We start from the raw sequence: 57,671 nt of genomic DNA, 5'->3' as shown, positions 1-57,671 counted from the left end.
TGTGCTGCTCCAACAGGCAAGTTTGCAGGCGTTCGCGCTGCCGTCGCGTAAGGCTTTCTTCGATGTTCAATGGTTCTACGGCAAGCCCGGGGTTACGCAACTGCTGCCAGCCCTGACTGCCAATCGCACGATCGGCCCAGGTGCCACCGAACCAGCGCAATTGGCGGATCGGGCCAAGCCAGCGACTCAATTCGCCAGCGTCACAGGCGTCGAAGAAATAGCTGGCGGTCTGGCGATTGTAATAACTGAGCAAGGCCCGATGGTTCAATCCGAACGAGACCGTGAGCATGCGTTGCAAGTGGCTCAGCAGTTCAGGCGCCGGCGCCTCGCTGCCCAGCATCAAGCCGCGCCAGGTATCCGGATCGCGTTGACACAACGACCCCAGCGCCTGGCTATCACGCAGGTCGATCAGCACCGGGCCGTGCTCGCTGACCGGCTCGAACTCGGTACCGTCAAACAGCCAGAAGCGCCGCACGTCGGCGAAAGCCTGTCGCAGTAACGTCAAGGCCCGCGCTGCATCCGGGCCGTCGAGCAACAGCCATTGCGCCATCGGCTCCAGCGCCGCACCGCTCATGTTGCGCCGCTCTGTTCAAGCGCGGTGAGTAACCGACAACTGCAGACGACCTCTGTGCAGTGGCTGAAACTGCCGCCTCCGGGCATCAGGCATAGCAACAAAAGCGGCTCGCCGGACGTCAGCAATTGCTGCAAGCCTTCACTGACCAATTTCTCCGGCAATGGTGGTGGCGGGTCATCGGTGATGTTCGGGGCGGCAACCGGTGGTTGCAGAACCCCGCTGATCATCGGCTGATCCGGATCGCCTTCAAAGAAGCTCACCACTACCTCGACGCCATCGCCCAGCGCCGCCAGCGGCGCATCAGCCAAGGCTGGCGCGAGCGGCAGCCAACAGTGACTCGGCGCCGCACCTTCACCCTGATAGAGCCAGTCGAACTGCACCGCCACCGGGCGAAAATGATCGGGCTGCGGTTCGTCGACCGCCACCACCCAGGCCCGTTGCAGACTGTGCATACGCAGTCTCGACGGCTCGGCGGCCGACGCACACGCTGGCACCTGCTGCGCACCGAACAACCGGTTGGCATAAGGCAGATCAAGGGCCGGATCGGCGCTGTGTTCCACCTTGGTCAGCAACCAATGGCGATTGCATTCGGCGAAGGGATGCCCGACCAGACGCAGCCATTGGCCGCTACGCAACGCCGCCAGGTCACTGCGTCCTTCGGCCTGTGGTGCCAGCCAGGTGCCTTCGGCCTGACACGTTTCCTGCAATTGCCAATGGTGTACCGCGGGCCCGGCAAAAGGATCGCCGGGCTCGCCCTGATACAACGCGGCGTCAGCCAACGGCAACTGCGCCGGATCATCGCCGAATACCAGGCAATGGCCGCCGCGCTGGTGCTCGAAGAAATAGTGAATCCGCGCCTGCGCGCACAAGCGTTGCAGCAGTTGCAGATCCGATTCACGGTATTGCGTGCAGAACGTGCGCGCCGGGTAGTCGCCACGCAACTCGAAGCGGCGCTGCGCGCCGACGATGCCGTGCTCCCTGAGCACTTGCTCAATGATCTGTGGCACCGAACGGCCACTGAAAATCCGTTGACTGATCCGCAGATCGAGGCAGCCAAGTTTCGGCCCCAGGCGGATCCGGCTCAGTCTGGAACCGTGCCCCTGCTCATGCTGGACAAGGCTCTGCAATTGCCCGTGCACGCCCTCCCCCGACGGGCCGAAACACAGGAAAGCCGAACGGTAAAGCAGGCCGGCAAGGTCCAGTTGCGGATCGTCGATCAACACATCGATCTCGAACGCAAAGGGTTCGTTGAGGGCTTCGCTACCGGTAAAGGCCAGGACTTCGAAAGGGTCAGACAGGCCCGCTACATCGAGACGAAACGACGACTCGTTGACTGGATCGAACATAGGCGGATCTCTACAGGAGGGGCGGTCGGGGATTCTCGCCGAGAGCCATGGCCGAGTAGAGAGCTGAAGTACAACTTAGGAAATGACCTACGCGAAAAGCAGACCGGATGACTTTGCTGGCCAGGATAGCCAAGCATTTCGCGAAGATTTTGGGATGTATCCCACCGGGTCATCCGAATTTTCCACAGCCTGCGGGAAAATTTCAGACAACCCGGCGAGATCGCTACCTAGCCTCAGGAAGACAGGTAGGAGGAGCGGGTCAAGCCCAGACGCAAGGCATCAAGAAATTGCGTGCGCTCGCTGGCACTGATACGGGCACTGGCGCATTTGTCGCGGTAGTGAGTCATCAGTTCTTCCGGCGACAAGTGCACGTAACGCAGCATGTCTTCGATGGTGTCGTGGGTTTCGATGCCGGCGTGGTACACGCTGCCATCGGCGTTCTGATAGATGTTCACCGAGTCGGTGTCACCGAACAGGTTGTGCATGTCGCCGAGGATTTCCTGATAGGCGCCGACCAGGAACACGCCCAGCAGGTAGTCTTCACCTTCGTTCAAACCGTGCACCGGCAGACTGGTCTCGATGCTCTGCTCATCGACGTACTGGTTGATCTTGCCATCGGAGTCGCAGGTCAGATCCTGCAGCACCGCGCGACGCAGCGGCTCTTCGTCGAGACGGTGCAGCGGGATGATCGGCAGCACCTGATCGATTGCCCAGGTGTCCGGCAGGCTCTGGAACACAGAGAAGTTGCAGATGTACTTGTCGGCCAGTTTGTCGTTGAGTTCGTCGAGCACTTGGCGGTGCGAACGCTGACGTGCTTTGAGCGAGTTGTGCAGGCGACGGCACACCGCGAAGTAGCACTGCTCGGCCAGGGCTTTTTCAGCCAGGGTCAGCTTGCCGTCGGCGTACTGTGCAGCCACGTCGCTCATGTAGTGGGTGGCGCGCCAGTAGGTCTCGGTGACCATTTCAATATCGGTCGGGCCGAGCAGGTCAACCAGCCATTGCACGGTTTCCGGCAGGTTTTCCTTGTTTTCGATCAGCGGGATTTCGTCGTTGTGTTTCTCGACGTCGGTCACCTGCACCACCAGCATGGCGTGGTGCGCGGTCAGCGAACGGCCGCTTTCGGAGAAAATGTGCGGATGCGGCAGGCTCTGCGCATCGCAGAATTCCTTGAGCATGCCGACCACGACACCGGCGTAATCGTCCATGTCGTAGTTGATCGAACTGGCGTTGCGCGAGTGGGTGCCGTCGTAGTCAACGCCCAGACCGCCACCGACGTCGATGTGATCGACCGGCAGACCGAGATTGCGCAGCTCGCCGTAGTAACGGATCGCTTCTTTGAAGCCGTGCTGATAGTCAGCCAGGTTGGCAATCTGCGAACCCATGTGGAAGTGCAGCAGGCGAATGCCCTGATCCAGGCCGGCCGCGCGGAAGCGCTCGACCACCGACAGCAACTGCGCCGCCGACAGACCGAATTTGGATTTCTCGCCACCGGTGTCCGCCCACTTCGACGACGCCAGCGACGACAGACGCACGCGCAGGCCGACCTGTGGCTTGACCTTCAGCGAGGCGGCCTCTTCAATCACCAGACCGACTTCGGATTCTTTCTCGATCACGATGAACACGTTGTGGCCGAGCTTCTGGCCCATCAGCGCCAGACGGATGAACTCGCGGTCCTTGTAGCCGTTGCAGACGATGGTGCCGCCCTTCGGCGCCAGTGCCAGCACCGCCAGCAGCTCAGGCTTGGAGCCGGCTTCCAGACCGATGGAGACGTCCTGGGTGGCGATGATGTTCTCGATCACCGCTTCTTGCTGGTTAACCTTGATCGGGTAAAGCGCGGTGTACTTGCTCTGGTATTCCAGGCGCTCGATGTTCGAATCGAAGGCGCCGGTCAGCTGACGTACGCGGTCTTGCAGGATATCGGGGAAACGAACCAGCAACGGCAAGGACAAACCGCTTTTGCGCAGTTGGTCGACTTGCTCGAACAGGTCGATAGGCGAGCTGCTCGGGCCGTTCGGACGAACTTCGACGCGACCGGCGTCATTGATCGCGAAATACCCGGCCCCCCAATGGCGAATCCCGTAAACACTGCGGCTGTCCGCAACTGTCCATTGGCTGCCATCGTCTTTGCGTGTGCGTCGTACGGACATCGAAGTCCCCTATAAAGAAGTCATAGTGCGTTACCTGAAATGCAGGCTGGCGCAGTCTAAAGAATGAAAATGACGGTTCGTCAGCGCGGCGGTAGACCGCGCTGACCGCGTGGAGTTTAGAAACCGGTCATGAACAGGCTCTGTGAAAACCATGGAGACGACGCCGGAACTGACAACCATCAGCACCGGATCAAGCCGCAGGTGGTTTTCACAGAGGCTGCTAGCCGCCGGACTTCTTCGCTTTGAAACCGTGCTTGATCAGTTCAGCCAAGAGTAGCTCGACATGATCGCCCTGGATTTCGATGATCCCGTCTTTCAAGGCTCCGCCGGTGCCGCAACGTTTCTTCAACGTTGTCGCCAGCTCCTTGAGTGCGTCTTCGGCCAGGGGCACACCGGTGATGGTGGTCACCGTCTTGCCGCCACGGCCTTTGCTTTCGCGACGCACGCGGGCAATGCCGTCTCCGGCCGGGATCACGGTTTGTTTGCAGATACAGGCGTCAACCGGCTTACTGCATTCCGGGCAATGACGACCTGCGTCGGTGGAAAATACCAGACCGCCCAGGGCGGCGAAGGATGCGGCTTTTTTGGCCACCGGCAATCCTCTTGGGAGGACAAAGACTGATCGCGACCTTGGGCAAGGTCATCGACCGCGAAGCCCCACTCAGGCAGGGGCAGCGCTACTGCACCGATGCTTCAACAAACGCAGGCCGGTACAGCTTGAAAAGGTCGCGCAGTGTAACGGCAAAAAACCCAATTGCTAAGTGCCAATCGGCGCCAATTTATGTGTTCTTTGCGACGTCGTTTTGTTGAGCCTTGAGATAGCGCTGCAACGCTGCCAAAGAGTCCGGGCAATAAGGCTTTCGCTGGATTTCCTGCATGACTTGCTCGACCGGGATAAAGCGCGCTTCCAGCACTTCTTCCGGTTGCAGTTTCAGAGGGCCATCCCACACGGCGGAAAACGCCGAGCACCACAGGCGGTTGCCGGTGTCCTCGAAGTAGAAATGGTCATGAGCGGTGAGTTCCACGCCACTGACGCCCAACTCTTCTTCCAGCTCACGGGCCGCCGATTCGGCGTAGGTTTCATCGGCCTGCACCATGCCGCCCGCTGCCACGTCCCAGTAACCGGGATAAATGGCTTTGCTCAAGGTGCGCCGATGCACACAAAGCTCACCAGCGGAATTGAACAACATGATGTACGTGCCCCGCCCGATCAGCCCGCGTTCGCGCAAATCGGCACGCACCAAGGCGCCGAGCAGGTTGTCCTGCTCGTCGACCCAGGCGATCTGTTCGGCATCCGAGGCGGCGCGATGGGCCGCCTCTTTGGCGTTGTGGCTCATGAATCAACCCTGGTTGAGCAGTTGACGCAAGTCGATGACTGCTGCGTTGGCCCGGGAAATATAGTTGGCCATGACCAGCGAGTGGTTGGCCAGCACGCCGAAGCCGCTGCCGTTGAGAATCATCGGACTCCAGACGGGCTCTTGCGAAGCCTCCAGTTCACGAATGATCTGACGCACGCTGACCGTAGCGTTCTTCTTCGCCAGTACGTCGGCGAAGTCGACTTCGATGGCACGCAGCAGGTGCGACAGTGCCCAGGCCTGACCACGCGCTTCGTAGAACACGTTGTCGATCTGCATCCACGGGGTTTCGACGATTTCTTCATCAACCTGCGGTACTTCACCCACAGCCGGTGTTTCGGTTTTCAGCGCCGTATTGAGTTTGACTCGACCGACACTGGCCGACAGTCGCTGGGACAACGAACCCAGACGGGTGCCGACATCGCCCAGCCAGTTGTTCAGGTTGTCGGCGCGGGCATAGAACAGCGCGTTTTTCTGCGATGGATCAGACAGACGTGCCTGATAGCGGCTCAGGGAATTGATGCCTTCCTGATACTCCGACTCGCTGGACGGCAGGATCCAGCTCTTGTTGTCGAAGTTGAAGCGCGGTTCGGCCTTGGCCAGATCGGCGTCTTCGGCCGATTGAGATTGCGAACGGGCAAAGTCTTTGCGCAGGGCGCGGGTCAGGTCACGCACCTGCACCAGCACGCCGTATTCCCAGCTCGGCGTGTTGTCCATCCACAAGCCCGGCGGGAAGCGGTCGTTGGAAATGTAGCCGCCCGGCTTGTCGAGCAGGGTGCCGGCGACGGATTTCAGGGTTTCCACCGTGGTGTAGCCGATGACCATCTGCTTGCCTTCTTTCTCGGCAGCCACTTGTGCGTTCTGCGCCACGGGAAACAGCGCCGGTTCCTGGCTCCAGTACCAACCAAGACCGATGGTTACCAACAGGTAAATGCCGACCAGGGTGGCCAGCGCGCGGCTGAACAACAGCCCGCCAACATAGCTGCGGGTGGCCGACTTGGGCTCGGCGGCACGTTCAGGCGCGGCGCCCGCGCGGTTTTTCCAGTCCAGCATGGCGATATCCTTTCAATCACTTGGGTTCAACGGTTCGACCACAACCATACAACAACGTGCCTTGGGCCGGCACCCGCCAGTAAAGATAAGCCGCAAATCGTGTGGACGCTTGACGCATCTGTCAGAACTAGGGGAATCCCTGATGTCATCTCCTCTGACGCATCAGCGCAGAGTATTGAAAACAATCGAAAAGCATATTCACCACGCTGATGTGAGCGGCGCTGCAAATCTTCCCGACTCTACCCGGCCTTGGCGGCAAGCCCCTGACTCTCGGGCACATGCCCGACGAACAGGTCAAAAATAAAACCACTCGGTCAGAAACTGAATAGTGACGCATTGCAGATTATTGACGTGTGACACTCGTCTAAGGGAAAAGAGGTGCTAGCATAGAGCCACCAGTCGACCTCAGCATGCAGCCTAACTAGTAGTCAGGATATGACCGAGCCAGAAGACCCCAGCCGTGAGCGTCTCAAGCACCACTTTGCCCAGCGGGTAATTCATCAGGCACGTCAGATTCTTGAGATATGGCAGCGCCTGCAACGCAGTGAATGGTCCACCGTCGACCTCGCCGAACTGAGCGAGGCCAACCTGCGTCTGTTGCGTTTTGCCGAGCGCTTCGAACAGCCTGAGCACACCCAGCTCGCGCGCCACATCGGCCAGTCGCTGGAAGCAGTGGACGCCAATCGCGGTCGCCTCAGTAGCGGCCTGATCACCGACCTCAATCGTTTGATGCAGCGCTTATCGCGTACCGGCCTGCGCCATGGCGATCAGCTCGATCAGACTTTCCTGCCGCCGCTGCGCAAACCGATCTACGTGATGCTGCAGGATTACGACCGCGCCGAACGGCTGGCCAAACAACTGGAATTCTTCGGCTTGAGCGCGCAGGCGCTGGAGAGCGTGGCGGCGTTTCGCTCATCGATGGTCGAGCGCTTGCCCGCCGCAATCGTCATGGACGTGGACTTCAGCGGCGCCGGCGTAGGCCTGAAACTCGCCGCCGAAGCTCAGGTCGGTCTGGATGAGCCGCTGCCGCTGTTGTTCTTCAGCCTGCACGAAACCGACACGCCGACCCGTCTCGCCGCAGTGCGCGCCGGGGGCCAGGAATTCCTCACCGGCACCCTCGAAGCATCGAGCCTGCTGGAGAAGATCGAAGTCCTGACCTGCGTCGCCCAGTACGAACCTTATAAAGTGCTGATCATCGATGACTCCCGCGCCCAGGCCTTGCACACCGAGCGCCTGCTCAACAGCGCCGGGATCGTCACCCGTACCTTGATCGAACCGATTCAGGCGATGGCCGAACTGGCGGACTTCCAGCCGGACCTGATCATCCTCGACATGTACATGCCGGCCTGTACCGGCACCGAATTGGCCAAGGTAATCCGCCACAACGACCGCTACGTCAGCGTGCCGATCATTTACCTGTCGGCCGAGGACGATCTGGATAAACAGCTCGACGCCATGAGCGAAGGCGGCGACGACTTCCTCACCAAACCGATCAAGCCACGGCATCTGATTACCACCGTGCGCAACCGCGCCGCCCGTGCGCGCAATCTGAAAGCGCGGATGGTGCGCGACAGCCTCACCGGCTTGTACAACCACACACACATCCTGCAATTGCTCGAAGACTGCTCGTTCCGTGCCCGCCGAGAGAACAAGCCGCTGAGCTTCGCGATGCTCGACATTGACCACTTCAAGCGGGTCAACGACAGCCACGGCCATCCGATGGGCGACCGAGTGATCAAAAGCCTGGCACTGTTTCTCAAACAGCGTCTGCGCAAGACCGATTTCATTGGCCGATACGGTGGCGAAGAGTTCGCCATCGTCATGCCCGACACCGATATCGAAGCCGCGCACAAAGTGCTCGATGAGATTCGCCAGCGTTTTGCCGAAATCCATTACCCGGCCCAGCCGCAAGACTTGTGGTGCACCTTCAGCGCCGGGGTTGTGGAGATGCGCGATGACTCCGACAGCCTGATGATGGCCAGCCAGGCCGACGAGGCGCTTTACCGCGCCAAGGGTGCCGGACGCAATCGGGTGCAGACCGCGCGGGACACAAAGCAAAGTGCCACTTTTTCATCGGAATCCACTGATTCGGTCATAACCCTGTAACAGAACCGCAATAAATTCAGGCGCTTACCATTTCTGCCGTTGGTAGCCGTCATGCGCCTGAAGTTGCTCACCAATCTCAATACTCTGCTGCTGGTAGCCGTGTGCCTGGCACTCGGCGCCACGCTGTGGTGGTCGCAAAAAGCTCTGGAACGCCCCTATCTGTTGATGGAGCGTTATTTGGGGCTGTCGCAGCAATTTCAGAACGAGGTGGCGCGCAACGTCGAGGATTACCTCGCCAGCGGTGATGCCCTGCGTCTGAGCAGCGCCAGTCAGGCCATCGATAGCGTGCAGAAAGAACTCGGCGAACTGCCGCCCGCTCTGGCCGACACCCTGCGCCCGAGCATCTCAGGCCTGGAAGAATTCAGCAAAACCGACTTGCTCGCCGCCGGCAAACTCGCCGGTGATCCGCAGGCATTGCTGTTGCAGGCCGAACGCGAACTCAGCGCCAGCCTCGACCAACTCAGTACCTATGCCAATGGCAACGCGACTTGGCTCGCGCCACTGCTCGCCGCCTCACAGCATCTGGGCAAGCTGTCGCTGGCACGGGACAAACTGGTCAGCAGCGGCCGCAGCGAACTGGCCGCTGACGTCGAGCGCGAAGTCGACAACATCCGCACTCAGGCGCAGGCGATTGATGCCCTGCCCCTTCTCGGCGTGATCGCCAGCAACGAATCGAGCAGTGATGACTTCGCGGCGATGATGGGCATCGAAAGCACGGAAAAAGCCGTCGCCGAAGACGCTGGTGTCGGCCTCAAACGTGAACTCAACAGCCTGCTCGGCCGCTACCCGGCAGAATTGCAACGCACCCGCGAGCAGATTCAGAAACGCACCGATCTGAGCACCGCGACCCACTTGAAAATCGCTGCCGTGCAGCAAGCCATCGCAGGCCTGGAACCGGTAGTGCGCGCCCAGCACGGGCAAATCCAGGGCGAAGTACGACTGATGCAAGGCGTGATGATCGGCCTGATTCTGCTGATCGCACTGCTTATCGACACCCTGCAGCGCCGCCTGGCCCGCACCCTGACCAATCTTGCGCCAGCATTGTCGACCTGGGCCGAAGGCGATTTCAGTCAAGACATTCAACTGGGCAAGACCAACCGCGAATTGCACGACATCGAAGCGTCGCTCAATCGCTTGCGCGCGTATCTGGTGGATCTGGTCGGTACGATTCGCGGCAACGCCGAGCAAGTGGCGGGCAGCAGCCGCACCCTCGCCGAACTGAGCAACGATTTGCACAGCGGCGCCGAGCATCAGGCCGGGGATACGGCATTGATTCGCGATTCCCTCGGCGAACTGGAGGCCACTATTCAGCAAGTCGCCGGGGATGCCCGTCAGGCGGCCGATGCCAGCCGTCATGCAGGTTTGGCCGTCGAACATGGCCAAACCGTCATCGGCCAGAGCCTCACCGGACTGCACGCTTTGGTCGGCGAGGTGCAAGGCAACGCGCAGATGATCGAACATCTGGCCGAAGAGTCGGCGACCATTGGCGGCGTATTGACGGTGATCCGCTCGATTGCCGATCAGACCAATCTGCTGGCGCTGAACGCGGCGATTGAAGCGGCACGCGCCGGGGAAATGGGCCGTGGATTTGCCGTGGTGGCCGAGGAAGTGCGTTCGCTGGCGCAGCGCACCGCCGGGGCGACAGCGGAGATTCAAACCCTGATCGCCGGCCTGCAAACCGCCGCCCGGCAATCGGTCGAAGGCATGCGCGCTCAGGTCGAGCACGCCGAAGCCACGGCCAATCAGGCGCAAGCGGCGGACGGCGCGCTGGACAAGATCGTCGGGGCGATCCAGACCATTTCCGACACAGCGATCCGCATCGCCGATATCACCGCGCAGCAGAGCGGCGCGGTCAGCGAGATTCGCGATCACAGCGAGCGGATTCATCAATTGGGTGGGGATAACTTGCTGCGCATCGGCCAGGGCCGTGAACAGGGCGAGAACCTGCTGGTATTGGGCGGGCAGTTGCATACGGCCGTTCAGGCCTTCCGTGTCTGATAAATCGCCTTCGCGAGCAGGCTCGCTCCCACAGAGGTGTGCATTCCAATGTGGGAGCGAGCCTGCTCGCGATAACGCCAGATCAATCACCACAATGACCGGATCAGATCACACGGTCACAAATTTTGCGCAAACATCGGCCATCGTGCTGGCTATTGCATAGAACTGGACAGTCACAAAGTCTTTGCGGCATAGTCGCCGGGTTCTGACGACTGCTTATTCATAACAAGGACACGCAGATGGCAACCCTACTGGTGCTGCACGGCCCCAACCTGAACCTGCTCGGCACCCGCGAACCGGGCACCTATGGGTCGACGACCCTGGCACAGATCAATCAGGACCTGGAGCGCCGCGCCCGTGAAGCCGGCCATCATCTGTTGCATCTGCAAAGCAATGCCGAGTACGAATTGATCGATCGCATCCACGCCGCGCGCGGCGAAGGTGTGGATTTCATCCTGATCAATCCAGCAGCTTTTACACATACAAGTGTTGCATTACGTGACGCGCTGCTGGGAGTGAGCATCCCATTCATCGAAGTGCATTTGTCCAACGTGCACAAACGCGAACCTTTCCGCCATCACTCTTACTTCTCCGATGTAGCGGTAGGAGTGATCTGCGGCCTTGGCGCCAGCGGTTACCGACTGGCCCTGGAGGCTGCACTAGAGCAGCTTGAACAACAAGCTATACGCCCCTGACCGACCCTTGGGAGTTGATGATTCATGGATATCCGTAAAGTTAAGAAACTGATCGAATTGCTGGAAGAGTCCGGCATCGACGAGCTCGAGATCAAGGAAGGCGAAGAGTCCGTACGCATCAGCCGTCACAGCAAGACCCCGGCTCAGCAGTACTACGCACCTGCACCGATGCAAGCACCGGCTGCCGCACCTGTTGCCGCCGCTCCTGTTGCTGCTGCAGCCCCGGCTGCCGCTGCTGCTCCAGCGTTGAATGGCACTGTTGCCCGTTCGCCGATGGTTGGCACGTTCTATCGCAAGTCTTCGCCAGCCTCGCCGTCCTTCGTTGAAGTCGGCCAGACCGTGAAGAAAGGCGACACCCTGTGCATCGTTGAAGCCATGAAGATGATGAACCACATCGAAGCTGAAACCAGCGGTGTGATCGAGTCCATCCTCGTCGAAGACGGCCAGCCGGTTGAGTACGACCAACCGCTGTTCACCATCGTTTGAACTGCGGAGAGCCTTTGATGACTGCGAAGTTGGAAAAAGTTCTGATCGCTAACCGCGGTGAGATCGCCCTGCGGATTCTGCGTGCCTGCAAAGAGATGGGCATCAAGACCGTCGCCGTTTACTCCAAGGCCGACAAAGAGCTGATGCACCTGGGTCTGGCAGACGAATCCGTCTGCATCGGCCCGGCGTCTGCCGCTCAGTCTTACCTGCACATCCCGGCCATCATCGCTGCGGCTGAAGTGACTGGCGCTACCGCCATTCACCCGGGCTACGGTTTCCTCGCGGAAAACGCCGATTTTGCCGAGCAGGTCGAGAACTCCGGCTTCGCCTTCATCGGCCCGAAAGCCGACACCATTCGCCTGATGGGCGACAAGGTATCGGCCAAGCACGCGATGATCGAAGCGGGTGTACCAACCGTTCCAGGTTCTGACGGCCCACTGCCGGAAGACGAAGAAACGGCGCTGCGTATCGGTCGTGAAGTCGGCTACCCGGTGATCATCAAAGCCGCTGGCGGCGGTGGTGGTCGCGGCATGCGCGTGGTTCACAAGGAAGAAGACCTGATCTCCTTCGCCAAACTGACCCGCACCGAAGCAGGCGCGGCGTTCGGCAACCCGATGGTGTATCTGGAAAAATTCCTGACCAACCCGCGTCACGTGGAAGTCCAGGTTCTTTCCGACGGCCAGGGCCACGCTATCCACCTGGGCGACCGCGATTGCTCGCTGCAACGTCGTCACCAGAAGGTTCTCGAAGAAGCGCCGGCACCGGGCATCGACGAGCAGGCGCGCCAGGAAGTTCTGGCTCGCTGCGTCAAGGCGTGCATCGACATCGGCTACCGTGGCGCCGGCACTTTCGAGTTCCTGTACGAGAACGGTCGTTTCTACTTCATCGAAATGAACACCCGTGTTCAGGTGGAGCACCCGGTTTCGGAAATGGTCACCGGTATCGACATCGTCAAGGAGATGCTCAGCATCGCCGCTGGCAACAAGCTGTCGTTCACGCAGGATGACGTGGTGATCCGCGGTCACTCGCTGGAATGCCGGATCAACGCTGAAGACCCGAAAACCTTCATGCCGAGCCCGGGCACGGTCAAGCATTTCCACGCCCCAGGCGGCAACGGCGTTCGCGTCGATTCGCACCTGTACAGCGGTTATGCGGTTCCGCCGAACTACGACTCGCTGATCGGCAAGCTGATCACTTACGGCGCCACCCGCGACGAAGCCATGGCGCGCATGCGCAATGCCCTGGACGAAATCGTGGTTGACGGGATCAAGACCAACATCCCGCTGCACCGTGATCTGGTTCGTGATGAAGGCTTCTGCAAAGGGGGCGTGAACATTCACTACCTCGAGCACAAGCTGGCTGGCGAGAAGCACTAAGCTTCAGCCCGCACCAGACAAAGCCGCCTTCGGGCGGCTTTGTTGTTTCTGCAGTAAATATCAAAAGATCGCAGCCTTCGGCAGCTCCTACATGTGTAATGCATTCCCCTGCAGGAGCTGCCGCAGACTGCGATCTTTTGATCTTCGACCATAGTCGTGTTCTGCGGCGCGCTCGCGTAAACTTGCGCGCTTCTCGCTGGCCGCTAGGCTGCAATCATATTTTTTCAAAGGTGCCCGCCATGCCTTGGCTGCAAGTACGACTCGCCATCAGCCCGGAACAAGCCGAAACCTACGAAGACGCTTTCCTTGAAGTGGGCGCCGTATCGGTGACATTCATGGACGCCGAAGATCAGCCGATCTTCGAGCCGGAACTCAACACCACACCGCTGTGGGCGCACACGCACTTGCTGGCCCTGTTCGAGGGCGGCACTGAAGCCGCACCGGTACTGGCCCATCTGGAATTGCTGACCGGCAGCCCGCTGCCGGAGCATCACAGCGAAGTCATCGAAGACCAGGATTGGGAACGCAGCTGGATGGACGGTTTCCAGCCAATGCGTTTCGGCCAGCGCCTGTGGATCGTGCCGAGCTGGCACGCTGCTCCAGAGCCTGACGCCGTCAACCTGCTGCTGGATCCGGGTCTGGCGTTCGGCACCGGCACGCACCCGACCACCGCGCTGTGCCTGGAATGGCTCGACGGCCAGGATCTGAAAGACTGCAACGTGCTGGACTTCGGCTGCGGCTCGGGGATTCTGGCCATCGCCGCCCTGTTGCTCGGCGCTAAAGAAGCAGTCGGCACCGACATTGACGTGCAGGCGCTGGAAGCCTCGCGTGACAATGCCGGTCGCAACAACATTGCCGACGAGCTGTTCCCGCTGTACCTGCCGGAAGACCTGCCGCAGGTCAAAGCCGACGTGCTGGTTGCCAACATTCTGGCCGGCCCGCTGGTTTCGCTGGCTCCGCAACTGTCCAGCCTGGTCAAGTCCGGGGGGCGTCTGGCGCTGTCTGGCATCCTCGCCGAACAAGGTGAAGAAGTCGCTGCCGCTTATGCTCAGGACTTCGATCTCGACCCGATCGCCAATCGCGATGGCTGGGTGCGCATTACCGGGCGTCGGCGCTAGAATGGCCGCCTGCATAATCCGGATCGCCGCATGACCGACAGTTTCGTCACTCAGTGCCCGCATTGCCAAACCAGCTTCCGTGTCAGCCATGCTCAATTGAGCGTGGCCCGCGGGGTGGTTCGCTGCGGCTCTTGCCTGCAAGTGTTCAACGCCGCCAAACAGCTGCTTGAGCAACACGCTGGCAAGGACGCGGTGACGCCGGTCGCGCCGCCGATTGAAACGCTGCCCGTCGAGGAGCTACCGCTTGTCGAGCGCCAGGCCATCGTCGAGCCGCCCGCGCCGCGCGCCATCAGCCAAAAGCAGTGGAGCGCCTCGGAGCTGGACCTCGACAGCCTGGATCTGGACGAAGAACTCGCCCGTCTCGAACAACGGGAAATCCAGCCGACCACCGAATTCGGTCGTCCGCGCGAAGACTCCCTGAGCGCCCGGCGTGATAGCCCCGAAGCCGATGAAACCGTGTGGCGCGACAGTCTGCTCAGTGCGCGTGACGACGAGCACACGCCCACGCCCGAGGCAGAAGACGAAGCCGATCCGCAAATCCTTGACGTCGAACAGGAAAAAACCACGCGCACCGAGCCCTCGCTGTCGCTGGAACCGGTGGATCTGGACGACGAGCCGGCGATCCCGCAACTGCGTCTGCACGATCCGATTGATCCGAATGCCCGTCGCGAGCACCTGTCCGCCAGTGACGAAGCCGATGACGACGATCTGCCTGCAATCGAGCCTTCGCGCAAAAAACGCCAACGCGCAGAACCCGGCGTCCGCGCCGAAGTGTTGCAGGACCTGACTGACGACCCGCTGCAACTGGACTGGCAGAAACGCCGCTCGCCTTGGGGTCGACGCCTGCTATGGCTGACGCTGGTGTTGCTGGCCGCTGGTGGTTTGGCTTTTCAGTACATCGCCTATCATTTTGATGAACTGGCACGTCAGGATCAGTACCGCCCATGGTTCCAGCAAGTCTGCCCGCAGATCGGTTGCACTGTGCCGTCCAAGGTCGATATCGCCAAAATCAAGAGCAGCAATCTGGTGGTGCGCAGCCATCCGGAGTTCAGCGGTGCGCTGGTGGTCGACGCGATCATCTATAACCGCGCGACGTTCTCCCAGCCGTTTCCGCTGCTGGAACTGCGTTTTGCCGACCTTAACGGCCATCTGATCGCCAGTCGCCGCTTCAAACCCGGCGAATACCTCAACGGCGACCTCGAAGGTCTGGCGGAGATGCCGCCGCAAACGCCGATTCACATCGCTCTGGATATTCTCGATCCAGGCCCGAAAGCGGTGAATTACAGCCTGAGTTTTCACTCGCCCGAGTGAATTGCTTCACCGCTTCTTGATTGACGGCAATTTTCTGACTTCGCGCTGCGCAACCAAACCGCTGGCGATAACGGAATAACTGTTCAGATTTTGTTCAATTCAGCCTTTATCCAGTCATCGAGAGCGGGTATCATGCCCACCCTTTTTCGAACTCTCATGATCCGGCCCCACTTCAGGGAAGTCCTATGTCGGCGGTACGCATCGGCCCATATACATTACAGAACGGCTTGATTCTCGCCCCGATGGCGGGCGTCACCGACCAGCCCTTTCGTCAGCTGTGCAAGCGTCTGGGCGCGGGGCTTGTAGTCTCGGAAATGGTCACCAGTGACATGAGCCTGTGGAACACCCGCAAGTCGCGCATGCGCATGATCCACGAAGGCGATCCCGAACCACGCTCGGTACAGATCGCCGGTGGCGACGCGCAGATGCTGGCGGATGCAGCACGGGCCAACGTCGATCTGGGCGCACAGATTATTGATATCAACATGGGTTGCCCGGCAAAAAAGGTCTGCAACAAGGCCGCCGGCTCTGCGTTGCTGAAGGATGAAGCACTGGTCACCGAGATCCTGCAGGCCGTCGTGGCTGCGGTTGATGTGCCGGTGACCCTGAAGATCCGCACCGGATGGGATCGCGACAACAAGAACGGCCTGACCGTGGCAAAGATCGCCGAGCAGGCCGGGATCACCGCGCTGGCAGTGCATGGCCGCACTCGCGCCGATCTGTACACCGGCGAAGCCGAGTACGACACGATTGCCGCGATCAAGCAGGCTGTGTCGATCCCGGTGTTTGCCAATGGCGATATCGATTCGCCGGAAAAGGCCCGCTACGTGCTCGACGCGACCGGTGCCGATGGCCTGTTGGTAGGCCGTGCCGCCCAAGGGCGGCCATGGATTTTTCGCGAGATCGATCATTACCTGCGTACCGGCGAGAAATTGCCGGCCCCGCAACTGATCGAAGTGGAACGCATACTGCTAGAGCATCTGGCCGCACTTCACGCTTTCTATGGGGACGTGATGGGCGTGCGCATTGCTCGAAAGCATGTGGGCTGGTATCTCGCAACCTTGCCGGGCGCCAGGGAGTTTCGCGCCCACTTCAATCGTTTGGATGGTACGGAAACACAATGCGCCAACGTTCGGGAGTTCTTCGCCGAGCGTTACAAAAGCCTGACAGGGGACGAAGAAGGGGTGGCCGCATGACGATGATGACCGAGACTTTAGTGAGTGGAACAGCACCCGTGAGCGACAACGTGAATTTGAAACAGCACCTCAATACTCCGAGCGAAGAAGGCCAGACCCTTCGCGGGAGTGTCGAGAAGGCGCTGCACAATTATTTCGCCCACCTTGAGGGCGCGTCCGTCACGGATGTGTACAACCTGGTGCTCTCCGAAGTCGAGGCTCCCCTGCTCGAAAGCGTGATGAACTACGTCAAGGGCAACCAGACCAAGGCCAGTGAGCTGCTGGGACTCAACCGCGGCACGCTGCGCAAGAAACTCAAGCAGTACGATCTGCTGTAAGCATTCAATCAAACCAGAAAGGCGCCCGCGTAAAACCGGTCGCCTTTTTTGCTGACTTCCTTTGCTTTTGATGGAAATTGAGATGACCGACCAGACTACCCGCCTGCCGATCCGCCGCGCCTTGATCAGCGTTTCCGACAAGACCGGGATCCTCGAATTCGCCAAGGAGCTTGAAGCGCTGGGCGTCGAGATCCTCTCCACCGGCGGAACGTTCAAGCTGCTGCGCGACAACGGCGTTGCCGCAGTGGAAGTCGCGGATTACACCGGTTTCGCTGAAATGATGGACGGTCGGGTGAAAACCCTGCACCCGAAAATCCACGGCGGTATCCTCGGTCGTCGCGGTATCGACGACGCGATCATGAGCGAACACGGCATCAAGCCGATCGATCTGGTCGCGGTCAACCTGTACCCGTTCGAAGCCACCATCAACAAGCCAGGCTGCGACCTGCCGACCGCCATCGAAAACATCGACATCGGCGGCCCGACCATGGTCCGTTCGGCGGCGAAAAACCATAAAGACGTTGCGATCGTAGTGAATGCCAGCGATTACGCCAACGTCCTCGAAGGCTTGAAAGCCGGCGGCCTGACCTACGCACAGCGTTTCGACCTGATGCTCAAGGCGTTCGAACACACCGCCGCCTACGACGGCATGATCGCCAACTACATGGGCACCGTGAATCAGGCTGCCGAGACACTGAGCACTGAAGGCCGCAGTGAATTCCCGCGCACCTTCAACAGCCAGTTCATCAAGGCTCAGGAAATGCGCTACGGCGAGAACCCGCACCAGAGCGCGGCGTTCTACGTTGAAGCCAAACCGGCCGAAGTCGGCATCGCCACCGCGACCCAACTGCAGGGCAAGGAACTCTCGTACAACAACGTGGCCGACACCGACGCCGCACTGGAATGCGTGAAGAGCTTCGTCAAGCCGGCCTGCGTAATCGTCAAGCATGCCAACCCGTGCGGCGTGGCCGTGAGCCCGGACGCCGAAGGCGGCATCCGTCAGGCCTACGAACTGGCCTACGCCACCGACACCGAATCGGCGTTCGGCGGCATCATCGCCTTTAACCGTGAACTGGATGCCGAGACCGCCAAGGCGATCGTCGAGCGTCAGTTCGTGGAAGTGATCATTGCGCCAAGCGTGAGCGAAGAAGCCCGTGCCATCGTTGCGGCCAAAGCCAACGTGCGCCTGCTGGCGTGTGGCGAGTGGTCGGCTGACCGCGCTGCGGCCTGGGACTACAAGCGCGTCAACGGTGGCCTGCTGGTGCAGAGTCGCGACATCGGCATGATCGGCAGTGAAGACCTGAAAGTCGTGACCAAGCGCGCACCGACCGAACAGGAAATCAACGACCTGATCTTCGCCTGGAAAGTCGCCAAGTACGTTAAATCCAACGCGATCGTTTACGCCAAGAACCGTCAGACCATCGGTGTCGGCGCCGGCCAGATGAGCCGCGTCAACTCCGCGCGTATCGCCGCGATCAAGGCAGAACACGCTGGCCTGCAAGTAGCAGGTTCGGTGATGGCATCGGACGCGTTCTTCCCGTTCCGCGACGGTCTGGACAACGCGGCCAAGGTCGGTATCACTGCGGTGATCCAGCCAGGTGGTTCGATGCGTGATGCTGAAGTGATTGCTGCGGCTGATGAGGCCGGCATCGCGATGGTATTCACCGGCATGCGCCACTTCCGTCACTGATACACCGGTTCAAATGTGGGAGCGAGCCTGCTCGCGAATGCAATCTGTCAGTCATAGCTGTTTTGACTGACACACCGCTTTCGCGAGCAGGCTCGCTCCCACATAAAGCGCTCCAGCAGCGCCTGACAGAATTTTGAGGTTTTTGAAATGAATGTTTTGATCATTGGCAGCGGTGGCCGTGAACACGCCCTGGCCTGGAAAGTGGCTCAGGATCCGCGCGTGCAGAAGGTTTTCGTCGCACCGGGCAACGCCGGTACCGCGATTGAAGCCAAGTGCGAGAACGTCGCCATCGACGTGCTGGCCCTTGAGCAGCTCGCGGACTTCGCCGAGAAAAACGTTTCCCTGACCATCGTCGGCCCGGAAGTGCCGCTGGTCGCTGGCGTCGTTGACCTGTTCCGCTCCCGTGGCCTGGACTGCTTTGGCCCGACCGCGGGTGCTGCGCAACTGGAAGGTTCGAAAGCCTTCACCAAGGACTTTCTGGCACGCCACAAGATCCCGACCGCCGATTACCAGAACTTCACCGAGATCGAGCCGGCCCTGGCTTATCTGCGTGAAAAAGGCGCACCGATCGTGATCAAGGCCGACGGCCTGGCGGCCGGTAAAGGCGTGATCGTTGCGATGACCCTGGCCGAAGCCGAAGACGCCGTGCGCGACATGCTTGCCGGCAATGCTTTCGGTGACGCCGGTTCGCGCGTGGTGATCGAAGAGTTCCTCGACGGTGAAGAAGCGTCGTTCATCGTCATGGTCGACGGCAAGAACGTGCTGCCGATGGCCACCAGCCAGGACCACAAACGCGTCGGCGACGGCGACAGCGGCCCGAACACCGGCGGCATGGGTGCTTACTCCCCTGCCCCGGTGGTCACTGCCGACGTGCACAAGCGCGTAATGGACCTGGTGATCTGGCCGACCGTTCGCGGTATGGCCGAAGAAGGCAACGTCTACACTGGCTTCCTGTACGCCGGTCTGATGATCGACAAGGCCGGCAACCCGAAAGTCATCGAGTTCAACTGCCGTTTCGGTGATCCGGAAACCCAACCAGTGATGCTGCGTCTGCAGTCGAGCCTGGTGCTGCTGGTTGAAGCGGCGTTGGCGCAGGCGCTGGACAAGGTTGAAGCGCAGTGGGATCCACGTCCGAGCGTCGGCATCGTGTTGGCCGCTGGCGGCTACCCGGGCGACTACGCCAAGGGCGCGGCGATCAACGGTCTGGACGCAGCGGCAAGCCTGGAAGGTAAAGTCTTCCACGCCGGTACTGCGCTGAAGGACGGTCAGGTCGTGACCGCCGGTGGTCGCGTGCTCTGCGCCACAGCGATGGGCGCCAGCGTCGGTGCAGCGCAGCAGCAGGCTTACAAGCTGGCCGCAGCGATCGACTGGGAAGGCTGCTTCTACCGCAAGGACATTGGCTACCGCGCCATTGCCCGTGAACGTGGCGAAACCCAGGAGTAAGCTGTCGCTCAGGTTCGGCGCGGGATGCAGTCCCTCGCCGGGCTGTTCCGCTGCCGCGCATCGTTATATTCTGGCATCAACCTACGAAGGGATTTCGCCGTGCGCTGGCTCAGGATTGCCATAAGCTTCACCGTCACGTTGCTGACCTTGCTCTGCATGCTCCCGGCCCAGGCCACGCAAGGCAGTGGCTGGTCGGTATTGCTCGACGATCAGGGCGACCTTCAGCTGAGCGACATCCGCTCTGCCCGCTACATCAATCAATTCAGCCCTATCGACCTTGACCGCCTCACCGCGGCCGGGCCCGAGGGTGCTTTGTGGCTGCGTTTCAAGCTCGCACCCGGCCAGCACGAACAAGTGCTGCGCATCTTCGCCCCGGATCTGTCCCACCTGAATTTGTACGTGCTGGACGGCGACAAGCTGATCGAGCAACGCAAAACCGGCACCGACCAGCCCCAAGCCGAACGGCCGCTGCCAAGCAGTGATTTCCTGTTGCCACTGCCCCAGAGTGACAAACCCCTCGACATCTATCTGCGGATGGTCTCCGACCATCAGTTGCGCCCGCACATCACCTTGCAATCAGCCGTGATGAGCGCGGCCAATCACAATCAAACGCTGATCTTCGGTTTGCTGTTCGGCTGCCTCGGCATGTTGCTGCTGCACAACCTCGTGCGCTATGCCTACTCGCGTTCGCGCAGTAGCCTGTGGCTGGCCGTCTGCGAAGGCCTGCTGGGGCTCAGCCTGTTACTGCTGCTCAATCTCGCCGGCCCGTGGCTGCCGAACTGGCACGCGATCCAGACCCCGGGCGCTTATCTGGCATTGCTGCTGACAGCCCCGGCCGGGCTGATGTTTGCACTGCGCTTCTTCGCCCCACTCGGCCCGCATCCGCTGAACAAACTGCTGCTGGGCGACATTCTGTTCATCGTGATTTGCAGTCTGTTGCTGTTGTTCGTCAACACCCTGCCGCTGAACATCATCACTTACGCGCTGGTGGCACTGGCCGGCCTGAGCATGTTGTTTGTCGCGTTCTATCACTGGCAGAAAGGCTACCGCCCGGCACGCCTGTTCGTCGCGGCGATGGTGGTGTTCAACATCGGTACATTGATCATTCTTCCAGCCTTGCTGGGGCTGACACTGGTCGCACCGCAAGGCCTGATCATGACGTTGATGGCGTTCATCTGTATCAGCGGCCTGTTGATGAGCATCGCGCTGGGCGAGCGTCAGCGCAGCATCACCGAAAGCCGCTTCAGCATCAGCCGCGACCTCGCCGCCAGCAATGCCGAGATCAACGCCAAGGCCGAATTCCTCGCCAAGATCAGCCACGAGATCCGCACGCCGATGAACGGCGTATTGGGCATGACCGAACTGCTGCTCGGCACGCCGTTGTCGGTCAAGCAACGCGACTACGTGCAGACCATCCACAGCGCCGGCAACGAACTGCTGACGTTGATCAACGAGATCCTCGACATCTCCAAGCTCGAGTCCGGGCAGATCGAACTGGACGACGTGCAATTCGACCTCAACGCGTTGATCGATGACTGCCTGAGCATCTACCGCGCCAAGGCCGAACAGCAGAACGTCGAGCTGATCAGCTTCATTCAGCCGCAAGTGCCGCGCGTCATCAGTGGCGATCCGACCCGCCTGCGTCAAACCCTGTTAAGCCTTTTGGAAAATGCCCTCAAGAAAACCGCCGAGGGCGAAGTGTTGATCGTCGTCGCCCTCGATGAGCGCAGCAGCAAACCGCGTCTGCGCATTGCCGTGCAGGACAGCGGCGTGCCGATGGAACAGGAGGAGCGTGATGCGCTCATGCACGCCGAACTTCACAGCAAGCACTTCCTCTCGGCCAATCGTCTGGGCGGCAATCTGGGGCTGGTGATCGCGCGGCAATTGATCCGCTTGATGAACGGTGAATTCGGCATCAAGAGCGGCGCCAATCAGGGCAGCACCTTGTGGCTGACCCTGCCGCTCGACCCTGATCGCCTCGAACACCCGACCTCTGATCTGGACAGTCCACTGCAAGGCGCGCGGGTGCTGGTGGTCGATGACAACGACACCTGCCGCAAAGTGCTGGTGCAGCAGTGCAGCGCCTGGGGCCTGAACGTCAGCGCCGTGCCATCGGGCAAGGAAGCGCTGGCCCTGCTGCGCACCAAGGCGCACCTGCGCGATTACTTCGATGTGGTGTTGCTCGACCAGAACATGCCCGGCATGACCGGCATGCAGCTCGCGGCCAAGATCAAGGAAGACCCGAGCCTCAACCACGACATCCTGCTGATCATGCTCACCGGCATCAGCAACGCGCCGAGCAAGATCATTGCGCGCAACTCGGGAATCAAACGCATCCTCGCCAAACCCGTGGCCGGCTACACCCTCAAGACCACCCTGGCGGACGAACTCAACCAGCGCAACAAAGGCCAGGTGGTGTTCCAGCCGCAAGTGCTCACCCCGGCCACAGCGGCCAAAGTGCCGAGCGACTTCCGCATCCTCGTCGCCGAAGACAACACGATTTCGACCAAAGTGATTCGCGGCATGCTCGGCAAGCTCAACCTGCAACCGGACACCGCCAGCAACGGGGAAGAAGCGCTGCAAGCGATGAAAGCCCAGCGTTACGACCTGGTGTTGATGGACTGCGAAATGCCGATCCTCGACGGTTTCTCCGCGACCCAGCAATTGCGCGCCTGGGAAGTCAGCAACCAACGCATCCGCACGCCGATCGTTGCGCTGACGGCGCACATCCTCGCCGAACACAAGGAACGCGCACGCCAGGCAGGGATGGATGGGCATATGTCCAAGCCGGTCGAGTTGTCGCAACTGCGCGAGTTGATCGAACATTGGGTCGCCCAGCGTGACGAGCAGAATCGGACGACCACGCAACCGTCGTGAGCCGACAGACCCGGTAGCGCCTGATAGACTCCCCCACGACTTCCCTCGCCAGTGAGCTTGCACCATGCTCCACGTGTTATTCAGCGTTTACCTGAAGATGCTGGTGCTCTACAGCCCGTTCTTCGTGTTGTCCTGTTTTATCAGCCTGACCCGTGGTTATTCGCGCAAGGAGCAACGCCGCCTGGCCTGGAAAGTGGCCATCGCCACGCTGGTCTCCAGCGTTTTGCTGTATTTGTTCGGGCGGGTGATTTTCGATGTGTTCGGCATCACTGTGGATGCGTTCCGCATCGGCGCCGGCAGTGTGCTGTTCATCTCGGCGCTGGGCATGGCGCAAGGCAAGTCGGTGGTGCAAAGCGACAACGTGCAGCAGGACGTGACTATCGTGCCGCTGACCATTCCGCTGACCGTCGGCCCCGGTACCATCGGTGCCTTGCTGGTGATGGGCGTCAGCCAGCCGCACTGGGACGACAAGCTCACGGCAATCATGAGTATTGCGCTGGCCAGTTTTACCGTTGGTGTGGTGCTGTACTTGTCCAACCGCATCGAACGGATTCTCGGCGACCAGGGTTTGCAGATTGTCAGTCGCTTGATGGGATTGTTCGTTTGCGCACTGGCGGCGCAGATCATCTTCACCGGGGTCAAAGGCTATCTGGTGCCCTGAGCCTCGGCGCCTGCGAGAGTCGCCTGACAGTAAAACGCCGCGAACGATACCGTTCGCGGCGTTTTGTTATCCGCCGGTTTTAGCGGGCGGCCGGCTCTGCGAGTAGCGTTTGCGGGGTGACGTTGGCCGTGCGTGCCGTCCTTGCCTGCAACCGCTGCACCCACGCAGAAATAGCGTGGGATTGCTGCTTGCCAAACGCCAGGAACACTTCACCGCGCAACGCCGGATCAGGGGAACACACATCACGGAAAATCAGCGAGTGTTCACTCTCAGGGTCAACGATCACCAGATGCTCCTCAACGATCTCGAACAGCAGCTTTTCCGGCGATTCAAAATCCCAAAGCAACTTGCCCGGCACTGCCGGCACTTCTCCCAACGCATGCCGGCAATCGACGATGACAGCATCCAGTCTCTGCCAGGCAGCCTTTGACAAATGACAGGTCACGCCGCCCTGCCCCAGTCGCACAACCAACGTATTGATGTCATCGGCAAGCAGCGGTAGCAGATCATTCATTCTGTTATGACCTTCAACGGTCAAGACGTGCCCATCGCGCTGGATGTAATCGAACGGCCCGATGCTGTGCTTGCCCGGATAAACCTGCACCGTTCCCTCCCGGCGCTGATGCAACAACACCTTGAACTGATTCCGGGTGCCCAGCATTACAAAGTCCGTGGGTAAATCGGTGGCGGCAATACTCACCAGTCGGGCGCTTTTCACGTCATACCATTGCAAATGATCTGGCCCGGACGCCACGGACACGAAGTCACCATGATCGGCACAAGCCAACAAGGTTTGCAGGCGTTCGATCAGAGGCGCGCCCTGCGCAGTCACCCAGCGACTTTCAACACCGATGACCACCGGCGCCTGCTGATGACCCAGTCGCAGCGTGACACCCTCAACAGTGGTGCCCTGTAACCCGGCGCCATCGACTGTCACCTCGGCAAAATGCCAGGCGCTCCACACCCGCTCGGGAGCCGGTAAAGCATCGCGGTGCAATAGCTGCTGACCCTCGCCAAACGCGCGATCAAGCTGCTGCGAATCGACGAACGCCTGACGCCAGATTTCACCATCGGAAACACTGAACAACCAGGCCGTTCGATTATCCGGCGCCATGCCAAGCACGCGCACTGGCTTGTCGCGCCCCGGATCGCATAACAGCACGCGGTTGCTCATATGCCAGGCACTCAGTTGGCCATCACCGGCGGCATTGCGTAATCCGACAATCGCAAACCGCTCCACCGGGTAACGTTTGGAAATCGGTTCCAGTGCCTGCCACCAATGTGCACGCCCCTTGAGCCACTGCTCGCCGACACCGTGCAATTGCGCCTCACCTTGTGCGGTCAGGTTAAAGAGTCGGCCCTCTTCATCCAGTATCAGGTAGCCGTTCTCCACCGCCACAATCTGCTTGAGCCCTTCTGGTTCGACCCAACGATGCGACCACTGCTGCTTGCCCGGCGCCACGTCGCGCTGCAGTCGGCAAAGAACCTGGTCGAGGCGGTTGTAGATGAAATACACATCGCTTGCGCCCGTCATCGGCAGCAGCACCAGCTCGGTCAGATTCTTGATCGAGTCGGGCCAGCCACGGGCATGGCGAGGAAGCGGCAACGGGTGGATCAACAATCGATCACGGCTGCGAACCCATACGATGTCACGTCTGTCCGGTTCGAATTTCCAACTGACCGAAACGTAAGTCGCCGGCTGCCAGTCAACCGTCGTCGCACCGTCCCGTTCCGCACTGGGACGAGCCATCGTGTATTTGCCCAGCACCGTCGACCAGTCGGCCAGCGACTCGTGGGCGAACACGCTCGCTTGCAGCTCCCGCGCCATTGCATGGGTGACGGAACTCAGCAGCAACTGCTCCTGATGAATCAGGTAATTGAACCGGCGAGTGCCATAAGGGCTGCTGACGGTTTGTATCAAATGAATCACGCCGTGCTCATCGACTTCGACGGGGCCAATCGCACTTTCGCCCTCCGGCACCAGCAACCGGTATTGAACCTTGAGCAGCCCGCTGACCACATCGACCTGCCAGATGTTATAGCTGTCCGCCAGGTAGAAATAAGCAAATCCATTGGCCACCAAGGCCAGTTGCGCGTCCTCGGTATCGGCGATTTTCTCGTTGCGAATATAGAGAAAACGCTCTTCCCGGGCGTCATACCAGGCGGTGGTGTAACGCGGCTCCTGCGGCGATTCGAACGGGATCAACCAGTTATGAACCGGTGTATACGGCAGCACCAGACGATGCTCTCGGGCGAGGGTTTTGTAGTGTTCGAGCAACGCTTGTTCATCGAGCCCTTCATGCGCGCTTTGTTCAATGATGTTCACCTGACGCTTGCCGAAGTCAACGCTGAAGAGTTGCTGATTGGCCGTACGGATCAACACCGAGTGGCGTCCATGGCCGGATATCTTCAGGTGAACATCGCCGATGTACAGCTCGCCATACAGCTCGACCCGGATGTTCTCTTCATTGGCCCAGCCAGCCTGCAGCACCCAGCGGCCCTGCTTCTGACTCGGCGTGTGCAATTCGATGCTGGCGCCGTGATTGAGCAGCACGGAACAGGACGCACCGGCGCTGGAGATCCGATATGACACCTTGCCCCGCCAGGCAGTCGGCAGCAACGGCACTACCAAGGTGCGTTCGACCGCATCGAGGTGAACGTCGATGACGGTGTCGCGATACTCGGGAAACAGACGATGAACAATGTAATGCGAAGGAAACGAGTAAAACGAAAACAGAAACAGCCATTGACCATCTGCCAGTTTTCTCTCCAGGCGCCGGGCGGTATCGAAACCGCGATCATGCCGCCAAGAGGCAAATGGTAGCGCCTTGTACTCATACCCATAACAAGTCTGAGGCGTACACGGCAGGACGATGGTTTGTCTGGCAGCCGGTAAGAACTGGACCTGTCCGGGCAAGCCTAACTGCTGACGGATATTGACCGCCCGATCGTAATCGGAGTCGAAATCCGGGACGCCGAAATGGTCGCGCAATGGGTAGAGCTTCTGGCTGTCGAACAGCACCTTGCCAGCGGTCAGATCAATGCTTTTGACAATCAGCGACGGGTGCGCGACCCACGCCCCCAGCGCGTCATCGAAGCGGTAACCGAGCCCGCGATAGGCGCCTTCCATGTCTGCAAAAAACGCCCCGACATCCTGGGCGTTGCGCGCAATACCGGCAAACCCTTGGGCGAGCGCCGCGACACCGACCGCCAGCCCGCCCAGAATCACGCCGGCACCACCCAACACTGCAGCGGCGGTGGATGCGCCTGCCACGGCGGCACCAACCCCCCCGGCAGTCAATGCCAGGCTGGCCGAGTCAAAGGCCAACTGTGTCCCAAACTGTGCTTTTTCGACGTCGTTCTGTGCGCTCGCCAACTGGTAGATATCAAAACCAACGTTTGCCAGCCCCAGCACGGCGCCGACACCTTCATTGGCCGCATGTCCCAACGCTTCGGTGACGACCGAGGCACAGGTGCGGGCGATGATCTTCTCCTCCCCCAGCGCAGTTTTGACCAGTTGAATCAGACCGACTACATCTACGACATTGCCATGCACCAACTGCGCGTAATTGAGGTAGGCGTGCAGGCGCACCGCTGTGGTCAGCGTCCGATCCTCGCCTTCACGTCCACGCAAGGCATTCATCAGTGCCTGAATCGAAAACCCTGCGTTCAGGGTATGAACAGCGCTGGCCTCGGTAGGGTCCAGTACACCGACGCTGTCGATCGGTTTGCGTGCCAGAGTGGAGAACTGCTCGGACAGCCAGTTCTTGATCCGCAACAATCGGTGGTCATCACTGACCACTTGAACCACCTGTTCGGGCATCGAGGGGTCGACGAGGCTCAGCCGATATTTGCCTTCGGCGGTGATCTCCAGCGTTTCGAACAACGGCACCAACGGCGTGACCGAGGGATGCAGCTCTTGCAGCGCAGTGGTAGCGCCGGCGATCTGCTGCCCCCACCAATGGCCATCCAGCCCAAGCAAGCTGGCACCCAAATGCGAATTGTCGACCAGCGATCGACCATGGGCACTGTTCAGGCGCTGACGCAGCTTGCCTGGCGGTTGACCCGGTAGCGGATCGTTCGTCAGCACTTTCGCCACATCGATCTCGCCGGACAACGGCAAGGCCGCTACTTTTGCGCCATCCAGTTCAATCAGATCGAAGGTCGGACGGACACTGCCACCGTACGCGGCATAGTATTTGGCCATGCCCACTTTCAGAAAAAAGTGCTCGAGCGCCCGCTTGAACATGGCGGGGCTTTCAAATTCGAACAGACCGAAGTTGGGGTCGTAAAAATGATAGAGGGCTTGCGTACCCACAACGGTTTTCGCCACCAGCATCGAGTGGTTGTCAGAGTTGAGCATTAATGTTCGGGGGCTGGCATGGTTCTCCAGTGCAGCGGTGACCTGTGTCAGATCAGCACGACTGAGCGTCGTTCCCACTTCGCTCAGTTGAGCGCTTCGCAGCTCCTCCAGCACTTGCACGAAAGCCTGCGAATCACTCTGTTGCGGCTCAATGACGGACAGATAAAAACGTTCACGCAACCGATGTGAAGCCACTTCCCCGGTTGCAAAAGCGGCGGCCATCATCAGTGCCAAGGGATAACAGCGCCCACCGATGGCTTCGCCGGCGCCACCCAGCAATAAATCCTGCGGCACCGGTTTTACGCTGTTGGCCTCGATCTGGCCGAGCACCTGATCCATCCGTTCGCTGATCTGCAAGCGATGCTCAAGGGTGGCTGTCTGTTGAATTTGCGCGGCGTATCGGCCCCACTGCTGAAGTGTTTGTGCCTTCATCAGTGCGGCTTTTTTCAGATCCAGCGCGCTGATCGATGCGGCCGACTCTGCGATATCGCCGGCAAGACCGCTAAGAAACTGCGCATCACGACGGCTATAGAGGTGTCTTTCAATGACTGCATAACGATTCGAAGCTCCCAACTCACGGACACTGTTGGCCAGGTTGTCCAGTTCGCCACTGAAGCGGTCGAAGTTCTGGCTGTGCAGTGAATCAATCCCCAGCAACACGCCCAGTGACAGACGTTGCAGTGGCGTTGTCTCGACGAGAGACAGTTCGCCATGGGCCAGCGCACTCAACACTTCATCCAGCCCCAGACTCCGGAATCGCTGATCGTTGAGAAAAACCGGAGGCCGCGCATTGAGTGGCTGATTCCTGATCAACTGACGCTCGGCAAAACTCAACGGCAACAGCTTCTCGAACCTGATTGCACCATCATGCCCCTTTCGCATGGCCTCAGTGAACGGTTCGCCAAGCCCGTCGACCAGACGCTGTAATACGTCAGTCAATAGCACCGCTCTACCTTCAATCACCGGCCAGCCTTGTTCGAACTCAATGATTGAGCCCTTGAGCAACTGTGCGATATCGCCCTTATAGCGGGTCGTGTACTGACCTTGCTGCCAGCGCGCCTGCTCGTCCTCCACCCATTTCACCGGATCGTTCGCGTTGTCTTTCCAGGAGTGATCCAGCTCTTCTTCGGTGGCACGGTTGACCGACGCATAGCGCGCAATGGCCGCTTCGGCGCGGATCATCTCGGCCTGCCTGGGGGTCAGGTGTGCCTTGGCGTAATCGACCATGCCGTCGCGTATCGCGCCGGGGCCGGTCAGATAGATGGTGCCTTCACTCTGAGGACGGATGCCGTCACTGAAGTAGCTGGCGGCGGCACTGGCGAGGAAGCCTGCGAGGATCTCCTCCTGATTCGGCAGTTCACGCAGCCGGCCGTAGGTTTTTTCCAAAACGGTCAGAGCCAGTTGCAGCACACCGTCGAAGTCGGTCAGTGCGACATTGCGTTGCGCAGCCATCTGAAGTGTCTCGTCGACCAACCGGTAATTGAAGCGGATGCGCTCGATCACCGCTTGCAGCGTCGCCGACCCGGCATGCGCCATCAAGAAAGCATTGGTCGTCGAACTGCCTTCGGCCACCGCACGCAACATGAACGGTCGCGCCAGCAAATCGGTCGGTGCCTGGAAAACCTGACTCAGTGCCGGGCCGCTTTTGGCGAACGCTTCAAGCGTCGCAAGATGCTCTGCCGGAATGCTTTTGGCGTAACTGTTGGACGACTGACGGCCCGGCATCCATTCGGGGTTGTGATTGAGCAGCAACTGCAGAATGCCCAGACGGGCGTCGACGCTCAAAACACTGAGGTCGACACCGCTCAGGTTTTCCACCAGAGGCGGCAAGTTGTCGACATCGGCATAGCTGCCGCCTTCCCCATGCAGGACTTCGGCACGCACGACATCCGATGCGGCCGCCAGATTGCCGCGCAAGCGGATTTCCCGTTCATAGATATCTTGCAGTTGTAATGGCGTTGTCGCGTTGTCGAGATCACGCAACTGCAGATCCCCCCCCAGCATGCCTTGCAAGCTGCTGCGATTTTGTTCTCTGAGTGCTTGCAGTTGCGCCTCGTCCTGGCCATAGGCGCTAACCAGCAAATCGATGCGGGCGTCATCGGCGGATTTACCGTTAGCCACGGCGGCATCGATGTGCGCCTGCATCTGCTGCTTAAGCACAATGGCGCGCGCTTCGTAAAGATCGGCCAGTGCATCTTCGGCAATTGTTTTACCTGCGACCTGCGCCAAGGCATCCGCCTTGGCCGCCTCGACAATCAGTTTATTGGTCTGATACGCCAGTAACGCGTCACTGTCGAACCAGAGATTAAGGGTGTAACCCTGCCCGGTGAGTACCTGTTTCCAGACATTGAGGTAGTCACGCTGGATGGGGCCGACGCCGCCACCGAGCCAGACGAAGTGCAGGGTCTTTGGAACGGGTGTCGGTACAGTTTTAATCAGTTCGACGCCGAGATGAACGCGTGATTCGAAGGCTTCAACTTTGTCGTAAATCCGCGAAAGCTCTGCGGCCGGTTTTTCGATCGTGGCCACCGGCGGTTCCAACTCCCGCCGCACTCGACTATTGCCCAACAGTTGTTCCAGTGTCTGGCGCAATAATCTCAGTGGTTCAATCAACTGCTGCGTATCGGTGGCACTCACACAGGCGGAGTAATAGCGCAACAGCGCTTCATAATGCTTACTTTCTTTATGCAGCGACAGTGTGCGCTCGAAATCCGCACGCCTGAACAGCTCAGAAAAGTTAACGTAATTATCATTACTTGCACCTTCAACATTTGACATGACTTACCCCAATGACTTTCACAGAACATTCAAGGGCCAAGCTAGCCACTAACAAAATCAAAACTCAAACGAGATAAAACTCAATTTCTTTCAAAGACCAGAAACACCAAACAACGCATCTGCACGAAACAATAATAAATTTCACTCTGTATATTTCACTGCAACCTCTCATGGGGAGAACACCAATAAAACCTGAGCAACAGAACACAAATTAAAACCAATTAAAAATAAAAAGGGCCGCGAATATATATTCGCGGCCCTGAACTTTCAGTTTGACCTGATATTTCAATGTAACTGTTTTATCAGTGTTTCCACTGAGGCATGTCCTTCATCGCCTCGCGCTGCTGACAATGCGTTGAGCCACTCCCCGGTTCCCCGCAGGTATTGCTTTGCGCGAATCTTGATGCCGATCTGCATCGCTACGCCCTGCTCTTCACCTTGCGTCACGACATCCCGCACGATCAGGCTGTGAGCGTTGTCCGAGTCAGTGAACACCAATTGCCCGTCGACCAACGACACCAACAGGCGTTCATTGGCGTCCATGTCCAGCATCAGCGTGCAGGTGCTGGTGGTTTCTGCTCCCAACGGGCGCCGGGGATTGACCACAATGCAATCCAGCCGTTGCCAGGCTTGCTCCGACACTTGATAACTCAACGCCTGCGCCCCAAACCCCAGGATCAACTTGTCGACCCCGTCAGGCAACATGTCCAGAACATCAGTGACCTCACCGCTCATCTCAAGCGACAGTACTTCACCCTCGCGCCGGGCGTATTGGCCAGGCACCCAAACGGCATGTTCCGACTCTCGACTGGAGTTCAGGCTATCCAGCGGATCGAAGAGCATCGCTATCGACTGGTTTCGCGTGCCAAGAAACACCGCCCACTGGCCATCAGCCCGACCGGAAATATCGAACAGTTGGTCCAGTTCCGGCACAAAGTACGTGTAGCGATCCGAAGAGTTTTCGACGTGCAGAAACGGTGCATGGGACTGTCCTTTGAGCAACGCCTTCAAGCGGGCCTGCAATTGCTGCGGAGTCTGTCCGGCAATAGACACCCATTGTTTTTCGACGCCGACGATACGTGCCGGGTGCTGATCCAGCAGTTCCAGGTTGACGCCTTCGCGGGTACGCCCGAGCAAGCCCTGCCCCTGCACCAGCACCTCGGCAAATGACCATGGGTCCCAGACTTTTTTCGCCATCGGCAACTGCTCGGGGTCCAGCAGCCGGGTGCCCGTGGCAAATGCCCCGCGTAATGCCTCGATCGACACCAGCGCTTGGCGATAGAGTTGCCCGGCCGAGACATCCAGTAGCCAGGCCGCTTGTTTGTCCGGGGTCAGCCCAAGCAACGCCAGCTCTTTGCCGCCAGCGACATCGGCCAGCAGCACCTGCTCCTCGATACACCACACCGCGAGCAACGCGCTGCCGGAAACACTGCCCAAACCGATGATCGGGAAAGGCGCCGCTCGATAGGTGGCGGCCAGCGCAGGTAATGCGCTTAGCCAATCCGGGTGACTTTGCAGCCAACGCTGACCAAGGCCGACAAACTTCAACGTCCCCAATGGGTCGATCTCGAACAAACGACCATCGTTCTTGGTGGCAATGTAACGTTCGCCTGCTTGGGTAACCTCGCTGACGCCCCTTTCGATCACTTCATTTCTATACTCGGCCCCTGCTGTTCGAGGTTCGATACCACGGCTGATTTCCCCGTTTTCTTTACTGTAAAAGAGCATCGCGAAGTCCTGGGGTTGATGCGGCATCAGCATCACCATGTCCGGCTGACTGCCAAGCCCCGCGCGGAAATAGCGGCCGCTGCTCAGGCCAAGCCAGGCCTGATCACGCAGCCCTTCGAGAACGTAGGCACGCGCATGCACAAATCTGGCGAGCCCCCCGGTGCTGATCGCCCCCCCCATGCCAGGCGTTGCATCCTTGAAAGGGCGCGACGTGGCAAAGTGACGTATCAAGGAGGACCAGTAAACCGCACCGGGCTTGTGGACGTAGTCGTGCTGCCGGGATGAGGTCTTGATACCCGTCAACTCGATTGCCCAACCCGTTATCCGATACTCCAGGGTCGTTTCGACCTCGCTCTGTTCCAGCATTCGTTGCGATATCCGCAGAGTGCTGTGCGCATCCTGAACACAGCCAATGATCTTTGCACCGCTCGCCGGGTTCATCAGTCGATAGCGGTGGATGACCGTGCCGGTCACCGCATCGACGCGCCAGACCGTTGCATGATCCGGATGGTAGAACCATGCGTGCTGCGCGTTGGCGCCTGCCAGAACGACACCCTCATTGACGGTTTCAGGCAAGTTGCGGGCGTAGAGCAAGCGGTCACGCGCTACCTCATAGAACGCGGTGGTGACGACCGGTTGATTGGCAGAGGTGTAAGGCACCGTGTACTTGTAAAGCGGCACGTATGCCGATACCAAACGCTTTTCCCTGGCCCGTTTACGCATGTGCGAGAGCACCTGCGCTACGGTGCTCTTGGCATCGAGCGAGACAGACAGCAGAAGCAATCTTTTTTCCTGCCAGTCCACCTGGAATAGCTCACCCTTGGCCAGTTCGATCATTCCTTCGAAGGCATTGAGCACAATGCCGTCGACGATCAGGTTCGCGCCGTCGAAAGTGACGCGTTCAAGGGCAGCCCAAGGTGCGTGAATCACCCATTTCGCGTAGCTGACATCATCGAGCGTCACCGCTTTAACCCCGGGCGTGAGCCAGAGCTGATAAAGCCCTGACTGAGCGGTAATCGCATAAGAGATCAGTTTTTTCCATTCCGGCGGCAGCTCCGGAATCAGTAACTGACGCACATGCTCATCCAGCCGCACCTCGATATGGGTCGGCTTATAGATCGGATGCAACTTGTACAGAATGTGCGGGAACGGTGTATTGACGGTGAAATAGAACCGCTGGTTACCTAGCTCGTCATACTCCAGCTTCTCCACGACGCTGTTACGCAAGTCGGGATACCAGGTTTCGATCCGGTCGTCGAACAGACTCGCCAGCGCCAGGCCGGGGAAAAAACCAGAGAATACCGATGTGGGAACCTCACTCGATGCCCGACTCTCGTGCCGTTCTCCCGACATGGACTGATAGATATATCCTGGCGTTCCCAGTTGGTATTCGTAACCGTAATAGCAGACAGGCGTACAGGGCAGCACCACAGTCTGGATATCGTCGGGGACAACCCGGATCAGGCCAATCTTGCCGGGAAGCTTCAACGCCTCACGGATATCGATTGCCCGGTGAATTTGCATGGGATCGTCGTTGTATTTCGGCAACTCCAAACCACCGCGAACCATGGGATAGAACTTCTGACTGTCAAAGCTCACCTGATTCTTTTGCAGATCCAGCAACGTGATGACGGCCTCGGGTTCGAATCGCAACACCCCGTCCTTGCGGGAGTAACCGGCGGTCCCGTAGGCGTTTTTAACCTTGCGCAAATGTGCGCCCACGCCTTTGGCCTTGTCGCTGATCTGCCCCAGATTACTGGCGATGGCCGTCACGCCAATGCCGACGCCAAGCAACGGCACCGACAGAATCGCCGCAGCGGCGCCCACCGTTCCGCCAACAGCCAGCGCCACGATGTCGAGCCCCAGCGCCGCCACATTGAAGGTCAATTGAGTGGCAAGCCGCGAGCGCTGCTCCTGGTTTTCCGCCACCGTCAGGCCATAAATATCGAAGCCGATATTGATGACTGAAAAGCCGATCCCGCCCACGATCGAAGCCTTGCCCAGCAGCCGTGCCGACAGCGATGACTGGCGCAGGGCCAGCGCTTGCTCACTGGCCGCCACCTGCCGAACCAGGTTGATCAACTGCACAGAATCACTCAACACGCCAAAACCCAACTGGGCATAGCTGACATAGACCTGCACCTGAAGTGCGATCGACAACGCCGGTACCTGACCTTCCCCGGCCTGATATTCGCGATTGCGCATTTCGGTGATCAGGGTCTGGATCGCAAAGGCAAAACTCAATCGACTGCCGCCGTCGGCTTCACCCAAAGCGGTTGGTTTGCCTGCCAGCGTCTTCACCAGACGCTGAATATGCTGTTTGACCTTGCTGAACCGCACATCATGGGTGGTCACCACTCGGGTGTTCTGCGGATTGTGCGCATCCACCAGCGTCACGCTGTAACCCGCGCCGGGCTTTTGTTCAAGCGTATCCAACAGCGGCAAATATTCACCGCCCAGCGAGTGCTCGGTTCGCAGATTGCTGCTGGCCTGATCGAATTCCTGCGCCCAGTAACGGGCGTCCAGTTGCGCCAGACTGGCCCCCATCCGCGCGTTTTCGTTCAGCGAGCGCCGGCGCCCCACCGCTTGTTTTTCCCAGACCGAAGCCGTTTTGGGCTCGACTATTGGCCCACTCTGCAAAAAACTGTCGAGCCGCGTATTCGACGCAAGCATTTTGCCGGCGAGCTCTGTGGTGTTCAGTTCAATGACGTTGAACTGCGCTGCCTCTCCATCCGCGAGACCGTAAAGTCTGGCCATCGCGCCGTTATCGCCGGCGAGGTAGCGCTGCATGCCTTGCTTGAGCTGTTCAACCCGTGAAAATCCGTAGATCGCGAAGTTAGGCTCATAAAAACGGTAGACCGTCTGACTGCCCATGAGCATTTTTGCCACCAGCATCGCGTGATTGCCGGTATCGAGCAGCATGACGCTTGGAGCCGTTTTCGCCTCCAGCGTTTGTGCGATGCTTTCCAGGCTGTGAGTGCCTTGTGGCTTGCCGACATCGTTCAACGGCAGCGCTTGCAATTCGTCCAGCGCCGACAGCAACGCCCGCGAGTCGGCGTCTTCGGGGGTCAGGCTGGCATTGGCCACTCGACCGATCAGCGCGCGTTCGGCCGAGTCGCCCTGGGTCAGTGCCGCCGCCATCAACAGTGCCAGCGGATAGCACCGACGGCCGGGATCGCCCGGCGTGCGCATCAGCAGATCCTGCGGCATTTGCCTGGCGGAAATGGCCCCGGCCATGAACAGTTCGGCACGAATCTGCGCACCGCGCCTGAGGATCTGCGTGTGATATTCACGTTGTGCGGTGCTGTTGATTTGCCCGATGCGCTCACCCCACTGGTGCAACGTCAAGGGATCTGTCAGAGCCAGTACCTTGAGTTCGCGCGCTGTGTGCGTGCCAGGCTGACGAGCGTTCGCAAGACCCACTTCAAACGCCGGGGACGCGTGTTGGCGCAAGGCTTTTTCGAGCGCGTTGTAACGGGCGAACAGGCCACCTTCGGCGGTTTGCGTTGCCAGGTCCATGGCCTGCTGCCACGCACCGGCAAAACCGCTGGTGTCCAGACGCATAGCGCCAAACATCCCGCCCAGCACCACGCGCAACAACGGGCTGAGTTGCTCGACCGTCAGCGACCCGTGTGCAACCCGGGTAAACAGTTCGTTCAAGTGGCTGGTGGATTCGGCACCGTGAGACGGCGGCAGCTCGCTGACGGGTTGAGCGAGAATTTGCTGGCGGACGTCGAAACCGATGGCCACTGGTTTATCGAACGTGATGTCGCCACTCAACTTGTCCCTCATTGCACGAATGAACGGATCGCCCAGCGTCTCCATCAGTTGTTGCAGGACGGAGGTCAACAGCACCGGCCTGCCTTCGATGAGCGGCCAGCCTTGTTTGAAGGTCAGTGTCTGCCCTTTGAGCAGGTCATTCAGATCGCCGGCATAACGTGATTTGAGCTTGCCGGTTTGCCATTTCTCCTGTTCTTTGACCAGCCATTTCTCGGGATCATCGTTGACGGTCCAGCCGGAGATCATTTCCTCTTCGGTATTGACGTTGTAGCCTTCAGCCAGCCGCAGTCGTTCCTGGATAGCGACCTGAGAGTCCGCGTGCAGATGCGTTTCAATGTATTGCTTGATGCCAGTGATGGCGGCACCGGGACCGGTCAGGGCGATAGTGCCGCGAGCTTCGATTCGAATACCGTCCTGGTAGTAACCGAAAATGGCCTGCCCCAAATTACCCAAAAAATCCTTAACGGATTGATTGAGCCCCCCTTCTGCTCTTTTTTCATTCAGTACGTTTTCAATGACATCCAGCAACCTGTCGCTTTGCGCCCAACTGACACCTGCCTCGGCAGCCCTTCGTTCAATCGCCTGCAGAGCGTCATAGTTGAAGCGAATCAACTGCATGATTGCCAGGGTCATACCGCTTTGAGCGTGAGCCACAAAATGAGCATTCATTTCCCGGTCGAACTGAGTCCCCATACGAAATCCATTCTTGGGCACTGGGGCATCGCGCGGCGCAACGAATATTTCATGGACATCGGGTTGGCTGCGCGCGAAAGCGAGCAAGGCTTCCTTAACGCGAGCCGGAACCTCGTCGGTTCTATCCACGTAGCGTTGACGGTCCCGACCGGGCATCAACGCCTCGTTATGATTGAGCAAAAGTTGCAACACGCCCAACCGCTGTTCATCACTGAAGCCGCTTATATCCACGCCCCCCAACTTATCGGCCAGCGGCGGCAAGTAATCCATATCGCTGTAACGACCACCCTCCAGATACTCGGCCTGCAACCGCACCACATCACTGGCCGCCGCAAAGTTACCGCGCATACCGACTTCTCGCTGATAGACGTCCTGTAAAAAGTGACCAGCGAACTCATGTTTGACATCCCGCAACTGCAGATCCTGCCCGGCCATCGCCTGATGCGTGTCCAGACAGCGTTGTCGGAAAGCCTCTAGCGTCGCGCGATCCTTGCCGTAAGCACGAACCATCAGCTCGATACGCGCCTCGTCCGTGCGACCCGCCCACTGCGGCTGGTTGAGATAGTCGAACATCTGATTTTTCAAAACCCGGGCACGGTCTTCAATCATTTGCGACAACTGCCGGGACTGCGTGACGTCACTCCCGCCGGACTCCATTGCATGCACCCTGGCACTGTCGAGAATCACGCGGTTCATCTCAAAAGCCAGTAACGCATCACTGTCGTACCAAAGGTTGAACTTGTAGTCCTGCGGTTTCAAAACCTCGCGCCAGATGTTCATGTAATCGCGCTGGATGTTGCCAACCTCGCTACCGCCTACCCAGACGAAATGCATGATTTTGGGCACGGGCGCAGCAGCGCCCGAGAGCAGGGTTACCGTATCGGACAGCGTCGTCACATACTGTTCTAGTCCGTCGTAGATCTGGTCGATTGCTGAAGGAACCGGTGTAACCTTTTGGCGCAGCAAGGACGCGAGTGTTTCCTGAAACAGTTTTGCCGACAGCATTTTCTCCGCCACATCGACTGCTTTACTTACCCCCTGATAGTGCCTGGCAAGTGCCGCGTACTCGGCAGAACCGGAGAACTCACTCAACACCGTTTGTAGAGTTGAATATTCTTGCGACGAAATAAAGGCAGACCGCCCTTGGTGACTTTCCGAAGTACCCATTACATCCCCATCCTTGAGTTGATAAAGCATTAGAAGGACAAAACTATTGGGCAAAGACGAATGAATCAAACGCGAAAAAATTCAAACAATGTCAGGAGAAACATCGAACAACATTCAACTGTTAAGCAGCGATCCATCGGGGATAAACACCGCCGCCCAGTATTGTCTGCTGAAAAGCAAACAAGGCCACGAACCCAATGGTTCGCAGCCTTGTTTATATTCCGGGAAGTTGTACCCGACGGAGTTAACTTAAGCTCACAAATGCGCGAAGTTACTTACAACTTCTCATGAGCCCTGAAAGAAACACCGTCAGGCATCCGGCTTCTCGCCGTACCAGCGCGGCGTGTAAACCCACTCGCCCCCCGTAGCGCGAGGAAAAGTGCACGTGGTGGACGAGCCGATCAGCACCATTGTGCGCATATCGACCTGATCCGCGGCCAGCGCGCCCAGCGTCGTGGTGCGCAGGGTCTGGCCCGGCCGGCCGATATCGCGGCCCAACACCACAGGCGTCTCGGGGGTGCGATGCTGCGCGACGATCTCCAGCGCACGCCCCAGTTGCCACGGACGGGCGCGGGAGATCGGGTTGTAGAACGCCAGCGCCAGATCCGCTTCGGCCGCCAGATCCAGACGCTTCTCGATGATCGACCACGGTTTGAGGTTGTCCGACAGCGACATCACGCAGAAGTCGTGCCCCAGCGGCGCCCCAGCCTGAGCGGCGGTGGCGAGCGAGGCCGACACACCCGGAAGGATTTCCAGATCGACGCTGTGCCAGGCCGGATCGGTCGATTCGTGCAACGCTTCGAGCACCGCCGCCGCCATGGCGAACACACCCGGATCGCCAGAAGACACCACGATCACCGAACGACCCGCAGCCGCCAGTCTGAAGGCGTGGCGGGCGCGCTGCATTTCTTCGCGGTTGTCGGTGCAATGCTGGATTTGATCGTCGCGGAACGGGCCGGCCATGCGCACGTAGGTTTCGTAGCCGAGCACGTCGGTGGCGCGGGCCAGTTCGGCTTTCACCGCCGGCACCATCAGTTCGGCAGCGCCGGGGCCGAGACCGATTACCGCCAGGCGCCCGCGTGGGCGACCGATTTGCGCGACATCCAGCGGCTGCTCGGAAACAGCCAAAGTGATGCCGTGTGCTGAGCCGATAATCGACACATCCGGCAGCGCATGAAGGTCGCTCGTTGCAGCGATAAACCGCAGCGGCACGCCCAACTCCAGCGCCGCTTCACGCAGATTCGCCGCGGCCATTTCAGTGTCGATCGCCACCAGACAGGCCAGCGATTGCACCGCCACTTTTGCCTCGTGCAACGCGCTACGCAGGGTGTTCGGCAGATCCGGCACTTCAGCGCTGACCATCGCCGCGACACTGCGCGGGTAAATCAGCAATTCATTAGCGTTCGCTTCGCGTTCGACACTGCCGATATGGATCGAACGCTGCGCCTGCGGATCTTCCGGCAGCTGTGCCTGCGCCAGCCACGGCGCCGCACCTTCGATGCGTACGGGGTGCCCGGCCAGCAGGTCGGAGACAAACCGCTTGCCCAGTTCCAGATCCGCGAGCGCGTAGCCACTCGGAGGATTGAGCAGACAGGTGCCAAAGCGCAGCTCGCCGCTGGTGGTGATCGCCGCCGCGACTTGCAGCCCGGCCGCGATTTCCCGCGCCATGACATTCACCCCGCCGAGGCCACCGAGCAGCGGCACCACAGCGCTGCCATCTTCAGCGACGGCGAGTACCGCAGGCTCGACGCCCTTCTCCAATAACAGCGGCGCCAGGGTGCGGATGACAATGCCGGCCGCGCACAGCGCGATGATCGGTGTGTCCTGCTGATACAACGCGCGCAGGGTCGCGCCGAATTCCTGATAGGTGCAGTCGGCGCCTTCGACCCGACCGGCGAGGCCGTGGATCTGCGCCGCCGGATACACCTGCTGAATGCGCCGCGCGGTGGCCAGGCTGCCCTGACCGAGAATGACAATGGCGGGAGTGGATGGAGTCATCAGCCTTGCCACCGTTCGCCGGGCACGATAATCAGCGAGAAGTACGGCGACGACATCGGCTCGACCTGATCCATCGGCACGATCTTCTGATTGGCCATAGTCGCGCGCTCGACGTACAGCGCCCGTTCGGCGAGGCCGAGTTCTTCCAGCACCTGACGCACTTTGGGGAAATTGCGCCCCAGCTTCATGATCACTGCCGCATCGGCATCGGCCAAACGTCGCTTGAGTTCCTCGTGGGGCAAGACGCCGGAAAGCACCGACAGGCTCTGATTGCGGTACACCAAAGGCGCACCCAGCACCGAAGCGCCGCCCAGCATCGAACACACGCCCGGCACCACTTGCGCTTCGTAGCGGGTGGCCAGGCGATCATGCAGATACATATAAGAACCGTAGAAGAACGGATCGCCTTCGCAGATCACCGCGACATCACGACCGGCATCCAGATGCGCGGCCACCGTCTCGGCGGCTTCATCGTAGAAATCGCTGATGACTTGTTCATAAGAAAGAGGTGCCGGCAACGCTTCAGTGGTCACCGGGTACACCAGCGGCAGCAGATTCTGCGCCTCCTGCAGGTGCGCTTCGATGATGCCGAAGGCGTTGCCTTTTTTACCCTTGGCGACGAAGTACGCGACCACTGGCGATTCACGCAGCAGGCGCAGGGCCTTGACGGTAATCAGCTCCGGATCTCCGGGACCCACGCCCAGGCCAATCAAACGACCTTTTGCCTGCATCATTCGATCTCCGTGGCGAGGGCGTTGACTGCCGCAGCGGCCATGGCGCTGCCGCCGAGGCGGCCCTGCATGATCACGAACGGCACGCCACGGCTGTCGGCCGCCAGCGCCGCTTTGGATTCTGCGGCACCGACGAAGCCCACCGGGAAGCCGAGGATCAGCGCCGGTTTCGGTGCGCCGGCGTCGAGCATTTCCAGCAGATAGAACAGCGCGGTCGGCGCGTTGCCGATCACCACCACGCTACCTTCCAGATGCGGGCGCCACAGTTCCAGCGCGGCGGCGGAACGGGTGTTGCCCAACTCACGGGCCAGCTCCGGCACGCTCTCGTCGCGCAGGGTGCAGATCACTTCGTTGTTCGCCGGCAGGCGCGCACGGGTCACGCCTTCGGAAACCATCCGCGCATCGCAGAGGATCGGCGCACCGGCGGCCAGCGCATCGCGCCCGGCCTTGCCCGCACCTTCAGAGAATTGCAGACCGTCGACGGCCTCGACCATGCCGCAAGCGTGGATCACTCGCACCGCGAGTTTTTCCAGATCGGCCGGGATGCGCGCCAGATTGGCCTCGCTGCGAATGATCGCGAAGGAGTTGCGATAGATCTCCTGACCGTCGCGGATGTAATCAAGCATCAAGGGGGCTCCGGGAGCGGGCGGCGAGCAAGGTCGCGGCCGCTTCAATAGTAAGGTTGCGTGCGTGCAGCGCGCCGAAACCCGGCTGTGCTGCATCGCGAAAATAGAGGTCGTAATGCCCGCCACTGACGGCCAGCAAAGTCGCCGGGGCACAGTGGGCCGCGGCGCATGAACGCGGGCAGCCGGACAGATGCACGCTTTGCGCACGGGGCAACAGCGTTGCGAGAAGACGGGCATCATGCTTGGTGTCAGCCAGGCCTTTGCCACAGCCGCTGGAACCGGTGCAGGCGATGATTTTCGACAATGGTTCACAAGCGTCGGTCAGCAGGTTCAGTTGCTTGAGCCCTGCGAGCACTTGCGCGGCATCGCTCGCGCTCACGTTGGGCAGCAGCAGACTTTGCCACGGCGTGAGACGCAGGCTGCCATCGCCGAACCGGCGGGCCAGTTGCGCGGCGCCGCGCAGCATGTCCGGATTGAGGCGACCGAGTGGCGGCACCGCGCCGATGTAGACGAATTTGGCTGTGTTCTGCACATGTGCGCCGATGTGCAGATCGTCCGCCGCTGACATGCGTTGCCAAGCGCTGATCGCCTTGATCGGCAAGCGTGTCCTGAGCTGTTCAAGCAACGCCAGCATCGGCAGTTCGTCGAGCAGATGGCGCATCCGCGTCTGCTCGGGTCGAGCCAGTTCGAGGAACAACTCCAATACCGCGACCACCAGCGCATGGCCGCTTTCCAGGGCCACGGCGCCAACCGCGCGATCCGTCGGGCAACCCGCGAGACCGAATGCCAGCAGCGTTTCACCGTCGCGCTCGAACGCGGATAACCACAAGTCATGCGGATGTTCGAGCATCGCCAGCGCTTCACCGCCATCCAGTTGCACGGCGAACTTGGCGCTCAATTCGTGGAAACGTGGATGGCTTTGCAGGGTGTCGAGGATCTGTTCGGCGAGCGCGCGAGTGTCTAAGCGCATTTGCCGGTCGATCCCGGCGGCCGGGCTGAGCATCAGGTTGCGCACATCGTCGCCCGCCGCCGTTCGCGGGCCGAGGCCAGCGGACAGCAGACTGTCGATCAGTGCAGCGGATTGCTGAGCGATGCCACGAATCTGCAGGTTGGCGCGGTTGGTCGCCTCAATCACACCGCCGGCGAACTGTTCGGCGGCATTGGCCACCGCGTCAGCCTGATCGGCGCTGATCGAGCCGCCGTTGAGTTTGATCCGGCAGATGCCGCCGTCCAATGCCTGGACGATACGCAGCAACCCCGGGCAGGCCGAGGGGCGTATGGCGGTGGACATCGGGCGTTCGTTCAAGGGGCTGACCGGCTGCGTGGGAAAGGCGCTTCGCGGGCGAAGGCGCGGTATTATGCCTGCTTTGTCCGGTGGCATGAAAAGTCTGCCCGTCGGATCGGCCTGTTTAGAGGAATATAGATGTCACCCTGGCTGACGGTAGTGGGAATCGGTGAAGACGGCTTCAAGGGCCTGGGCAAAAACGCCCGGCGCGCCCTGATGGGCGCCTCGCGGATCGTCGGCGGCCAGCGGCAACTGGATTTGCTGCCGGTGTGCATTCGTGGCGAGCGTGAGTTGTGGCCGAGCCCGTTTTCCCTTGCGCCAGTGCTGCAACAACGCGACGCAGCAGTGTGCGTGCTGGCCAGCGGTGATCCGATGTTCTACGGCGTCGGCGCCAGCCTCGCGCGGCAGCTGCCGGCAGACGAGATGCTGATCCTGCCCGCGCCGTCCTCCTGCGCGCTGGCGGCCGCCCGTCTCGGCTGGCCGTTGCAGGAAGTAGTGACACTGTCGCTAGTGGCCCGGCCGCTGGCAGCCCTCAATGCGCAGCTGTTCAGTGGCGTGCGCCTGCTGCTGTTGAGCAATGACGGACAAAGTCCGGCGGCAGTCGCGCAATTGCTGCGCGAGCGCGGCTTTGGTTCGAGCCGGATGAGCGTTCTGGAACATTTGGGCGGCGACGCCGAGCGACGTGTCGACGCCACGGCCAATGAATGGAACGACGCGCCGATTGCCGACCTCAACGTGGTCGCAATCGAATGCCTGGCCGATGCCAATGCTCCACGTTTGTCACGCCTCGCGGGCCTTCCCGACTCGGCTTTCCAACATGACGGCCAACTGACCAAACGCGATGTGCGCGCCATCACTCTCGCGCGCCTCGCCCCGACACCTGGCGAACTGCTGTGGGACGTCGGCGCTGGTAGCGGCTCGATCGGCATCGAATGGATGCGCGCGCATCCGAGTTGCCGCGCATTGGCCGTCGAAGCCGATGACGGCCGCCAACAATTGATCGAGCACAACCGCGATGCGCTGGGCGTGCCCGGGCTGCAATTGATCCGTGGGCGCGCGCCGCAGGCACTTGCAGGCCTGGAGCGCCCGGACGCGATTTTCATCGGCGGCGGTGTGACCCGCGAGGGCGTCTTCGAGACCTGCTGGGAGCAACTCAAACCCGGCGGCCGACTGGTCGCCAACGCCGTAACTCTGCAAAGCGAAATCACCCTGATGAACTGGCGGGAGCGCTACGGCGGCGAACTGACGCGCATCCATATCGCCCAGGCGCAACCGCTGGGCGAGTTCGACACCTGGCGTCAGGCGTTGCCAATCACCCTGCTCGATCTGGTCAAACCTCTTGATGCGTGACGAAACCGCCGAACAACCCGCGCCCCTGCGCAGCGGCCTGACCACCGGCAGCTGCGCCACCGCCACCAGCCTCGCCGCTGCTCGCCTGTTGCTCGGCGGCATCTCGGCCGACGCGGTGCAGATCGTCTTGCCCAAGGGCAAACAGGTGCAGATGCGTCTGGAGTTCTGCCGGTTGACCGACGACGGCGCTGAAGCAGGAACGATCAAGGACGCCGGCGACGACCCGGACGTGACCCACGGCGCACTGCTGTATTCGCGGGTGCGATTGATGGCCGAGCCGGGCGTTCGTTTCAATGCCGGCGCAGGCGTTGGCACCGTGACCCGACCCGGACTGGTGCTGGGCGTCGGCGAACCGGCGATCAACCCGGTGCCACGCAAGATGATCAGCGATCACCTGAGCCTGCTCGCCGCTGAAACCGGTTATGCCGGTGGCTTCGACGTCACGGTCAACGTCGAGGGCGGCGAAGCCCTGGCACTGAAAACCATGAACCCGCGCCTGGGCATTCTCGGCGGCCTGTCGATCCTCGGCACCAGCGGCATCGTCCGGCCGTTTTCCTGCGCGGCCTACATCGCCTCGATTCATCAGGGCATCGACGTTGCCAAGACCAACGGCTACCTGCACATAGCAGCCTGCACCGGCAACGCCAGCGAAGACACCATGCGCCGGGTTTACGACCTGCCGGAAATCGCCTTGATCGAAATGGGTGACTTCGTCGGCGCGGTGCTCAAGCATCTGCGCAAAGTGCCTGTGGATAAACTCAGTTTGTGTGGCGGTTTCGGCAAGATCAGTAAACTGGCGGCCGGGCACATGGATCTGCACTCGCGCCATTCCAGCATCGACTTGCCGCAACTGGCGCAATGGGCGGCGGCGATTGGCGCGGATGAGATTTTGCAGTTGGGCATCCGAGCGGCGAACACCAGTCAGCAAGCGCTGGCCATGGCCAGTGCGGCGGGGATCGCATTGGGGGATGAGGTCTGTCGCCACGCGCTGGAATTCGCCCGCAGCGTGGTGCCGGCACAGGTGCAGGTCGAAGTGTTTGCGATTGATCGTCAGGGCGGCATTGTCGGCCATGCCGGAGGTTTTGCATGAAGCGGATTTTGCTGCTGGGCGGCGTGACTGAAGCGCTGGCCATCGCCCGTAAGCTGGGGCCTGAGCACATTTACAGTCTGGCCGGGGTGGGTCGGGTGCCAACGGATCTGACTTGTCAGGTGCGCGTCGGTGGTTACGGTGGCGCCGAAGGTCTGGCGCAATTCATCCGTGACGAAGGCATCGACCTGCTGTTCGACGCTACCCATCCCTACGCCGCGCAAATCAGCCACAACGCCGCCAACGCCGCGCAACTGGCCGGCATTCCCTGCTGGGCCTTGCGCCGCCCTGCGTGGCAGCCTCTACCGGGTGATGACTGGCGCGAAGTCAGCGACTGGGCTGAGTTGATGACGGCCCTCAAACCGTTCCACCGCCCCTTGTTCACCTTGGGCCGCGAACCGCTGCAACACCTCGACGAAATCCCTGCGGATCAATTTTGGACGCTGCGCGCCCTCGACGTTTATCCCGGCAACGAACGTTGCGAAGTCATCGCCGCTCGCGGGCCGTTCCTGCTGGAAGATGAACGCGCGTTGTTCGAGCGGCGGCAGATCGATGTGCTGATCAGCAAGAACAGCGGCAGCACCGCGACCGAACCGAAGCTGGAAGTGGCGCGCGAGCGTGGGGTGCCAGTGATGGTGTTGAAGCGGCCGGGATTGCCTGGGGTTGATCGGGAGTTTGGATCGGTGTCTGAAGTCCTTGATGCCTTCTCTGCGTCAGACGTTTCCTGATTTCAAATTTACCCGCGAATTAGCCGGCAGATTTTTAAGAAGCGGCCGACTGTTCCCCACTACAGCTTCACTCCACTATTCCGCTTCCTTTAATCCAAACAGGCAGACAGTTCGGCAGTTTCCGGGAAGCATCAACTGCCTCCGGGGAAATTCTGTCTTGCCAGCCTGTATCCCAAGGAATACGATCCGGACATGATCGACTTTGAACGATCCCGCACATTTGCCGAGTGGCTCGATATCCTGAGAGACACCATCGGTAAAGCGCGAATCATCGCCAGGCTTCGAGCGGCCGAGCATGGCAACTTTGGTGATTGCGAGTTCGTAGGCGACTCCGTTTATGAAATGCGGGTTCATTACGGCCCCGGCTACAGGATTTACTTCACACGGCGAGATGAAGTGATTTATCTGCTGCTAATCGGGGGAGACAAGTCGACGCAAAAACGAGATATCAAACGTGCCATAAAGATGGCGCAACGTATCGGTAATGAGGAGTAAGTCATGACCGAAAAATTCACCCGTTTCGATGCTGCCGAGTTTCTGAAAACACCCGAGGAAATGGCGGCTTACCTGGACGCATGCTTTGACGAAGATGCCGGGGATGGAGTCCTGATCCGTGCCGCACTCAATGACATTGCCCGAGCCCAAGGCATGACCCAAGTGGCTCGTGATGCCGGCCTGGGCCGGGAAAGCCTTTATAAAGCTCTAAGCAGCACTGGCAATCCTGAATTCGCAACTATTATGAAAGTCATGAAAGCACTGGGTCTGAAGTTACATGCCGTGGCAATTTGATTGATCTGCGACACCAAACCGCACGACGCTTTTTTACTTATCGGCCCTGATCAGGCTAAATAGCTGCGCCTGATCGCCCACCCAACGGATCTGTCCCATGAACCGACACCGGCTCGCATTTGCCTGGATCGCCTGCTTTGCAGTGCTGTTCAACATGCTCGCCATGCCGATGACGGGAGCGATGGCGCAAGCGGCCAATTCACCGGCCGAGCAATTGCTGTGGAGCAGTTTCTGCACCGGCAGCGGGACGAAGATGGTGGCGATCAACATCGGCACCACGGAGCAGAAAGCCCCGTCCAACGACAACCACTCCAACATGCAGCATTGCTGGTGCTGCTCGGGTTCAGCGCCTTTGGTGGCGCTGCCGGGGCATACGCCGCAGCTGTATTTCGCCCGTTTTGAGAGCAATCGCAGCGTGGCGCCCGCCTCATTGCAAACACCTACACCGCGCCAGCAATGGCCGAGCCTCAATCCCCGCGCTTCCCCTCTGGTTTGATTTGTTCGCGCAATTGACCTGCGTTTCAAATCGTTCTGGAGAACTGCCATGTTGAACAAACTCTTCGTCATCGCTGCGCTGTTGCTGCCTGCGTGCTTCGCCCATGCCCACGAATACAAGGCCGGCGAGCTGGAAATCGCTCACCCGTGGTCGCAGGAACTGCCACCGAATGCGCCGACCGTTGCCGCTTACTTCATCATTCACAACGCCGGCAAAAACGCCGACCGCTTGCTCAGCGTCGACTCGCCAATCGCCCCCGAGGCGCAATTGCACGAGCATGTAATGCAGGGCGATCTGATGAAGATGCAGCAAGTGCCGAGCGTGGAAATCCCGGCGGGCGGCAATGTCACTTTCGCGCCGATGGCCTATCACGTGATGCTGCTCAACCCGACGGATCGCAGCCTGCTCAGCGACGGCAAAAGCTTCCCGCTGACGATGCATTTCGAGAAGGCCGGTGACGTCACCGTCGAAGTGGCCGTGCAGAAGAAGCCGCCGGAAACCACACAAGCCCACGCGCACGCTCAGTAAGCCTTTCGGCTGACCGCAATCATGCGCCCGTCCAGCGCCAGGTCTATCCGCAGCAACCGTGAGCACGGTAGCTGGATCGCCCTGTTCGCCATGTTGATGATCTTCATCGGCCCACTGATTTCTCAGTCGATGCCGATGGATCAACACGCCTCGACGTCCATGCCGATGAGCATGGACATGTCGATGGACATGCCCGGTATGGATCACACCGCGCATGACGCCAAACCCTCCGTCGAACACTGCCCGCCGCAATCCTCGCACCACGCGCTGTGGGAAAAGTGCGGCTACTGCAGCCTGCTGTTCAATTGCCCGGCACTGACCGGCGGCGGCACGTTCGCCGCATTCAGCATCGCCCACGCCAACACCTTCACCTCGCCTTTCCCGCGCCTGGGCCATGCCCGGCAAACCTTCTTCCCCGGCGCCCGCACGCGCGCCCCGCCCATCGCAGCGTAATCACCCACCGCTGATTACACACGGTTGAGAAGACAGCTTCAGGCTGCCGGCCGTGTCGTTTACGACTGTTTGATGGAAATTGTCATGTCCAGGTTTTCTGCTGTTCCACGTCTGGGTTCTACCCGGGCGACCTTCGCTTTGAACGAATCGCGCATTCGTTTCAGGCACGCTATCGCCGTCCTTTGCGGCGTCCTGCTGTCCCCGCTGGTGCTGGCCGATGACCACGCCGCACACGCGGATGAACTGAGTCCGACGGTGATCACCGCCATCGCGCCGAGTTCGCCGCTGACCATCGTCACCAACCCCAAAGACCCGCGCCAACCGGTGCCAGCCAGTGATGGCGGCGATTATCTGAAGACCATTCCGGGGTTCGCGCTGGTGCGCAATGGCGGCACCAATGGCGATCCGGTGCTGCGCGGCATGTTCGGTTCGCGGCTGAATATCCTCACCAACGGCAGCATGATGCTCGGCGCGTGCCCCGGTCGAATGGACGCGCCGACCTCGTACATCTCGCCGGAAACCTACGACAAACTCACCGTAATCAAAGGCCCGCAAACCGTGCTTTATGGCCCCGGCGCATCGGCCGGCACGATTCTGTTCGACCGTGAGCCGGAGAGTTTCGGTGAACTCGGCACGCGGGTGAACGCGAGCATTCTGGCCGCCTCCCACGGCCGCTTCGACAAAGTCGTCGACGCCGCAGCTGGCGGGCCATTGGGCTACGTGCGAGTGATCGGCAACACCGCGCACTCCGACGATTATCGCGACGGCAATAACGACATCGTCGCCTCGCGCTACGACAAGTGGAACGGCGACGTGGCGCTCGGCTGGACCCCGGACGCCGACACCCTGATCGAGTTGACAGCCGGCAAGGGCGACGGCGAAGCCCGCTACGCCGGACGTGGCATGGACGGCTCGCAGTTCCTGCGCGAAAGCCTCGGTCTGCGTTTCGAAAAGTCCAACATCACTGACGTGCTGGAGAAACTGGAGGCGCAGGTCTACTACAACTACGCCGACCACGTCATGGACAACTACACCCTGCGCACGCCGTCCGGCACCGGGATGATGGCCGGGCCCATGGTGTCAAACGTCGACCGCCGCACTCTCGGCGCGCGGATAAAAGCCACCTGGCGCTGGGCCGACATCCAGTTGATCACCGGCCTCGACGCGCAGACCAACGAGCATCGCCAGCGCAAAGCGATGGGCATCGACACCTACAAGAACGTGCCGCGCAACAAAGACGCGGACTTCCATAACTACGGCGTGTTCAGCGAGATGACTTGGTACGCCGCCGACCGTGATCGGCTCATCACCGGCGCCCGAATCGACCGCGCTTCAGCCAAGGATTACCGGCAGACCACCGGTTCGGGAATGATGTCCCGGCCGAACGCGACCGCCGACGACACTCGCGCTGACACATTGCCCAGCGGCTTCGTGCGTTATGAGCATGACCTGTCCAACAGCCCGACCACGCTCTACGCCGGCCTCGGTCACGCGCAGCGCTTCCCGGATTACTGGGAGCTGTTTTCGCCCAAGTCGGGACCTGCCGGTTCGGTCAATGCATTCGATTCGATCAAACCGGAAAAGACCACTCAGCTCGACTTCGGCGTGAACTACAAAAGCGCCGACCTTGAGGCCTGGGCCTCGGGCTACATCGGCGTGGTGCGCGATTACATCCTGTTCGATTACACCCCCGCGATGATGGGCATGAGCACTTCGCGCGCCGAAAACATCGACGCGCGAATCATGGGCGGTGAACTCGGTGCCGCTTACAACCTCACCGACCACTGGAAAGCCGACGCAACCCTGGCCTACGCCTGGGGCAAGAACAGCAGCGACGGTAAAGCGCTGCCGCAGATGCCGCCGCTGGATGCACGTTTCGGCCTGACCTACAGCGAAGACAACTGGAGTGCCGGCGCACTGTGGAGGGTGGTGGCCAGGCAAAACCGTATCGATCAGAACAAGGGCAACGTGGTCGGCAAGGATTACGACAAGAGTTCGGGCTTCGGCGTGTTCTCGCTCAACGGTGCCTACCGGATCAACAAGCACTGGAAGGTCAGCAGCGGCGTCGACAACCTGTTCGGCAAGGCTTACGCCGAACACCTGAACCTGGCGGGCAACGCCGGTTTCGGCTACCCGGCCAATGACCCGCAAGCCATCAATGAACCGGGGCGCACGCTCTGGACCAAGGTGGATATGAGTTTCTAACAGCATCGCCGGCAGGCTGGCTCCCACTGTAGGAGCGAGCCTGCTCGCGATCGGTTGCGCTGCAACCGCAAAAGACAACTAAAAGATCCAAGCCAAGCGGAGCAAACGTGATGCAAAAGCCCAAACCGAATTTCTACAACCTGGCCTGGCGTTGGCATTTTTATGCCGGATTGTTCGTCGCGCCCTTCATGGTGATGCTATCGCTGACCGGCATCATCTATCTGTTCAAACCGCAGCTCGATTCGCTGATGTACAGCAGTTTGCTCAACGTCCCGGCCGGGCATCACACGGTGCCGGCCGATGACCTGCTGCAACGGGTGAAAAGTGCTTATCCACAAGGCCAGATCACTCAGTATCTGCCGCCGGTAAATGCCGAACGCAGCGCGCAATTTGTCGTGAAGAACGCCGGCGACGAACTCAACGTGTTCATTGATCCGTACCACGGCGACATCCTCGGCGAGCAGGATGCCAAGCAGAATCTGCAAGCCATCGCCCGGGCGATTCACGGCGAATTGATGATCGGCACGGTCGGTGACCGTCTCATCGAAATGGCTGCCGGCTGGGGTGTGGTGCTGGTGGTGTCGGGACTGTTCCTGTGGTGGCCGCGTGGCCAGGCGGCGGGAATTTTGTGGCCACGGCTGAACAGTCGCGGGCGTGTGTTGTGGCGTGATCTGCACGCGGTCACCGGGTTCTGGGGCGCGACCCTGTTGCTGGTGATGCTGCTCAGCGGCATGACCTGGACCGGCTTCTGGGGCAAGCAATACGCGCAGGTGTGGAACGTGTTCCCGGCCGCCATGTGGAACAACGTGCCGACCTCTGACGTCGAGGCCCGCAGCCTCAACAGCGCGACACGCCAGACCGTGCCATGGGCGATGGAAAACACGCCGATGCCAATGTCCGGCGACCATGCCGAACACATGGCCCACGGCAGCGCAAATGCAGGCCCCGCCGCGCCAACCATCAGCCTGCAAGACGTGCAGAACATCGCCACTGAACGCAAGGTCGAACCGGGCTACAGCATCACCCTGCCGACCACCGCCACCGGCGTTTTCACCATCGCCGTGTTCGCCGATGACCCGCGCAACGACGCGACCCTGCACGTCGATCAATACACCGGCAAAGTCCTCGCCGATGTGCGCTTCGAGCAGTACGGCACAGTGGCCCGCGCCACGGAAATCGGCGTGATGCTCCATGAAGGCAAGATGTTCGGCACCTTCAACCAGATCGTCGTGCTGCTGATCTGCCTGATGATCCTGCTCAGCGCCGTCAGTGGCGTAGTGATCTGGTGGAAACGCCGACCACAGGGCAAATTCGGCGTGCCGCCGCTGCGTCATGATTTGCCGAAGTGGAAAACCGGGGTGGTGATCATGCTCGCGCTGGCGTTGATTTTTCCGCTGGTGGGGGCTTCGCTGGTGGTGGTCTGGTTGCTTGATCGACTGCTGCTGTCGCGGTTTGGCGGGCAACCTGAATCTGCCTCACCTTCATCATGAGTCCACCGAGATGCGCGTTTTAGAGAGGTCTATAAAATGCCGGCCTTATAAGTCGGTGTTTTTTAGTGTTACTGTATAACCATAATTCACCATTCTGCCCGCAGCCAAAAGCTGCGGGCATTCTTTTGAAGAAGTGATTCACCATCCCCGATGAACAAGTACCTCTTGTCCAGCCTCTGCCTGTTCGGCCTGAACAACGCCCATGCCGACAACCAGGCGCTGACGCTGCCCACCGGCACCATCAGCGCACCGGCCATCGACGACGCAAGCGTCAGCCTGACCACGCCAACCACCGCCGGCTCGCGCCTGAACCTCAACGCCATGCAAACTCCGGCCAGCGTCGAAAGCCTCAGCGGCGAACAGGTCCGCGCCCGGGGTGATCGCAGCGTGCAGGACGCGGTGTCGCGCAGCACCGGCATCAGCCGCACCGGTACGCCGGGCGATGGCGGCACCTCGTTGCAGGCCCGGGGTTTTACCGGGCAGAGTTCAGTGATGCAGTTGTATGACGGCAATCGCCTGTACAGCGGCATGGGCACGGTGACGTTCCCGGTCGATACCTGGTCAGTGCAGCGCGTCGATGTGCTGCGCGGCCCGGCTTCAGTGCTGTACGGCGAAGGCGCGACGGGTGCGGTGGTCAACGTGATCCCGAAGAAGCCGCTCGAAGGTGAAATCGAAAACCACGCGCGCGTCGGCTATGGCTCCTACGACACTCAGCAACAGGCCTTCGACAGCGGCGGTTCGCTGAGCGATACCCTGAGCTACCGCCTCAATCTCAATCGTCTGCGCAGCAACGGCTGGATCGATCGCGGCGATTCGTCCAGTGACTTCATCAGCGCTGCCCTGCGCTGGCAGGCCACTGATGATCTGGCGTTTACCCTCGCCCACGACTACGGCGACCAGCGCCCGCAGAATTACTTCGGCACGCCGCTGATCAACGGCCACTTCAAGGACAGCCTGCGCAACAAAAACTACAACGTGCGTGACGACAAGCAGCACTACAACGATCAATGGACGCGCCTGACCAGCGACTGGCAGATCAACGATGACGTCAGCGCCAGCAACGAGTTCTACTACCTCAAGGCCCAGCGCCGCTGGCAGAACGCCGAGAACGTCAACTTCGACGCGGGCAGTCAGCAACTGAGTCGCAGCGGTTACTTCGGCATCGGCCACAAGCAGGAACAGGTTGGTGATCGTCAGACGTTCACCTTCAAGCACTCGCTGTTCGGCCTCGATAGCCAGACCGTCACCGGCGTCGATTACAACCGCATCCGCTTCCAGCTCGACAGCAACTCGCCGTTCAACGACGTGCTGCCGAACGGTCAGCCATTGGATCTGGATCACCCACAAAGCGGGTATTTCGAGAGTGCCGATCCGTACCGCGATCAGTTCGACAGCACCACCAGACAGATGTCGGCGTTCGCCGAAAACCGCACGCAGTTGAGCGAGCGCTGGTCGTTGGTGACCGGCGTGCGTCGCGATTATGTGCATGTCGGTCGTAACGACTTGACCGATGGCAGCCAGAGCGACCAGACCCTGACCGGCAACAACTGGAAGGCCGGCCTGGTGTTTGCGCTGACGCCCGAGACGTCGTTCTACGGCCAAGTGGCAACCAGCACTGATGGCATCGGCGGCTTGATCTCTCTGAGCCCGAGCCAGCAGCAATACGATCTATCGACCGCCCGCCAGACGGAAATCGGCCTGAAGCAGTTGTTCTGGGATCAGCGTGGCGAGTTCACGCTGGCGGCGTATCGCATCGTCAAAAAGAAACTGCTGACTGACGATCCGGGCAACCCGACGCTCAAGCAGCAGGTCGGCCAGCAATCGTCCAACGGACTTGAAGCCAGCCTTGATCTGCAACTGCCGAACGCCTGGCAACTGCAGGCCAACGCCGCAATTGTGAAGGCCAGGTACGACGACTTCTCGGAAGTGGTCAACGGGCAAACCCTGTCGTATAACGGCAACCGCCCGTTGGACGTGCCGCGACGCACCGCCAATCTGTGGCTGAACAAAGCGCTTAGCGATGACCTGAAGGCCGGTGCGGGCGTGCGCTATGTCGATGCACGTTACGCCGATATGGCCAACCGTAACGAGTTGCCGAGTTACACCGTGGTGGATGCGACAATGTCGTGGCAGGCCTTGCGTAACACGACCTTGGGTTTGCAGGTGAACAATCTGTTTGACCGCCGGTATGCGCAAAGCCAATACAATGGCGGGCAGCAGTGGATCCTTGGCGAGCCGAGGTCGTTTTTTGTCACCGCTGATTACACCTTTTGATCGAAGAATGCTGCCCCTCACCCTAGCCCTCTCCCGGAGGGAGAGGGGACTGACCGTGTTGTCTGGACAAGTTGCACCGACCTGAAAGACCGAGTCGAGCTCAGGCTCGAAAAGCATGAAGATCGGCTCCCTTTCCCCCTCTCCCCCCTGGGGGAGAGGGCTGGGGTGAGGGGGATGGATCTACCGAAAAAACATGAAATCGAGAACACACCGAACGCCCTATGACGTCACTCACCCTCACTGATCTCGCCTGGACACCCCTGGGCCACGGCCACTGCCATCACCAGTTCCAGCTGCGTGACGCCTCCTTGCAGGTGGCCGCCGGTGAGTTCGTCGGGCTGATCGGCCCCAACGGCAGCGGCAAGACCAGCCTGTTGCGATGCGCCTACCGCTTCAGCCAACCGGAACACGGCGAGGTCAAACTCGATCACTACAACGTGTGGAAACAATCCTCTCGCTGGTGCGCGCAACGCATCGCGGTGGTCTTGCAGGAGTTCCCCGACGCTTTCGGCCTGACCGTGGAAGAAGTCGTCGCCATGGGCCGCACGCCGCACAAAGGTCTGTTCGACGGCGAAACCCTTGAGGATCGAAACCTCGCGACCCAGGCGCTCAAATCCGTCGGTCTCGAAGGCTTCGAAGACCATGCCTTCGCCACGCTGTCGGGCGGTGAGAAACAGCGCGTAATCCTGGCCCGCGCCCTGACCCAGCAACCACAACTGCTGATCCTCGACGAGCCGACCAACCACCTCGACCCGCGTTATCAGCTGGAGCTGCTGCAACTGGTCAAACGCTTGCAGATCGGCACCCTCGCCAGCATCCACGACCTGAACCTGGCCGCCGCGTTCTGCGACCGACTGTACGTGATCGACCACGGCCGCATCGTCGCCAGCGGCACACCGCAAGAAGTCCTCACCACTGAATTGCTGCGCGACGTTTTCGGCGTCGAGGCATTGATCGACTCTCACCCCCTTCACGGCTACCCGCGAATCACCTGGATAACCCGACCATGACTGTGCGTTCCCTGCTTTGCGTCGCTCTTTTGCTGTGCAGTGCCCAAGCGTTGGCCGAGGCCACGAAGTACCCACTGACCGTTCAAAGCTGCAACCGCGAAGTGACCTTTAAAGAAGCACCCAAACACGCGGTCAGCCATGACATCAACATGACCCAGATGATGCTCGCCCTCGGCCTCAAATCGCGGATGGCCGGTTACAGCGGCGTCAGTGGCTGGAAGTCGGTCACCCCTGAGATGCAGTCGCTCCTCGACGGCCTACCGGAGTTGGCAGCGAAGTACCCGTCGGTGGAAACCCTGCTCAACGCCAACGTCGATTTCTTCTTCGCCGGGTGGGATTACGGCATGCGCGTGGGCGGCGATCTCACGCCGCAAACCCTGCAACCGCTGGGCATCAACGTCTATGAGCTGACCGAGTCCTGCGCGTTCGTGATGAAGCGCCCCGCCGCGACCCTGGACGACACCTACAACGACCTGCGCAACCTCGGCAAAATCTTCGACGTGCAGGATCGCGCCAATGCGCTGATCGCCCAGATGCAGGCGCAAGTCGCGCAAGTGCGCAAAGACCTGCCCGCCGATAAGCCCCGCGTGTTCCTCTACGACAGCGGCGAAGACCGCGCCATGACCTCCGGCCGCCTCGGCATGCCGCAAGCGCTGATCGATGCGGCGGGTGGGCGCAACATTCTCGAGAACGTAGAAGCGAGCTGGACGCGGGTCAACTGGGAGACCGTGGTCGAACACAATCCGCAGGTCATCGTGATCGTCGACTACAGCGAAATCACCGCCGAGCAGAAGATTGAATTCCTGCTGAAGAACAAAGCCCTGCAATCGATCGACGCGATCAAGAATCAGCGTTTCATCGTCATCCCGTACGTGCAGGCCACGCCGGGGATCGACAACGTGCTGGCCGTTGAAACCCTGGCCAAAGGTTTCCACGGCCAATGATCAACCGTCGCTACGCCCTGTTGCTGATTGCCCTCGGCGCCGTGTTGCTGGTGTCGTGCGTGGTGTCGCTCGGCTTCGGGCCCGCGCGGGTGCCGGTCGATGTGGTGTGGCGGATTTTGCTGCACAAGGCGTTTGGTTTTGGCGAGGTGAGCTGGAGCGCTGGGCAGGAACATATCGTATGGCTGATCCGCGTGCCGCGCATGTTGCTCGGGGCGCTGGTGGGTGCCGGGTTGGCGCTGATCGGCGCGGTGCTGCAAGCGGTGACGCGTAATCCTCTGGCGGATCCGCATCTGCTCGGCGTCACCTCCGGGGCGACGTTGGGCGCGGTGATTGTGGTGCTGCATGTCGGTGAAATCATCGGCCTGCTGACCTTGCCGATCGCGGCGTTTATCGGCGCGTTGCTGAGCATGCTGGTGGTGCTGGCGATAGCCAGTCGGCATGGCCGGCTCGACAGCGATCGCTTGCTGCTGTGCGGTGTGGCGGTGTCGTTCGTGATGATGGCGATCGCCAATTTGCTGCTGTTCATGGGCGACCACCGCGCCAGTTCAGCAGTGATGTTCTGGATGCTCGGCGGACTTGGGCTGGCGCGTTGGGAGTTGCTCGCGGTGCCGGCGGCCAGCGTGTTGCTCGGGTTGATCTTGCTGTTGGGCATGGCGCGTCCGTTGAACGCGTTGATGGCCGGCGAACAGACCGCCGTCACCCTCGGCCTGAATGCCCGGTCGGTGCGTCTGCGGGTGTTCGTCATCGCTTCGTTGATGACCGGGGTGCTGGTGTCGATCAGCGGCTCCATCGGTTTTGTTGGGCTGATGGTGCCGCACATTGCGCGGCGCCTCGTCGGCGCCGAACACCGGCGATTGCTGCCGGTGTGCGTGCTGATCGGCAGTGTGTTCCTGATCTGGGTCGACGTTGCCGCCCGCACAATGATCGCCCCCGAAGACCTGCCCATCGGCGTCGCCACCGCGGCCATTGGCGGGCTGTTCTTCATCGGCCTGATGCGCCGCCGCTGACCCAACACCCCCCTCCCCACTGTAGGAGCTGCCGAAGGCTGCGATATTTTGATTTTTTGCTTAAAAGACAAGATCAAAAGATCGCAGCCTTCGGCAGCTCCTACAGGGATCGGTTCGCGCCCCAATCTGGCGCGGCCGCCTGCACCAACGCTCCACGAGCGTCCCTTCATGGTGCATCGCAATCGCGCGCAAGCGCTCTAAACCGACATTTTCCTGCCCAAACCCGACCGGGCACAGCCCTTGCAAAACACCCTTCAGTCGTCCGCATCTGCCAACCATAAAAAACTTTAACGTTCATGGAGATCGCACAATGAAGCGTCGCAGTTTGATCAAGGCTTTCACACTCACGGCATCCATTGCCGCGATGGGCATGACCTGGACAGTCCAGGCCGCCGAGACCATCAAGGTCGGG

40 protein-coding genes (2 of these 40 only partly in view) are annotated in these 57,671 nt (G+C 60.2%); 28 read left to right on the top strand and 12 right to left on the bottom strand.

All coding sequences use genetic code 11. The features are described 5' to 3' along the window. The 6 genes from ACA069_RS03310 to ACA069_RS03285 form a co-directional block, all read right to left on the bottom strand. A protein-coding gene (locus ACA069_RS03310; protein ID WP_497616303.1) for a DUF4123 domain-containing protein crosses the window boundary here: on the bottom strand, window positions 1–574 show its 5' portion. The gene continues 221 nt to the left of window position 1, outside the view; only the first 574 of its 795 coding nucleotides appear in the window; it begins with the start codon at window positions 572–574; its stop codon lies beyond the left edge, outside the window. Then, a complete protein-coding gene (locus ACA069_RS03305) occupies window positions 571–1,920 on the bottom strand; it encodes a type VI secretion system Vgr family protein (RefSeq protein ID WP_497616302.1) in 1,350 nt (449 codons plus the stop codon). The genes ACA069_RS03310 and ACA069_RS03305 overlap by 4 nt, the downstream gene beginning before the upstream one ends. A gap of 233 nt (window positions 1,921–2,153) precedes the next feature. Next, complete coding sequence (gene speA / locus ACA069_RS03300; RefSeq protein WP_093430253.1) at window positions 2,154–4,067, bottom strand: arginine decarboxylase; 1,914 nt, start codon at window positions 4,065–4,067, stop codon at window positions 2,154–2,156. A 220-nt stretch (window positions 4,068–4,287) separates the two neighbouring features. Beyond that, window positions 4,288–4,659, bottom strand: coding sequence for a translation initiation factor Sui1 (locus ACA069_RS03295; RefSeq protein WP_007914613.1), 372 nt, complete (start codon window positions 4,657–4,659; stop codon window positions 4,288–4,290). A gap of 187 nt (window positions 4,660–4,846) precedes the next feature. Then, window positions 4,847–5,404 carry an NUDIX hydrolase gene (locus ACA069_RS03290; protein ID WP_401272161.1) on the bottom strand — a complete coding sequence of 186 codons (558 nt, stop codon included), beginning with the start codon at window positions 5,402–5,404 and terminating at the stop codon, window positions 4,847–4,849. A gap of 3 nt (window positions 5,405–5,407) precedes the next feature. Continuing rightward, window positions 5,408–6,475, bottom strand: a complete 1,068-nt coding sequence (locus tag ACA069_RS03285) for a DUF2333 family protein (RefSeq protein WP_187678516.1) — start codon at window positions 6,473–6,475, stop codon at window positions 5,408–5,410. 435 nt (window positions 6,476–6,910) lie between these two features. Here ACA069_RS03285 and gcbA point away from each other — a divergent pair, with 435 nt between their 5' ends. The 13 genes from gcbA to ACA069_RS03220 all read left to right on the top strand — a co-directional run bounded on the left by gcbA (window position 6,911) and on the right by ACA069_RS03220 (window position 23,749). Beyond that, window positions 6,911–8,581 (top strand): diguanylate cyclase GcbA, encoded by a 1,671-nt coding sequence (gene gcbA, locus ACA069_RS03280; RefSeq protein ID WP_497616299.1) that lies wholly within the window; start codon window positions 6,911–6,913, stop codon window positions 8,579–8,581. A gap of 51 nt (window positions 8,582–8,632) precedes the next feature. Then, entirely contained in the window at window positions 8,633–10,579 is a 1,947-nt protein-coding gene (locus ACA069_RS03275; RefSeq protein WP_187678518.1) for a methyl-accepting chemotaxis protein, read from the top strand. 239 nt (window positions 10,580–10,818) lie between these two features. Further along, on the top strand, window positions 10,819–11,274 hold the full coding sequence (gene aroQ, locus ACA069_RS03270) for a type II 3-dehydroquinate dehydratase (protein WP_064585783.1): 456 nt from the start codon (window positions 10,819–10,821) through the stop codon (window positions 11,272–11,274). Between the two features lie 24 nt (window positions 11,275–11,298). Continuing rightward, window positions 11,299–11,760 carry an acetyl-CoA carboxylase biotin carboxyl carrier protein gene (gene accB / locus ACA069_RS03265; protein ID WP_187678519.1) on the top strand — a complete coding sequence of 154 codons (462 nt, stop codon included), beginning with the start codon at window positions 11,299–11,301 and terminating at the stop codon, window positions 11,758–11,760. 17 nt (window positions 11,761–11,777) lie between these two features. Then, window positions 11,778–13,136, top strand: a complete 1,359-nt coding sequence (gene accC, locus ACA069_RS03260) for an acetyl-CoA carboxylase biotin carboxylase subunit (protein ID WP_159813513.1) — start codon at window positions 11,778–11,780, stop codon at window positions 13,134–13,136. A 239-nt stretch (window positions 13,137–13,375) separates the two neighbouring features. Beyond that, window positions 13,376–14,254, top strand: a complete 879-nt coding sequence (gene prmA, locus ACA069_RS03255) for a 50S ribosomal protein L11 methyltransferase (RefSeq protein WP_187678520.1) — start codon at window positions 13,376–13,378, stop codon at window positions 14,252–14,254. A 30-nt stretch (window positions 14,255–14,284) separates the two neighbouring features. Next, window positions 14,285–15,565, top strand: coding sequence for a DUF3426 domain-containing protein (locus tag ACA069_RS03250; RefSeq protein ID WP_497616297.1), 1,281 nt, complete (start codon window positions 14,285–14,287; stop codon window positions 15,563–15,565). Between the two features lie 185 nt (window positions 15,566–15,750). Further along, on the top strand, window positions 15,751–16,761 hold the full coding sequence (gene dusB, locus ACA069_RS03245) for a tRNA dihydrouridine synthase DusB (RefSeq protein WP_497616295.1): 1,011 nt from the start codon (window positions 15,751–15,753) through the stop codon (window positions 16,759–16,761). Continuing rightward, window positions 16,758–17,078, top strand: a complete 321-nt coding sequence (gene fis / locus ACA069_RS03240) for a DNA-binding transcriptional regulator Fis (protein ID WP_003221275.1) — start codon at window positions 16,758–16,760, stop codon at window positions 17,076–17,078. Before dusB ends, fis begins: the two co-directional genes overlap by 4 nt. 82 nt (window positions 17,079–17,160) lie before the next feature. Next, window positions 17,161–18,768 carry a bifunctional phosphoribosylaminoimidazolecarboxamide formyltransferase/IMP cyclohydrolase gene (purH, locus tag ACA069_RS03235; protein WP_401266010.1) on the top strand — a complete coding sequence of 536 codons (1,608 nt, stop codon included), beginning with the start codon at window positions 17,161–17,163 and terminating at the stop codon, window positions 18,766–18,768. Window positions 18,769–18,915: 147 nt separating this feature from the next. After that, a complete protein-coding gene (purD, locus tag ACA069_RS03230; protein ID WP_489880653.1) occupies window positions 18,916–20,211 on the top strand; it encodes a phosphoribosylamine--glycine ligase in 1,296 nt (431 codons plus the stop codon). Window positions 20,212–20,310: 99 nt separating this feature from the next. Beyond that, window positions 20,311–23,088, top strand: coding sequence for a hybrid sensor histidine kinase/response regulator (locus ACA069_RS03225; protein WP_497616293.1), 2,778 nt, complete (start codon window positions 20,311–20,313; stop codon window positions 23,086–23,088). A gap of 64 nt (window positions 23,089–23,152) precedes the next feature. Beyond that, complete coding sequence (locus tag ACA069_RS03220) at window positions 23,153–23,749, top strand: MarC family protein (RefSeq protein WP_187678526.1); 597 nt, start codon at window positions 23,153–23,155, stop codon at window positions 23,747–23,749. Window positions 23,750–23,828: 79 nt separating this feature from the next. Here the strand turns inward: ACA069_RS03220 and ACA069_RS03215 are convergent, their stop codons facing one another. The 6 genes from ACA069_RS03215 to cobG form a co-directional block, all read right to left on the bottom strand. After that, a complete protein-coding gene (locus ACA069_RS03215) occupies window positions 23,829–30,890 on the bottom strand; it encodes a TcdA/TcdB pore-forming domain-containing protein (protein WP_497616291.1) in 7,062 nt (2,353 codons plus the stop codon). Window positions 30,891–31,175: 285 nt separating this feature from the next. Next, entirely contained in the window at window positions 31,176–38,096 is a 6,921-nt protein-coding gene (locus tag ACA069_RS03210; protein ID WP_497616290.1) for a TcdA/TcdB pore-forming domain-containing protein, read from the bottom strand. 471 nt (window positions 38,097–38,567) lie between these two features. Further along, on the bottom strand, window positions 38,568–40,256 hold the full coding sequence (cobJ, locus tag ACA069_RS03205) for a precorrin-3B C(17)-methyltransferase (RefSeq protein WP_497616288.1): 1,689 nt from the start codon (window positions 40,254–40,256) through the stop codon (window positions 38,568–38,570). Beyond that, the gene (locus ACA069_RS03200; RefSeq protein ID WP_370872600.1) at window positions 40,256–40,990 is read right to left on the bottom strand and encodes a precorrin-2 C(20)-methyltransferase; all 735 of its coding nucleotides are present in this window, start codon (window positions 40,988–40,990) and stop codon (window positions 40,256–40,258) included. Before ACA069_RS03200 ends, cobJ begins: the two co-directional genes overlap by 1 nt. Next, on the bottom strand, window positions 40,987–41,613 hold the full coding sequence (locus tag ACA069_RS03195; protein ID WP_007914573.1) for a precorrin-8X methylmutase: 627 nt from the start codon (window positions 41,611–41,613) through the stop codon (window positions 40,987–40,989). Before ACA069_RS03195 ends, ACA069_RS03200 begins: the two co-directional genes overlap by 4 nt. Beyond that, entirely contained in the window at window positions 41,606–42,904 is a 1,299-nt protein-coding gene (gene cobG, locus ACA069_RS03190; protein ID WP_497616286.1) for a precorrin-3B synthase, read from the bottom strand. Before cobG ends, ACA069_RS03195 begins: the two co-directional genes overlap by 8 nt. Before the next feature lie 132 nt (window positions 42,905–43,036). Here cobG and cbiE point away from each other — a divergent pair, with 132 nt between their 5' ends. The 15 genes from cbiE to urtA form a co-directional block, all read left to right on the top strand. Further along, complete coding sequence (gene cbiE, locus ACA069_RS03185; protein WP_497616285.1) at window positions 43,037–44,248, top strand: precorrin-6y C5,15-methyltransferase (decarboxylating) subunit CbiE; 1,212 nt, start codon at window positions 43,037–43,039, stop codon at window positions 44,246–44,248. Then, on the top strand, window positions 44,241–45,338 hold the full coding sequence (locus tag ACA069_RS03180) for a cobalt-precorrin-5B (C(1))-methyltransferase (protein ID WP_497616283.1): 1,098 nt from the start codon (window positions 44,241–44,243) through the stop codon (window positions 45,336–45,338). Before cbiE ends, ACA069_RS03180 begins: the two co-directional genes overlap by 8 nt. Beyond that, on the top strand, window positions 45,335–46,063 hold the full coding sequence (locus tag ACA069_RS03175; protein WP_497616282.1) for a cobalt-precorrin-6A reductase: 729 nt from the start codon (window positions 45,335–45,337) through the stop codon (window positions 46,061–46,063). Before ACA069_RS03180 ends, ACA069_RS03175 begins: the two co-directional genes overlap by 4 nt. Window positions 46,064–46,255: 192 nt before the next feature. Then, window positions 46,256–46,558, top strand: coding sequence for a type II toxin-antitoxin system RelE/ParE family toxin (locus ACA069_RS03170; RefSeq protein ID WP_401265984.1), 303 nt, complete (start codon window positions 46,256–46,258; stop codon window positions 46,556–46,558). Window positions 46,559–46,561: 3 nt separating this feature from the next. After that, window positions 46,562–46,852 (top strand): addiction module antidote protein, encoded by a 291-nt coding sequence (locus ACA069_RS03165; RefSeq protein WP_401265982.1) that lies wholly within the window; start codon window positions 46,562–46,564, stop codon window positions 46,850–46,852. 97 nt (window positions 46,853–46,949) lie between these two features. Continuing rightward, window positions 46,950–47,348, top strand: coding sequence for a DUF2946 domain-containing protein (locus ACA069_RS03160; protein WP_497616281.1), 399 nt, complete (start codon window positions 46,950–46,952; stop codon window positions 47,346–47,348). A gap of 48 nt (window positions 47,349–47,396) precedes the next feature. Continuing rightward, window positions 47,397–47,876: a copper chaperone PCu(A)C gene (locus tag ACA069_RS03155; RefSeq protein ID WP_489880662.1), complete on the top strand. Its 480-nt coding sequence runs from the start codon at window positions 47,397–47,399 to the stop codon at window positions 47,874–47,876. 21 nt (window positions 47,877–47,897) lie between these two features. Continuing rightward, window positions 47,898–48,329, top strand: a complete 432-nt coding sequence (locus tag ACA069_RS03150) for a DUF2946 domain-containing protein (protein ID WP_497616280.1) — start codon at window positions 47,898–47,900, stop codon at window positions 48,327–48,329. A gap of 84 nt (window positions 48,330–48,413) precedes the next feature. Continuing rightward, window positions 48,414–50,534, top strand: coding sequence for a TonB-dependent copper receptor (locus ACA069_RS03145; RefSeq protein WP_497616279.1), 2,121 nt, complete (start codon window positions 48,414–48,416; stop codon window positions 50,532–50,534). A 110-nt stretch (window positions 50,535–50,644) separates the two neighbouring features. Beyond that, on the top strand, window positions 50,645–52,024 hold the full coding sequence (locus ACA069_RS03140) for a PepSY-associated TM helix domain-containing protein (protein ID WP_497616277.1): 1,380 nt from the start codon (window positions 50,645–50,647) through the stop codon (window positions 52,022–52,024). A 150-nt stretch (window positions 52,025–52,174) separates the two neighbouring features. After that, entirely contained in the window at window positions 52,175–54,298 is a 2,124-nt protein-coding gene (locus ACA069_RS03135) for a TonB-dependent receptor (RefSeq protein ID WP_497616276.1), read from the top strand. A gap of 221 nt (window positions 54,299–54,519) precedes the next feature. Continuing rightward, entirely contained in the window at window positions 54,520–55,308 is a 789-nt protein-coding gene (locus ACA069_RS03130) for an ABC transporter ATP-binding protein (protein ID WP_401265964.1), read from the top strand. After that, window positions 55,305–56,252, top strand: a complete 948-nt coding sequence (locus ACA069_RS03125; RefSeq protein WP_497616274.1) for an ABC transporter substrate-binding protein — start codon at window positions 55,305–55,307, stop codon at window positions 56,250–56,252. Before ACA069_RS03130 ends, ACA069_RS03125 begins: the two co-directional genes overlap by 4 nt. Continuing rightward, the gene (locus tag ACA069_RS03120; RefSeq protein ID WP_489880668.1) at window positions 56,249–57,259 is read left to right on the top strand and encodes a FecCD family ABC transporter permease; all 1,011 of its coding nucleotides are present in this window, start codon (window positions 56,249–56,251) and stop codon (window positions 57,257–57,259) included. The genes ACA069_RS03125 and ACA069_RS03120 overlap by 4 nt, the downstream gene beginning before the upstream one ends. A 310-nt stretch (window positions 57,260–57,569) precedes the next feature. Continuing rightward, window positions 57,570–57,671, top strand: the 5' portion of a protein-coding gene (urtA, locus tag ACA069_RS03115; protein WP_054044050.1) for an urea ABC transporter substrate-binding protein. Its footprint extends 1,164 nt past the window's final position; only the first 102 of its 1,266 coding nucleotides appear in the window; the start codon lies at window positions 57,570–57,572; its stop codon lies off the right edge, out of view.

This window comes from Pseudomonas sp. LBUM1652 (assembly GCF_059716105.1).
This window is presented reverse-complemented; position numbering and strand designations above follow the sequence as displayed.

What these genes read in the sequence shown, in the direction of transcription:
- ACA069_RS03305 (WP_497616302.1), bottom strand. Translation starts at nt 1,920, where the DNA reads ATGTTCGATCCAGTCAACGAGTCGTCGTTTCGTCTCGATGTAGCGGGC.
- speA (WP_093430253.1), bottom strand. Translation starts at nt 4,067, where the DNA reads ATGTCCGTACGACGCACACGCAAAGACGATGGCAGCCAATGGACAGTT.
- ACA069_RS03290 (WP_401272161.1), bottom strand. Translation starts at nt 5,404, where the DNA reads ATGAGCCACAACGCCAAAGAGGCGGCCCATCGCGCCGCCTCGGATGCC.
- ACA069_RS03285 (WP_187678516.1), bottom strand. Translation starts at nt 6,475, where the DNA reads ATGCTGGACTGGAAAAACCGCGCGGGCGCCGCGCCTGAACGTGCCGCC.
- gcbA (WP_497616299.1), top strand. Translation starts at nt 6,911, where the DNA reads ATGACCGAGCCAGAAGACCCCAGCCGTGAGCGTCTCAAGCACCACTTT.
- ACA069_RS03275 (WP_187678518.1), top strand. Translation starts at nt 8,633, where the DNA reads ATGCGCCTGAAGTTGCTCACCAATCTCAATACTCTGCTGCTGGTAGCC.
- aroQ (WP_064585783.1), top strand. Translation starts at nt 10,819, where the DNA reads ATGGCAACCCTACTGGTGCTGCACGGCCCCAACCTGAACCTGCTCGGC.
- accB (WP_187678519.1), top strand. Translation starts at nt 11,299, where the DNA reads ATGGATATCCGTAAAGTTAAGAAACTGATCGAATTGCTGGAAGAGTCC.
- accC (WP_159813513.1), top strand. Translation starts at nt 11,778, where the DNA reads ATGACTGCGAAGTTGGAAAAAGTTCTGATCGCTAACCGCGGTGAGATC.
- prmA (WP_187678520.1), top strand. Translation starts at nt 13,376, where the DNA reads ATGCCTTGGCTGCAAGTACGACTCGCCATCAGCCCGGAACAAGCCGAA.
- ACA069_RS03250 (WP_497616297.1), top strand. Translation starts at nt 14,285, where the DNA reads ATGACCGACAGTTTCGTCACTCAGTGCCCGCATTGCCAAACCAGCTTC.
- dusB (WP_497616295.1), top strand. Translation starts at nt 15,751, where the DNA reads ATGTCGGCGGTACGCATCGGCCCATATACATTACAGAACGGCTTGATT.
- fis (WP_003221275.1), top strand. Translation starts at nt 16,758, where the DNA reads ATGACGATGATGACCGAGACTTTAGTGAGTGGAACAGCACCCGTGAGC.
- purH (WP_401266010.1), top strand. Translation starts at nt 17,161, where the DNA reads ATGACCGACCAGACTACCCGCCTGCCGATCCGCCGCGCCTTGATCAGC.
- purD (WP_489880653.1), top strand. Translation starts at nt 18,916, where the DNA reads ATGAATGTTTTGATCATTGGCAGCGGTGGCCGTGAACACGCCCTGGCC.
- ACA069_RS03220 (WP_187678526.1), top strand. Translation starts at nt 23,153, where the DNA reads ATGCTCCACGTGTTATTCAGCGTTTACCTGAAGATGCTGGTGCTCTAC.
- ACA069_RS03215 (WP_497616291.1), bottom strand. Translation starts at nt 30,890, where the DNA reads ATGTCAAATGTTGAAGGTGCAAGTAATGATAATTACGTTAACTTTTCT.
- ACA069_RS03210 (WP_497616290.1), bottom strand. Translation starts at nt 38,096, where the DNA reads ATGCTGTCGGCAAAACTGTTTCAGGAAACACTCGCGTCCTTGCTGCGC.
- cobJ (WP_497616288.1), bottom strand. Translation starts at nt 40,256, where the DNA reads ATGACTCCATCCACTCCCGCCATTGTCATTCTCGGTCAGGGCAGCCTG.
- ACA069_RS03200 (WP_370872600.1), bottom strand. Translation starts at nt 40,990, where the DNA reads ATGATGCAGGCAAAAGGTCGTTTGATTGGCCTGGGCGTGGGTCCCGGA.
- ACA069_RS03195 (WP_007914573.1), bottom strand. Translation starts at nt 41,613, where the DNA reads ATGCTTGATTACATCCGCGACGGTCAGGAGATCTATCGCAACTCCTTC.
- cobG (WP_497616286.1), bottom strand. Translation starts at nt 42,904, where the DNA reads ATGTCCACCGCCATACGCCCCTCGGCCTGCCCGGGGTTGCTGCGTATC.
- cbiE (WP_497616285.1), top strand. Translation starts at nt 43,037, where the DNA reads ATGTCACCCTGGCTGACGGTAGTGGGAATCGGTGAAGACGGCTTCAAG.
- ACA069_RS03180 (WP_497616283.1), top strand. Translation starts at nt 44,241, where the DNA reads ATGCGTGACGAAACCGCCGAACAACCCGCGCCCCTGCGCAGCGGCCTG.
- ACA069_RS03175 (WP_497616282.1), top strand. Translation starts at nt 45,335, where the DNA reads ATGAAGCGGATTTTGCTGCTGGGCGGCGTGACTGAAGCGCTGGCCATC.
- ACA069_RS03170 (WP_401265984.1), top strand. Translation starts at nt 46,256, where the DNA reads ATGATCGACTTTGAACGATCCCGCACATTTGCCGAGTGGCTCGATATC.
- ACA069_RS03165 (WP_401265982.1), top strand. Translation starts at nt 46,562, where the DNA reads ATGACCGAAAAATTCACCCGTTTCGATGCTGCCGAGTTTCTGAAAACA.
- ACA069_RS03160 (WP_497616281.1), top strand. Translation starts at nt 46,950, where the DNA reads ATGAACCGACACCGGCTCGCATTTGCCTGGATCGCCTGCTTTGCAGTG.
- ACA069_RS03155 (WP_489880662.1), top strand. Translation starts at nt 47,397, where the DNA reads ATGTTGAACAAACTCTTCGTCATCGCTGCGCTGTTGCTGCCTGCGTGC.
- ACA069_RS03150 (WP_497616280.1), top strand. Translation starts at nt 47,898, where the DNA reads ATGCGCCCGTCCAGCGCCAGGTCTATCCGCAGCAACCGTGAGCACGGT.
- ACA069_RS03145 (WP_497616279.1), top strand. Translation starts at nt 48,414, where the DNA reads ATGTCCAGGTTTTCTGCTGTTCCACGTCTGGGTTCTACCCGGGCGACC.
- ACA069_RS03140 (WP_497616277.1), top strand. Translation starts at nt 50,645, where the DNA reads ATGCAAAAGCCCAAACCGAATTTCTACAACCTGGCCTGGCGTTGGCAT.
- ACA069_RS03135 (WP_497616276.1), top strand. Translation starts at nt 52,175, where the DNA reads ATGAACAAGTACCTCTTGTCCAGCCTCTGCCTGTTCGGCCTGAACAAC.
- ACA069_RS03130 (WP_401265964.1), top strand. Translation starts at nt 54,520, where the DNA reads ATGACGTCACTCACCCTCACTGATCTCGCCTGGACACCCCTGGGCCAC.
- ACA069_RS03125 (WP_497616274.1), top strand. Translation starts at nt 55,305, where the DNA reads ATGACTGTGCGTTCCCTGCTTTGCGTCGCTCTTTTGCTGTGCAGTGCC.
- ACA069_RS03120 (WP_489880668.1), top strand. Translation starts at nt 56,249, where the DNA reads ATGATCAACCGTCGCTACGCCCTGTTGCTGATTGCCCTCGGCGCCGTG.